The sequence below is a fragment of the Deltaproteobacteria bacterium HGW-Deltaproteobacteria-6 genome, from assembly GCA_002840435.1.
Classification (GTDB): Bacteria; Desulfobacterota; Syntrophia; order Syntrophales; family Smithellaceae; genus UBA8904.
Map to the genome: position 1 here is coordinate 809,313 of PHAT01000001.1, position 57,671 is coordinate 866,983.

At 47.1% G+C, this 57,671-nt stretch carries 60 protein-coding genes, 1 tRNA gene and 1 pseudogene (1 of these 62 only partly in view); 33 read left to right on the forward strand and 29 right to left on the reverse strand.

Going from position 1 to position 57,671, the window contains the following annotated elements; genetic code table 11:
* The first annotated feature begins 180 nt into the window (after window positions 1-180).
* The 18 genes and pseudogenes from CVU71_03805 (at window position 181) to CVU71_03890 (ending at window position 10,896) form a co-directional block, all read left to right on the forward strand.
* Window positions 181-480 (forward strand): hypothetical protein, encoded by a 300-nt coding sequence (locus CVU71_03805; protein PKN20914.1) that lies wholly within the window; start codon window positions 181-183, stop codon window positions 478-480.
* Window positions 477-737, forward strand: coding sequence for a hypothetical protein (locus CVU71_03810; GenBank protein PKN20915.1), 261 nt, complete (start codon window positions 477-479; stop codon window positions 735-737). Before CVU71_03805 ends, CVU71_03810 begins: the two co-directional genes overlap by 4 nt.
* Window positions 734-1,012, forward strand: coding sequence for a hypothetical protein (locus tag CVU71_03815; protein PKN20916.1), 279 nt, complete (start codon window positions 734-736; stop codon window positions 1,010-1,012). Before CVU71_03810 ends, CVU71_03815 begins: the two co-directional genes overlap by 4 nt.
* On the forward strand, window positions 1,012-1,272 hold the full coding sequence (locus CVU71_03820) for a hypothetical protein (protein ID PKN20917.1): 261 nt from the start codon (window positions 1,012-1,014) through the stop codon (window positions 1,270-1,272). The genes CVU71_03815 and CVU71_03820 overlap by 1 nt, the downstream gene beginning before the upstream one ends.
* Window positions 1,272-1,466 carry a hypothetical protein gene (locus CVU71_03825; GenBank protein PKN20918.1) on the forward strand — a complete coding sequence of 65 codons (195 nt, stop codon included), beginning with the start codon at window positions 1,272-1,274 and terminating at the stop codon, window positions 1,464-1,466. The genes CVU71_03820 and CVU71_03825 overlap by 1 nt, the downstream gene beginning before the upstream one ends.
* 11 nt (window positions 1,467-1,477) lie before the next feature.
* Window positions 1,478-3,493: a hypothetical protein gene (locus CVU71_03830; GenBank protein ID PKN20919.1), complete on the forward strand. Its 2,016-nt coding sequence runs from the start codon at window positions 1,478-1,480 to the stop codon at window positions 3,491-3,493.
* Between the two features lie 18 nt (window positions 3,494-3,511).
* Window positions 3,512-4,570 carry a recombinase gene (locus tag CVU71_03835; GenBank protein PKN20920.1) on the forward strand — a complete coding sequence of 353 codons (1,059 nt, stop codon included), beginning with the start codon at window positions 3,512-3,514 and terminating at the stop codon, window positions 4,568-4,570.
* 2 nt (window positions 4,571-4,572) lie between these two features.
* Window positions 4,573-5,280, forward strand: a complete 708-nt coding sequence (locus tag CVU71_03840) for an MBL fold metallo-hydrolase (GenBank protein ID PKN20921.1) — start codon at window positions 4,573-4,575, stop codon at window positions 5,278-5,280.
* A gap of 295 nt (window positions 5,281-5,575) precedes the next feature.
* The gene (locus CVU71_03845; GenBank protein PKN20922.1) at window positions 5,576-5,797 is read left to right on the forward strand and encodes a hypothetical protein; all 222 of its coding nucleotides are present in this window, start codon (window positions 5,576-5,578) and stop codon (window positions 5,795-5,797) included.
* Window positions 5,794-6,021 (forward strand): hypothetical protein, encoded by a 228-nt coding sequence (locus CVU71_03850; GenBank protein PKN20923.1) that lies wholly within the window; start codon window positions 5,794-5,796, stop codon window positions 6,019-6,021. The genes CVU71_03845 and CVU71_03850 overlap by 4 nt, the downstream gene beginning before the upstream one ends.
* A gap of 277 nt (window positions 6,022-6,298) precedes the next feature.
* Complete coding sequence (locus tag CVU71_03855; protein PKN20924.1) at window positions 6,299-6,673, forward strand: replication terminator protein; 375 nt, start codon at window positions 6,299-6,301, stop codon at window positions 6,671-6,673.
* Window positions 6,670-7,371 carry a hypothetical protein gene (locus CVU71_03860; GenBank protein PKN20925.1) on the forward strand — a complete coding sequence of 234 codons (702 nt, stop codon included), beginning with the start codon at window positions 6,670-6,672 and terminating at the stop codon, window positions 7,369-7,371. The genes CVU71_03855 and CVU71_03860 overlap by 4 nt, the downstream gene beginning before the upstream one ends.
* Window positions 7,372-7,379: 8 nt before the next feature.
* Window positions 7,380-7,790, forward strand: coding sequence for a hypothetical protein (locus CVU71_03865; protein PKN20926.1), 411 nt, complete (start codon window positions 7,380-7,382; stop codon window positions 7,788-7,790).
* A gap of 48 nt (window positions 7,791-7,838) precedes the next feature.
* Entirely contained in the window at window positions 7,839-8,153 is a 315-nt protein-coding gene (locus tag CVU71_03870) for a hypothetical protein (protein PKN20927.1), read from the forward strand.
* Window positions 8,150-8,515, forward strand: a pseudogene (locus tag CVU71_03875) (hypothetical protein). Before CVU71_03870 ends, CVU71_03875 begins: the two are co-directional and overlap by 4 nt.
* 176 nt (window positions 8,516-8,691) lie before the next feature.
* The gene (locus tag CVU71_03880) at window positions 8,692-9,153 is read left to right on the forward strand and encodes a hypothetical protein (GenBank protein ID PKN20928.1); all 462 of its coding nucleotides are present in this window, start codon (window positions 8,692-8,694) and stop codon (window positions 9,151-9,153) included.
* A gap of 21 nt (window positions 9,154-9,174) precedes the next feature.
* A complete protein-coding gene (locus CVU71_03885; GenBank protein ID PKN20929.1) occupies window positions 9,175-9,390 on the forward strand; it encodes a hypothetical protein in 216 nt (71 codons plus the stop codon).
* A gap of 369 nt (window positions 9,391-9,759) precedes the next feature.
* Window positions 9,760-10,896 (forward strand): site-specific integrase, encoded by a 1,137-nt coding sequence (locus tag CVU71_03890; protein ID PKN20930.1) that lies wholly within the window; start codon window positions 9,760-9,762, stop codon window positions 10,894-10,896.
* Window positions 10,897-10,921: 25 nt separating this feature from the next.
* Here CVU71_03890 and CVU71_03895 read toward each other — a convergent pair.
* The 12 genes from CVU71_03895 to CVU71_03950 form a co-directional block, all read right to left on the reverse strand.
* A tRNA-Pro gene (locus CVU71_03895) sits at window positions 10,922-10,998 on the reverse strand.
* Window positions 10,999-11,002: 4 nt separating this feature from the next.
* On the reverse strand, window positions 11,003-11,599 hold the full coding sequence (locus CVU71_03900; GenBank protein ID PKN20931.1) for a Non-canonical purine NTP pyrophosphatase: 597 nt from the start codon (window positions 11,597-11,599) through the stop codon (window positions 11,003-11,005).
* Complete coding sequence (locus CVU71_03905) at window positions 11,599-12,327, reverse strand: ribonuclease PH (GenBank protein ID PKN20932.1); 729 nt, start codon at window positions 12,325-12,327, stop codon at window positions 11,599-11,601. The genes CVU71_03900 and CVU71_03905 overlap by 1 nt, the downstream gene beginning before the upstream one ends.
* Before the next feature lie 130 nt (window positions 12,328-12,457).
* Window positions 12,458-13,141, reverse strand: a complete 684-nt coding sequence (locus tag CVU71_03910; GenBank protein ID PKN20933.1) for a hypothetical protein — start codon at window positions 13,139-13,141, stop codon at window positions 12,458-12,460.
* A gap of 105 nt (window positions 13,142-13,246) precedes the next feature.
* Window positions 13,247-15,391 (reverse strand): GTP pyrophosphokinase, encoded by a 2,145-nt coding sequence (locus CVU71_03915; GenBank protein PKN20934.1) that lies wholly within the window; start codon window positions 15,389-15,391, stop codon window positions 13,247-13,249.
* A 27-nt stretch (window positions 15,392-15,418) separates the two neighbouring features.
* Window positions 15,419-17,143 (reverse strand): proline--tRNA ligase, encoded by a 1,725-nt coding sequence (locus CVU71_03920; GenBank protein ID PKN20935.1) that lies wholly within the window; start codon window positions 17,141-17,143, stop codon window positions 15,419-15,421.
* Window positions 17,144-17,152: 9 nt separating this feature from the next.
* Complete coding sequence (locus CVU71_03925; protein ID PKN21056.1) at window positions 17,153-18,226, reverse strand: 4-hydroxy-3-methylbut-2-en-1-yl diphosphate synthase; 1,074 nt, start codon at window positions 18,224-18,226, stop codon at window positions 17,153-17,155.
* A gap of 188 nt (window positions 18,227-18,414) precedes the next feature.
* A complete protein-coding gene (locus CVU71_03930) occupies window positions 18,415-19,818 on the reverse strand; it encodes an amidophosphoribosyltransferase (protein PKN20936.1) in 1,404 nt (467 codons plus the stop codon).
* Between the two features lie 17 nt (window positions 19,819-19,835).
* The gene (locus CVU71_03935) at window positions 19,836-20,351 is read right to left on the reverse strand and encodes a pantetheine-phosphate adenylyltransferase (GenBank protein PKN20937.1); all 516 of its coding nucleotides are present in this window, start codon (window positions 20,349-20,351) and stop codon (window positions 19,836-19,838) included.
* Window positions 20,348-20,902, reverse strand: a complete 555-nt coding sequence (gene rsmD / locus CVU71_03940; GenBank protein ID PKN20938.1) for a 16S rRNA (guanine(966)-N(2))-methyltransferase RsmD — start codon at window positions 20,900-20,902, stop codon at window positions 20,348-20,350. The genes CVU71_03935 and rsmD overlap by 4 nt, the downstream gene beginning before the upstream one ends.
* A gap of 32 nt (window positions 20,903-20,934) precedes the next feature.
* Window positions 20,935-21,717 (reverse strand): CDP-diacylglycerol--serine O-phosphatidyltransferase, encoded by a 783-nt coding sequence (gene pssA / locus CVU71_03945; GenBank protein ID PKN20939.1) that lies wholly within the window; start codon window positions 21,715-21,717, stop codon window positions 20,935-20,937.
* A complete protein-coding gene (locus CVU71_03950; GenBank protein PKN20940.1) occupies window positions 21,714-22,355 on the reverse strand; it encodes a phosphatidylserine decarboxylase family protein in 642 nt (213 codons plus the stop codon). Before CVU71_03950 ends, pssA begins: the two co-directional genes overlap by 4 nt.
* A gap of 150 nt (window positions 22,356-22,505) precedes the next feature.
* Between CVU71_03950 and CVU71_03955 the strand changes: the two genes are divergently transcribed.
* From CVU71_03955 to CVU71_03965, 3 genes are all read left to right on the forward strand, one after another.
* Window positions 22,506-22,757 (forward strand): glutaredoxin family protein, encoded by a 252-nt coding sequence (locus CVU71_03955; protein PKN20941.1) that lies wholly within the window; start codon window positions 22,506-22,508, stop codon window positions 22,755-22,757.
* Window positions 22,757-23,089, forward strand: a complete 333-nt coding sequence (locus tag CVU71_03960) for a ferredoxin:thioredoxin reductase (protein ID PKN20942.1) — start codon at window positions 22,757-22,759, stop codon at window positions 23,087-23,089. Before CVU71_03955 ends, CVU71_03960 begins: the two co-directional genes overlap by 1 nt.
* A 153-nt stretch (window positions 23,090-23,242) precedes the next feature.
* Entirely contained in the window at window positions 23,243-23,527 is a 285-nt protein-coding gene (locus CVU71_03965) for a hypothetical protein (GenBank protein ID PKN20943.1), read from the forward strand.
* Between the two features lie 86 nt (window positions 23,528-23,613).
* Here the strand turns inward: CVU71_03965 and CVU71_03970 are convergent, their stop codons facing one another.
* The 5 genes from CVU71_03970 to CVU71_03990 all read right to left on the reverse strand — a co-directional run bounded on the left by CVU71_03970 (window position 23,614) and on the right by CVU71_03990 (window position 28,147).
* Window positions 23,614-24,387: a hypothetical protein gene (locus tag CVU71_03970; protein ID PKN20944.1), complete on the reverse strand. Its 774-nt coding sequence runs from the start codon at window positions 24,385-24,387 to the stop codon at window positions 23,614-23,616.
* Complete coding sequence (locus CVU71_03975) at window positions 24,384-24,668, reverse strand: integration host factor subunit beta (GenBank protein PKN21057.1); 285 nt, start codon at window positions 24,666-24,668, stop codon at window positions 24,384-24,386. The genes CVU71_03970 and CVU71_03975 overlap by 4 nt, the downstream gene beginning before the upstream one ends.
* Window positions 24,669-24,688: 20 nt before the next feature.
* Complete coding sequence (gene sppA, locus CVU71_03980) at window positions 24,689-25,585, reverse strand: signal peptide peptidase SppA (protein PKN20945.1); 897 nt, start codon at window positions 25,583-25,585, stop codon at window positions 24,689-24,691.
* Between the two features lie 3 nt (window positions 25,586-25,588).
* Entirely contained in the window at window positions 25,589-27,364 is a 1,776-nt protein-coding gene (locus CVU71_03985) for a 30S ribosomal protein S1 (GenBank protein PKN20946.1), read from the reverse strand.
* Window positions 27,365-27,478: 114 nt separating this feature from the next.
* Window positions 27,479-28,147: a cytidylate kinase gene (locus CVU71_03990; protein PKN20947.1), complete on the reverse strand. Its 669-nt coding sequence runs from the start codon at window positions 28,145-28,147 to the stop codon at window positions 27,479-27,481.
* Window positions 28,148-28,238: 91 nt separating this feature from the next.
* Here CVU71_03990 and CVU71_03995 point away from each other — a divergent pair, with 91 nt between their 5' ends.
* The 4 genes from CVU71_03995 to CVU71_04010 all read left to right on the forward strand — a co-directional run bounded on the left by CVU71_03995 (window position 28,239) and on the right by CVU71_04010 (window position 33,653).
* Window positions 28,239-29,684, forward strand: a complete 1,446-nt coding sequence (locus CVU71_03995) for a hypothetical protein (GenBank protein PKN20948.1) — start codon at window positions 28,239-28,241, stop codon at window positions 29,682-29,684.
* Window positions 29,685-29,820: 136 nt separating this feature from the next.
* The gene (locus CVU71_04000) at window positions 29,821-30,495 is read left to right on the forward strand and encodes an adenylate kinase (GenBank protein ID PKN20949.1); all 675 of its coding nucleotides are present in this window, start codon (window positions 29,821-29,823) and stop codon (window positions 30,493-30,495) included.
* Window positions 30,496-30,558: 63 nt separating this feature from the next.
* The gene (gene lepA / locus CVU71_04005) at window positions 30,559-32,355 is read left to right on the forward strand and encodes an elongation factor 4 (protein ID PKN20950.1); all 1,797 of its coding nucleotides are present in this window, start codon (window positions 30,559-30,561) and stop codon (window positions 32,353-32,355) included.
* Window positions 32,356-32,516: 161 nt separating this feature from the next.
* A complete protein-coding gene (locus CVU71_04010; GenBank protein ID PKN20951.1) occupies window positions 32,517-33,653 on the forward strand; it encodes a coproporphyrinogen III oxidase in 1,137 nt (378 codons plus the stop codon).
* A gap of 118 nt (window positions 33,654-33,771) precedes the next feature.
* Here the strand turns inward: CVU71_04010 and CVU71_04015 are convergent, their stop codons facing one another.
* From CVU71_04015 to CVU71_04045, 7 genes are read right to left on the reverse strand one after another with little or no spacing between them, the layout of a single operon-like run.
* Window positions 33,772-34,452: a Zn-dependent hydrolase gene (locus CVU71_04015; GenBank protein ID PKN20952.1), complete on the reverse strand. Its 681-nt coding sequence runs from the start codon at window positions 34,450-34,452 to the stop codon at window positions 33,772-33,774.
* A gap of 9 nt (window positions 34,453-34,461) precedes the next feature.
* The gene (locus tag CVU71_04020; protein ID PKN21058.1) at window positions 34,462-35,364 is read right to left on the reverse strand and encodes a dihydroorotate dehydrogenase; all 903 of its coding nucleotides are present in this window, start codon (window positions 35,362-35,364) and stop codon (window positions 34,462-34,464) included.
* A 35-nt stretch (window positions 35,365-35,399) separates the two neighbouring features.
* Window positions 35,400-36,215, reverse strand: coding sequence for a dihydroorotate dehydrogenase electron transfer subunit (locus CVU71_04025; protein PKN20953.1), 816 nt, complete (start codon window positions 36,213-36,215; stop codon window positions 35,400-35,402).
* Window positions 36,208-36,660: a ribosomal-protein-alanine N-acetyltransferase gene (gene rimI / locus CVU71_04030; GenBank protein ID PKN21059.1), complete on the reverse strand. Its 453-nt coding sequence runs from the start codon at window positions 36,658-36,660 to the stop codon at window positions 36,208-36,210. Before rimI ends, CVU71_04025 begins: the two co-directional genes overlap by 8 nt.
* A 31-nt stretch (window positions 36,661-36,691) precedes the next feature.
* The gene (locus CVU71_04035; GenBank protein ID PKN20954.1) at window positions 36,692-37,390 is read right to left on the reverse strand and encodes a hypothetical protein; all 699 of its coding nucleotides are present in this window, start codon (window positions 37,388-37,390) and stop codon (window positions 36,692-36,694) included.
* A 13-nt stretch (window positions 37,391-37,403) separates the two neighbouring features.
* Window positions 37,404-37,916 carry a PTS sorbose transporter subunit IIC gene (locus CVU71_04040; protein PKN20955.1) on the reverse strand — a complete coding sequence of 171 codons (513 nt, stop codon included), beginning with the start codon at window positions 37,914-37,916 and terminating at the stop codon, window positions 37,404-37,406.
* 4 nt (window positions 37,917-37,920) lie between these two features.
* On the reverse strand, window positions 37,921-38,331 hold the full coding sequence (locus CVU71_04045) for a PTS fructose transporter subunit IIA (GenBank protein PKN20956.1): 411 nt from the start codon (window positions 38,329-38,331) through the stop codon (window positions 37,921-37,923).
* A gap of 151 nt (window positions 38,332-38,482) precedes the next feature.
* Here CVU71_04045 and CVU71_04050 point away from each other — a divergent pair, with 151 nt between their 5' ends.
* Complete coding sequence (locus CVU71_04050; GenBank protein PKN20957.1) at window positions 38,483-38,689, forward strand: hypothetical protein; 207 nt, start codon at window positions 38,483-38,485, stop codon at window positions 38,687-38,689.
* Here the strand turns inward: CVU71_04050 and CVU71_04055 are convergent.
* Window positions 38,686-41,475 (reverse strand): hypothetical protein, encoded by a 2,790-nt coding sequence (locus CVU71_04055; protein ID PKN20958.1) that lies wholly within the window; start codon window positions 41,473-41,475, stop codon window positions 38,686-38,688. The genes CVU71_04050 and CVU71_04055 overlap by 4 nt on opposite strands.
* Window positions 41,475-43,862 carry a hypothetical protein gene (locus tag CVU71_04060; protein PKN20959.1) on the reverse strand — a complete coding sequence of 796 codons (2,388 nt, stop codon included), beginning with the start codon at window positions 43,860-43,862 and terminating at the stop codon, window positions 41,475-41,477. The genes CVU71_04055 and CVU71_04060 overlap by 1 nt, the downstream gene beginning before the upstream one ends.
* Window positions 43,863-44,125: 263 nt before the next feature.
* Between CVU71_04060 and CVU71_04065 the strand changes: the two genes are divergently transcribed.
* From CVU71_04065 to CVU71_04075, 3 genes are all read left to right on the forward strand, one after another.
* Window positions 44,126-45,169, forward strand: coding sequence for a hypothetical protein (locus tag CVU71_04065; GenBank protein ID PKN20960.1), 1,044 nt, complete (start codon window positions 44,126-44,128; stop codon window positions 45,167-45,169).
* 96 nt (window positions 45,170-45,265) lie between these two features.
* Complete coding sequence (locus CVU71_04070) at window positions 45,266-46,210, forward strand: hypothetical protein (protein ID PKN20961.1); 945 nt, start codon at window positions 45,266-45,268, stop codon at window positions 46,208-46,210.
* A 3-nt stretch (window positions 46,211-46,213) separates the two neighbouring features.
* Window positions 46,214-46,576 carry a hypothetical protein gene (locus tag CVU71_04075; protein ID PKN20962.1) on the forward strand — a complete coding sequence of 121 codons (363 nt, stop codon included), beginning with the start codon at window positions 46,214-46,216 and terminating at the stop codon, window positions 46,574-46,576.
* Window positions 46,577-46,609: 33 nt separating this feature from the next.
* Here CVU71_04075 and CVU71_04080 read toward each other — a convergent pair whose 3' ends face one another.
* Complete coding sequence (locus CVU71_04080; protein PKN20963.1) at window positions 46,610-48,679, reverse strand: thioredoxin domain-containing protein; 2,070 nt, start codon at window positions 48,677-48,679, stop codon at window positions 46,610-46,612.
* 644 nt (window positions 48,680-49,323) lie between these two features.
* On the opposite strand from CVU71_04080, the gene CVU71_04085 reads away from it, so the two are divergent.
* On the forward strand, window positions 49,324-51,150 hold the full coding sequence (locus CVU71_04085; GenBank protein PKN20964.1) for a long-chain fatty acid--CoA ligase: 1,827 nt from the start codon (window positions 49,324-49,326) through the stop codon (window positions 51,148-51,150).
* Window positions 51,151-51,477: 327 nt separating this feature from the next.
* Here the strand turns inward: CVU71_04085 and CVU71_04090 are convergent, their stop codons facing one another.
* Both CVU71_04090 and CVU71_04095 read right to left on the reverse strand, forming a co-directional pair.
* A complete protein-coding gene (locus CVU71_04090) occupies window positions 51,478-52,263 on the reverse strand; it encodes a cytoplasmic protein (GenBank protein ID PKN20965.1) in 786 nt (261 codons plus the stop codon).
* 15 nt (window positions 52,264-52,278) lie between these two features.
* Window positions 52,279-54,366: an elongation factor G gene (locus tag CVU71_04095; protein ID PKN20966.1), complete on the reverse strand. Its 2,088-nt coding sequence runs from the start codon at window positions 54,364-54,366 to the stop codon at window positions 52,279-52,281.
* Between the two features lie 378 nt (window positions 54,367-54,744).
* Between CVU71_04095 and CVU71_04100 the strand changes: the two genes are divergently transcribed.
* The 3 genes in view from CVU71_04100 to CVU71_04110 are tightly spaced (at most 4 nt apart) and all read left to right on the forward strand, a layout consistent with a single transcriptional unit that may run on beyond the window.
* Window positions 54,745-56,211, forward strand: a complete 1,467-nt coding sequence (locus CVU71_04100) for a hypothetical protein (GenBank protein ID PKN20967.1) — start codon at window positions 54,745-54,747, stop codon at window positions 56,209-56,211.
* Window positions 56,204-56,929: an ABC transporter gene (locus tag CVU71_04105; GenBank protein ID PKN20968.1), complete on the forward strand. Its 726-nt coding sequence runs from the start codon at window positions 56,204-56,206 to the stop codon at window positions 56,927-56,929. Before CVU71_04100 ends, CVU71_04105 begins: the two co-directional genes overlap by 8 nt.
* 4 nt (window positions 56,930-56,933) lie before the next feature.
* On the forward strand, window positions 56,934-57,671 hold the 5' portion of the coding sequence (locus CVU71_04110) for a hypothetical protein (protein ID PKN20969.1). The gene runs 960 nt beyond the window's last position; only the first 738 of its 1,698 coding nucleotides appear in the window; its start codon is at window positions 56,934-56,936; its stop codon lies beyond the right edge, outside the window.

Sequence of the window (57,671 nt, forward strand, 5' to 3'; positions counted from 1 at the left end):
GCGGCGAAGATCAAATCCTGGCGGCTGCAGAACAAAAGCTGAGGCATTCGTTCCAGCCCCCAAAAAAGGAGGAGATCAATAAAGCCCGTTCCCATTTCGCAGCTGGCAGACTTGGGAAACATTAAGGTGGGGGATTGGCCACCCCGAAAAACAGAACATTGGGCGATACATTTCCAACGGATGCTTAAAGGCACAGATGGCATCGGTAACGATCTAAGCCTGTGCGTCGCCCAGATCGGAGAAATCATGCAGAAATACAGAAATCAGAAAGTAGTTGATGCACTGATGGGCAAAAGGGACGCCTTAGAAGAACAAGGTAAAGCGGATGTTGCAAGCGGAAAAGCAGATCGGTTTGTAATCGGCGAACTTCCATATAAGGGCATGACCGTAACGCTCAATGACCTGAGATACACTGTTTTTTCGATAACAGGCGGAACTGTTGTTCTGAAACTTCAAAACGGCAAAGGAATCCGTCCATGAAACCTTTAACAGCAATATGGATTTTCGTAGTGCTCGCCTGTGCCGTGGTCTTTTATCTTCACTGGCAGGAGCGGCAGGAGTTCAAGCGGGAACTGGCAAAGGTAGCTTACAAGCCAATATCCAAAAAAGATGTTGCTTTCATCGCGTCAGAACTTCGCAGAAAGAAATGTGACGACGCAATAGTGACGCGCACCGACTACGGATATCTGGCGCGGGAAATCAAATCCGGGAAGAACTTTAAGGTGGTGATGGAATGACAGGCCAATCATCCTTCAATTTTGATCTTGATCCCCTACCGCGCCCAGGTTCTTTCTTCCGGTGGGGCTCTCAAAATTATCAGGTCTATGAACGGCTACTCGCTGGCGGAATCACATCGGCGGAAATGCACAAACTAAATTTTCTATCTCATACAAAACGTATTTCCGACGTCCGCGAAAAGCTGAATCCACTTGGCTATGATGTTGTTTGCGAAGTGTTCAGCGGAAAAGTGAACGTCTGGAAGATCAAGAAAATGGAAAGAGAGGCAGCATAATGGAAATCGCAAAAGTAAAACGTGGAAACGCATTGTCTTTATTATTTCAGGAAATTTTTCAAAAGAGAATGGCGAAACTTGCCGAGGCAAAAACTCGCTTTATGACAATGGGCTTTCTTGGACAGCACACAAGCACTGATCGCCAGCGCAAAAACGCAATCATGAAAGAAAAGGGATTCACCGGAAAGCAGTATCGTCGGTACGTCAAAAAACTGAGAATGGAAGCAAAAGCAACGGCAAAGATCAGCGAGGCCGCATAATGCCGGATACATTTCAGGAAAGCACATTCAAGGGATCGCCAGTTTGTAAGATTTACATAAACGAATTCAAGGGAGAACCGCAGTTTCTAACCATGGGACTGAAGAAAGCCCAGGCAGTCCTTGAAAACATCGATGCACTCAGAAAATGGGTGGATCGGCAGGAATTTCCGCACGGGCACAATGATCAGAAATAATTTTTAACTACATGGAGGCCGGAATAATGAACACAATACCATTGAAGACGCTCGTTCTTCATAATTTCCAGGGAGGAACATTTTCACTGGACGCCAAAAACGGCGAAGACCTGAACATATATGGAGCCAACGGATCTGGGAAAACGCGGCTTATGTCCGCTATGCTGTGGCTCTTAACCGGCAAGGATTCGCTCGGGCGCAGCGACTTTGAAATTAAAAATCTTGACGCATCCGGAAACCAAGAACACGGCATAGATCATTCCGTGGAAGCGGTCTTCGACTTGGGAGGAAACGACCTCGCATTAAAGAAGGTGTACCACGAAGTTTGGACGAAGAAGCGCGGAAACGCCAAAGCGGAAATGACCGGCAACACGACGGACCACTTTATTGATGGCGTACCCGTAAAAGAAAATGAGTTTAAGTCCAGAGTGGCCGAGATTTTCGGGGATGAGACACGCTTTCGCCTTCTTACAAATTCCGCAGCGTTTGCGGCTATGCCCTGGCAGAAACAGCGGGCTCTCCTTTTGGAAGTCTGCGGGGACATTCCCGATGCAGACATTCTGTCATCTGATGAGTCTCTTTCGCCGCTGCGTTCAGCGCTGGCTAAATATTCGTCCAAAACTCCTCTTGACGACCTGAAAAAAGTAACGATGGGCCGGAAATTGAAAATTAATGAGCAGATTGGTCAAATCCCGGTCCGGATCGATGAGGCGCGGAGAGGCCTTCCGGATGTAACCGGTCTGGACAAGAACGCCCTGGCCGCAGAAATCGCAACTCTTGAAGGTCAACTTAATGATGCCAAACTACGCCTTGCCGGGGTTGATGTTGGTGGAAAGATCGCCCCGCTATCGAAGGATCTGAGCGCCGTTGCCGCTGAAATATCCGGAATTGAAAACGCCCACTATCTGAAGCAATCGGAGATCGTGACAAAGCTGAATCAGCAGATACGGGAACTTGTTGATGCTGACGAGGCCGCCGAACGTAAGGCGAAGTCAATCAAATCCGAGATCAAAGAAAAAAAGGAGCGAATTACTTCTCTCGAAAAGTCCATGGATCTTCTCCGCGAGAAATGGGCTGGAATCGATGCCGAAGAATTCCAGGACACCACGGAATCTATTTGTGCTGCCTGCGGGCAGAGCCTTCCCGCTGAAAAGGTAGAAGCTGCCAGAGAAAAAGCCAAGGCCGGGTACAATTCCTTAAAGAGTGATCGGCTTGCTGATATCCAGACCAGAGGAAAGCAATTAAAAGCTGAGCATGATCGCCTCTCGAAAGAAGTAAGCGAGCTCGAAGACAAGATATCATCCCCGATAAACGCCGAAGCAAATTGCCGGGAGATTGAGCGCCTCACCGCAGAGCGTGACGTGGCCAAGGCCGCCTCCTCCGATTATTCCGGTATCATCGGCCGGCAGGATTTGCTTGACCGGAAAGCCGCCATTGAAAAGGCAATCTCCGACGCCAAAGGGACAGTAGCCCAGGATAGAGACGCCATTACCAAAGAGATTGTGCCCATTGAAGCGAAATTGGCAGAGGTCAAAGAGAAGTATGGCCGGTTCGAGAAGCGGAGCTCCAGCGATTCCCGCATCAAGGAACTGAAAGCCGAAGAGAAGAAGCTGGCACAGGAATTCGAGGAACTGGAAAAGATTCTCTACCTCATTGAAACATTCATCAAAAGCAAGGTTTCTCTTCTCACGGACAGGATCAACAGTAAATTCGCCGTGGTCAGCTTCAAACTCTTCAACCAGCTTGTGAATGGCGGAATTGAGGAGTGTTGCGTCTTCACGGTCAAAGGCGTCCCGTATGACGGAGGCCTTAACGCAGCCGCCCGCACACAGGGAGGGCTTGATATAATCCGCACTCTCCAGAAGCATTACGGAATCGCGCCAGCAGTATTCATCGATAACAGGGAGTCGGTTTCGGATATCCCCGAAATGGACTGCCAGATCGTCAATCTGATTGTTTCGCCGCAGGATAAGACTCTGCGAGTGGAAATGGTGAATAATAAAACAGCCAATAAAAAAGCGGCATAAAAATCAAAGGAGGAAAATATGGCAGCAACAAATGCAGCAGCAGCAAAACAGACACCGGCGGCACCGGCGCCCGCACCCGTTAAACAGGAATCGCATCTCGCTCTCATGAAAAGAACCGTCGTGGATGTGGTTGCCCAAAAAGTCGGCGCACTGGTCAAGAGCAAAGAAATAGACCTGCCCAGCTCATATTCGTTCAGCAATGCGCTCAAATCAGCATGGCTCATTCTTCAAGAGACGAAAGATAAAGACGATCACAAAGCTCTCGAAGTTTGCACCCAGGACAGCATAGCCAACGCACTTTTTGATATGATCGTTCAAGGTTTAAATCCGATCAAAGATCAAGTCTATTTCATTGTGTATGGCAAGACATTGACCGCGCAACGCTCCTATTTCGGCTCCATGGCCGTAGCAAAGATGGTCCAGCCGCTTGTCGATGACTTTGCCTATGCCGCCGTTTATGAAAGTGATGCTTTCAAATATGGGATTGCCAACGGCAAGAAAAGCGTCCTCGTCCACGAACAAGAACTTAGTAACGTGGATAAAAAGAATATCATCGGAGCCTATGCCATTGCTTTAGACAAAGCAGGTGAACCTTTGCGCTCTGAAATTATGACCATTGAAGAGATCAAACAGGCGTGGAAGCAATCGAAGATGCACCCTGTAACCGATAAAGGGGACATCAAAGCGGACTCCACGCACGGAAAATTCACCGCGGACATGGCAATGAAGACCGTAATCAATAAACTGTGTAAAGCAATCATCAACGCATCTTCCGACAAGGCTATCCTGCTGGAACGGATAAACCGTGCGGAAGACCTTTCCGACCGTGTAGCGGTTGAAGTGGAAATAGAAGGTCAGGCGAATACTGGCGATGTGATTGATCTTCCCATAGCGCAGACAGGAAAGCAGACCGAGGGAACAGGGCAGGATAGCTCCGACGAGGAGATGTCCGGTGAATGCCCCAACTCTGCAGGAAATTTCTACCAAAAGAGTTATTGCGATACGAAGTGCGATAAGCGGCAAGGCTGCCCGGCATGGCCCATCGATAAAAAAGAGACAAAAGGGCCGGGATTCTGATCATGAACTTTCGATCTTTTGGATCATCATCAAAAGGGAATTGCTATCTCGTTGAATCGGACGGGATAGCACCCCTTTTGGTGGAATGCGGCATATCAATAAAGGTGATCCGCGAAAAATTGAATTTTTCTCTTTCCGGACTTGCGGGGTGCCTCATCTCCCATGCTCACGGCGACCACTCGAAAGCTGCAAAGGATCTGCTAAAGGCCGGGGTAGATATCTGGACCTCAGAGGAAACAGCAGAAGCCCTGGAATTAAGAAGCCATCACAGAATGAACATGCTGCTTGCAGGCTCACAGGAATGCGTAGGTGATTGGGTGGTAATTCCTTTCGATTTACATCACGACGTACCGACTCACGGGTTTCTTATAGGGGCCCCGAACTTTGAAAAACTGCTTTTTATCCCCGATACATCTTATATCAGAAATCGCTTTGAAGGTGTGAACATCATAGCGATTGAATGCAATTATGTAGCCGATAAATTGAGTCATAATATCCAGAGCGGAGCGCTCCCGCAATCAGTTGGCCGGCGCGTGAGGCGTAATCACATGAGTTTGGACACGGTTATCGGAATGCTGAAAGCAAACGATCTATCTCGGTGCAGAGAAATTCATCTGCTTCATCTCAGCGACGGAAATAGCGACGAACAGGCAATGCGGAAACGAGTTCAAGAAGAAACGGGGATTGCGACGTATGTTGCATCTTCGTAATAATGGACGTGCGGGAAACCGTGAGGTTGTAAGCAGGCGTGAATATCAGCGATTAATATTGTTGAAGCCAACACTGTCACGTCCACCAGAATAAACACATAGGGAGATTTAAGCGTGATCACAGAAGTCAAGAAGCACGTTGTCAGGTCATACCAGAGCCGAACACCTTGGGATAAATCGGCTCACGGTCAGCTTTATGGGGCGTCCCAAGGGCAAATTTCCCGCTAACTGAGAGAGGGCGGGGAGCGCAGGAAGTAGGAGGCTGCACCCCGCCCGCATTTTAAAGGATTTGATAATGGCAATAGGCGACGGAAGAAAAGTACAGGGAATCACAAAGCAGGCGATTGAGCGGATCTGCGCATTGGCGGATTTCGTTGAGAAGAACAAATTTCACGCCGAAATTACCATGACGGTAAATGAGGCGTGGGAAATTGACCGTTGCAAAGAGAATTGGGCAGGATTCAAAGAAGTCGGCGGAGCTCTGGTTTATAAATGCGTAACGGTGGTGATGGGATGAAAATAGGCGACGAGATAACCTGGACTCATTGTCAGCGTAGAAGTTCTCACACTTTTACCTTTACGACAAGAAAGGCAAAGATCATCCACATGACAGATCGCAATATTGTCGTGAAGTATCGCGGTAAATTAATCAATTTGAGGCCGGATCGGGTGCGGAAAGTCGGGGAAAAAACTGAATTGACGGAAATGGTAATGGACGGCCTGGGAGTTAATAAGGCATGACCCGCCCTTTTTGCTCATGCCCGGAATGCAGACGGGACCATTGCTCAGAACTATGCCGTCAAGAATGGTACATGGAAAAGCGGCGCCGGGAAAACCGCCAGAAAAGAGCCGACAAGGTTTTATTCGCTGATATTGAAATGTGCGATAGGCCGGAGTGCAGACGGTTGTTCATAAAGAAAACATGGAATCAAAAGAACTGTTCCCCGCACTGTTCGATGGAAGCGTTTAGGGATCGGTATAGAAAAGCAGCATAAACTTTAAATGAAAGGAGAAGGAATTGGAAAAAGAAACCAACGTAACACTGGAATCATTGAATCAGGGGGCGGCGCTTGAGCGGTTTAATCTCGCCCTGCAGGACGTTCTTGACAACATTCAGGACCCGAACACAGACCCGAAAACTACCCGGACGGTAACATTGAAGGTCACATTTAAGCCGGACAGTGACCGGGGTATTGCAAACCTGAAATGTGATGTTGTCCCGAAACTCGCGCCCATTGCACCGTTTGATGTCCGTGTGTTCCTGGGGCGCGACAAAGACGGCAAAGGCTATGCTTCGGAATATCACTCAAATCAGGCAGTAATTCCGGGGACAGAAGCGGCAACGGTGGACAATGTTTACAAACTCGACAAAAAGGAGGCCATTACGCAATGATCGAAAAAGCAATCAACAAGATATTATCGCTGGGCGGATATAAAGAAGTGACGATTAACGGCCGGACGTATTCAAGTGGGCCTTCGGGAATCATTGCTTTGGAGCCGCCTAAAGCAGAAACACTAAAAATCAACACGTTGACAGGTATCTTTGATTACGTCCCGGATGTCAAAAAACAGATGATTCAGGTTGCCAGCAACAAATCTGTTTATGTTCTGGACGCTGATTTTTCCGATGCATGGCTGAACCGCTCCGTCTATTTGGAAGCTGTTCATGAATCGCCTGTTTTTAAATTCGGTGATTTCATGGACGTTGAAATCTTCATCATTGCGATGCAGGCTCTTTTTGTTCAGGACGAAACAACAGCATTGATTTTGAAACTCATCGGTAACGTCAAAGACGAGGGCGTGTCAAATTACAATGACGACGGCATCACTCAGCAGGTCACGGCAAAAACGGGAATTTCTCTTGTCGCTAAGGTCCCCGTGCCGAATCCGGTTACGCTTCGCCCGTACCGCACGTTTATGGAAGTTGAACAACCGGCAAGCACCTTTATATTCCGCATTAAGGGCGGTCAAGGTGAAGCTCCACGGTGCGCCCTGTTTGAAGCAGACGGCAGAATGTGGCGCCTGGAAGCCATAAAAAATATCAAGGCATGGCTGGCCGATAAGATCCCCAGCATTAAGATTATCGCGTAAAGGTTCGCATGATACCGATTCACAGCGGAAAAGTCGAACGGGGGAAACTGATGCTTTTCAATCATCAGAAGTACCTCGTTCAGATTTCAAAACTTGAAGGCAAAGAGATTGAACTGACGATCAGAAAGAAGAAAAGCCAGCGGTCGATAAATCAGAATGCGGCATACTGGGGACTTGTTATCGATATACTGTCCGAGCATCTTGGATATGAGAGAGAAGAGGTCCATGATGCGCTCCGGGCGAAGTTCCTCAGTCATATTGACGAAAAGACCGGGTTGACCGTGATCCGCAGCACAACATCATTAAGCACGGTAGAATTTATGGACTATTACTCGAAAATTCAGCGTTGGGCGTCGGAGTTTTTAAACTGCTACATTCCGAGCCCAAACGAGTGTGATTATAGCGAGGTAAATGGATGAGGGTATCAACAAAAGCAGAACCGTTAAGGTGCGAGTGGAGGTAAAATTATGAAAAAAGAAGTTTTGGATGCAATACAAAGTGAGCGTGATTACCAAGACAGAAAATGGCCGATGCACCACCATTCAACTGCTGAATGGATTTTGATTATGGACAAGTGCCTAAACGATGCAAAAAGAGCGTGGGTTTGTGGTCATGGAGACACACAGGCTTTGCATGAAATAAGGCAGGTTGTCGCTGTTGGAATTGCCGCCATGGAACAATGCGGAGCGCTGTTAAGAGGAATGCCCATAATCAATAATGAACGATGTATAAAATGTCATTACCCTCTCGATCGTTGCCAGTGTTCAAGTGTGACGGGATGAGAAATATCAGTTTTGCACTGACGACACAGCAGGTTAAAGACGGCACGAAAGACGTAACCCGCCGCCTCGGATGGGTTGGATTAATGACCGGCGATTTACTGCGCCCTGTTAAAAAGTGCATGGGGCTTAAAAAAGGTGAAACGATAGAAATTTTGCGCGATCCGATCAGGGTAATATCTGTAATTCGTGAACCATTACGAGCAATGACCGATGACGTGACCTATGGGTTTAAGGAATGCGAACGTGAAGGATTTGGCGATCATCCAGTTTATCAATGGCCGTCTGCTTTTGTCGAGTTTTTCTGTTCGACTCACAAAAAATGCACACCAGATACCATCGTTACGCGCATTGAATTTGAATATACATCAGCGGATAAATATCTTGTTGATTGCTGCAATGAAATATGTGGCTGGACTGGATTTTCTACCGACTGCGTGACGTTTAAACATGGCTATAAATTACTTTGCCCGGAATGCCATGAGGTAGTTGAACCAGTGACGGTCTGAATTTAACCGGCTGCAATCGTAAAGGAGGGGTGATGACATCAGAAGAACGAAGATTGAAACGAGATTTTGACCATAATTGGCATGTAGCCATAAATCAATTTAATCTTAACAGCGATAAATTCAGACATTGGATGTATGAGGCAAAGACCTTGTCACAGGAAGTTTCTCGCTTAAAATCACTATTTACAATGGAGCGTGAAGGGAAGCTCAAAAAAATTCATAAGCAATGCTCCATGTCTCAATCCGAAGAAATTCCCGAAAACTATTTAAAGTGTTGCCTGGGAATTAAATGCCAAGAATGCCCTGAGCTTATTGCTTTAAATAAAATGGAAAAAGTCACGCCTGAACAGATTGACGAGGCAAAAGCATGGACATGCGCAGTGCATATCGTAAGCAAAGGCGGTGACATTGCAGGAGAAGGTTATTTACTGACTGTTGATGACAGAATGTTTTGGGATAATGTTTATAAATCTCTAAGCCAGACAGACGCATAACGAACTTCCGTGGAGAAAAGCATGAAAGCAACCCTTAGCGAGTATGGTGCAGGATTTTCAATAAATCTTAAAGCTGAAAACATGGAAGAAGCCGCTATGATTACTCGTTTCGGCTTAAATTCAGCAAAAAATTGTTATTACAAGGCGGCTTTTGTCGGCCGCAAAGAAGATGAAGAAAAATTCTCAATGACGGTCGCCATATCGAAGAAAAAAAGAATATCAACGGAGATTAAGTAAATGATGGTTACTCAGGACGCGGGGAAATAATGTGCCGTGCAAATGTCAACAATGCGGAAGTTTATTTAAAGTAGACTTGTTAATTCCTAATGATCTTTGGGAAAGAATAAAACCTAGAGGTAAGCCAAAAGGGGCGGGTCTGCTTTGCGGGTCGTGTATTATGAAAAATATTGAAGAAATCGGGAAATACGCAGCTTTTATGCTGACGGAGAAATAACGTGACAGACGACAAACTGTGGACAGTAAAGGACGTTGCAAATTTCTTGCAAATTTCTGCCAGAACTGTTTACGATAACGCCCATAATTTAGGGGGATTCTATCCCAAGGGGATAAGGGTTTTACGTTTTCGTCCGATGGGAGGACTTTTAAATGTCAATCTGGAAGGACAAAAATTACAAATATTGGGTGTATCAGTTCCAGTTCCGGGGAAAGGCATACGGGGCCAGGGGGTTCAAAACTCGCAGAGAGGCCGCAACAGGGCAAGAAAAACGCCGCCGGGATGCCAAGGCGGAATTAAAACAGATCCAGCAAGGCATGGGCTTTAAAGAAGCCGCAAGCGCATACCTAGACTACTCCGAAAGGAAACACGCCCCAGATACCTACAAATATAAAAAGCTGAACTACAAGGAATTTCTGCAAATGCACGGCGACGTGCCTATTAATCAGATCGAGCCGATTCATATCATTGCTTATCTCAGCTCATTAAAAACAAATGCAGTTTACAACGCCCGAAGAAAAGACCTATCCGCCCTTTTTGAATGGGCAATCAAAAGTTATAATCTTGATATAAAGAATCCTGTCAGCAAAATCGATAAGATGCCGCACACGGATAAAGTCAAGGCTGTTCCATCGGAGGATGAGATTGTCAAGCTTATTCTGGCGGCCGCCCCGGGTGACGAGCAGGACATTATTATGTGCTGTGTTCATTTACTCGGGCGAATAGATGAAATACTCCGCCTAACGTGGGATGATATTAATTTTGAGAAAAGAGCAGTTACGCTTTGGACCCGCAAACGAAAAGACGGGGCTTTTGAGCCCGATGACATGCCGATGAATGATGACCTTTATTCCATATTGAAGGCCAGGTATGGGCAAAGGAAGTCCGAAAAGTGGGTATTTTACAACGAAGAAACGGAAGATCGCTATTATCACCGCCCAAAGATGATGGCAAGCTTATGCCGGCGGGCGGGGATCTCGCCTATTGGAACAACGAAAAGGAAAATCGACCGGGGAAAAGACAAAGGGAAGTATAAAGACTTTCCCCTTTACTATGGATTTCATGCCCTGAGGCACTTCATGGCCTCTCATTTGATCGATCAGGAAAAGACCGGCCTGAAATCAGTGTCAAAGCTTTTGAGGCACAAGAACCTCAAAACGACAGAAATTTACATCCACTCAATAGATGAATCTGTTCGGCAGGCGACAACCAAAATTGAGGGGAAATTTACACCAAAAATGACAAATCAACTACAAGAGGCACTACAAAAAAATGGAAAGGAGATATAAATAATGCTTAAGCACTTGAAATCATTGGTCGGGGCGGCAGGATTTGAACCTGCGACATCTTGCTCCCAAAGCAAGCGCGCTACCAAGCTGCGCTACGCCCCGACTATTATGAATGAATGCTTTGACTCAGATGGCTTTTCAGTTTCGCAAATGCCTGCCCCCGGTGGCTGACCGTATTTTTAATTTCCGGCGGCAATTCCGCGGCTGTTTTATTCAGTTCGGGCGAAAGAAATATCGGATCATAACCGAAACCGTTTGTTCCCCGTCTTTCGTCAATGATCCGTCCCTGCCACCTAGCCTCAAAAGCCTCATAATGGCCGTCTGGATGATATAGCACCAGAGCACAAAAGAAAGACGCCGTCCTTTTCTCACCGGATATATCTTTCAACCGGTCCAGAAGTTTGCGGTTATTTTCTTCGTCTGTCGCTCCCTCGCCTGCATAGCGGGCGGAATAAATACCAGGCTCCCCTCCCAGAATATCCACTTGCAGACCAGAATCATCTGCGAGGACCGTTTCGCCTGTGAATCGGGAGATAATTTCTGCTTTTTTCAGAGCATTTTCGAGATAGGTTGCGCCATCCTCCACAATTTCCGGCAATGATTCAAAGTGGTTCAAGGATAGTAATTCTATATTCATTCCGGCAAGCATTTCGCTTATCTCTTTGACCTTGCCTTCATTTTTTGTCGCAAAAACGATTTTCATTATTTTAAAGAGCCTACTATTTCCTTCTGGCGGGCAATGATTCTGTCAATGCCTGCGGCTGCAAGCGTGGTCATCCCATCGAGTTGATCTTTGCTGAACGGCACATGTTCGGCTGTGCCCTGCACTTCAATGAATAAGCCCCGGCCGGTCATCACAAAATTCATATCGACCTCCGCCTGAGAGTCTTCTTCATACTCCAGATCCAGCAGTACCTGATTTTGCACGATACCGGCGCTGACCGCCGAAACAAAATCATTGACGGGAATTTCTTTTACCAGCCCCTGCTCTTTCATGTTTTTAAATAAATCAACCAGTGCAACAAAAGCTCCGGTGATTGACGCGGTGCGGGTTCCCCCGTCCGCCTGAATAACATCGCAATCGATATAAATGGTTCTTTCGCCAAAAGCGGTTAAATCCGTTACCGCCCGAAGGGATCTGCCGATCAGTCTTTGAATTTCATGCGTCCGGCCTCCCAGCTTGCCGCGTGCCGCTTCGCGTGACGAACGTGTCTGCGTGGACATGGGCAACATGGAATACTCGGCGGTCAGCCAGCCCTTTCCGGTATTTTTTAAAAAAGGAGCCGTTTTTTCATCCAGCGATGCCGCGCACAAAACTTTCGTATTACCGAATTCAACCATTACGGAACCCGGAACGTTCCGCAAATACCCGTTGGTGATGCGCACAGGCCGAAGCTCATCAAATTTTCTGCCATGATTTCTTGTAAACACAGGACTCCTGAACCGTTGTTCAATAATTACCGTAACATTTTAATATCATACCGGCATAAGAGGCCGTAATGAGATGGCTAGAACTGTAACAGTCTTGCCACTCGCATGGGTGGTTATTTCTTAACGGCCCCTAAAAGAATGCCTTGATGCTCTTCGCCAGGGCGAAGGCTATCTCCGTTTGTGTTTTGCCGGAAGTCAATTTTTTCTTTTCATCGGGATTGGTGGCAAAACCCATCTCCACGGTCAGCACAGGCACGGCTAAACCTTCCGCCAGCGGAACAACCGCTTCCCTGAGGCCTCTACCCTTGCGCGGGAACAAGCCGTCAAGATTTTTTTGCACCAGACGCGCCAGCTTCACCGTATCGTTCAGATATTGGCTGGCGTCCGCATTATTTGTTTTCGCACCTTTATGGGACGTTTCAAGGCCTTTGAAACCGGGATAATACAGTTCAAACCCTGATGAATTTTTACCGAAGCCGGCGTTGGCATGCAGGCTCAAAACCATAGCGGGCTTGATTTTCATTATATTCTTTTTGCGGTCATCCATTGACAGGGTCTTATCCGAATTCCTGGTCAGAACCACTTCCAGGTTGCTTTCCTTATCCAGTTCCTTCTTTAATGCCAGGGCAATGGCCAGTGTTAAATCCTTCTCGGCAACTTGAGAAACACCGACAACACCCGAATCCTCGCCGCCATGCGCCGGATCAATCATAACGATTTGTTTTACCGTCTGGGCGTGGAGCGAAAAACCCGGAAGGCACAACATCAGAACAGAAAAAAAGACGACGGTATATTTCAGCCATTTATTGATCATGATTCCACCAGTTTCCACATGTTATTTTCTTCCTGAATCAGGTTGGGCCTGCTTATAGCAGAGTGGATTTGTTTGTCAACAGACAAATGGAACTACTTGTTATTTTCAGGCCTTGCGTATCCTTTCGATGGACCGGACGATTTTTAATTGCCGAATGGCCGAAAAAATGGAATTGAGCTGCTGAGTATCATAGACATCAATGACGAATTCGCAGTTGGCGATCATATCCGTCGTCTCGACCTGGGCAAAGCTGATATTGATATCAAATGAAGTAATGACCGAACTGACCTCTGTGATAACACCCTTTCGGTCATTGCAGACCACCTTGATATGCACGGGATAGGCGTGTTTTTGGCGGACATCCCAGTTGACATCCACAATCCGTTCGGCATCAAGTCGTTTCAGATGCGGACAATTTTGGGTGTGAACCGTAATACCGCGTCCGCGGGAAATGTAACCGGATATTTCATCTCCCGGGATCGGATTACAGCACCGGGCAAATTTGACCATGACATCGTCGATACCGGTAAGACTGATACCCAGCGAAGGGGAAGCAGCGGACTTTTTCTTTTCCTTTTCCGAAAGTTTTTCAGCTTCCTTCGGCGCTTCTGCAACCAGAAAATGATTAACCACCTGCCTCGGTGATATCCGGCCGTAACCCACCTGTGAAATCAGATCATCCAGGGTCAGCAATGAATGTTCCGTCAGAATTTTCTTAATCTCGTCTGATTTAATATAATTCGCAAATTTCAGGTTGTTTCTCTTGAATTCTTTCTCCAGCAAATCTTTGCCCAGCGCCAGCGAACTGTTTTTTTCCTCCAGATTGATCCAGTTGCGGATTTTGGAAATGGCCCGCGACGTCACCACGTATTTCAACCAGTCTTTGCTGGGGTGGTGGCCGGCCTGCGTAATGATTTCCACTTGGTCCCCGTTTTGCAGCTGGTAACGAAGCGGCACAATATTACGATTGACCTTGGCTCCCGTGCATTTATTCCCGACATCGGTATGAATGCTGTAGGCAAAATCGATGGGTGTGGCTCCTTTGGGAAAAGATTTTACATCGCCGTGCGGCGTGAAGACATAAACTTCGTCCGGAAACAGCGCCATCTTCAGATTGGACATGAATTCTTTCGGGTTCTTGATGTCCTGCTGAATCTCCAGGGCCTCCCGGAGTTTTTTGATCTGATTGTCTTCATTGTTCTGGAAAGCCCGTCCCTCTTTATAGCGCCAGTGAGCCGCAATGCCCTTTTCCGCCCATTCATGCATGGCCCGGGTTCGAATCTGAATTTCAACTCTTTCACCGTAGGGGCCGATGACCGCCGTGTGCAGAGACTGATAGTTGTTGGCCTTGGGCATGGCGATATAGTCTTTGAACCGGCCGGGAACCGGTTTCCATAAGGCGTGCACGATGCTGAGCGCTTCATAACAGGTTTTATCGAGATCGGAATCCATGATAATGCGAAAGGCGATGACGTCATAGACTTCATCAAAATTGATATGTTGTTCATGCATTTTTTTGTAAATGCCGTATAAATGCTTCGCCCGGCCTTCCACTTCGGCTTTTATGGCTACTTTTTCCAGTTCTTTAAAAATGATGGTTTTTACTTCTTCCGTGTAGCGGTTGCGCGACTCCTGGGATTTGGCGACCCGCGTGGCGATTTCATTGAAAGCGGCGGGCGAGATGTACTGAAAGGCCAGGTCTTCCAGCTCCATCTTCATCCAGTTGATCCCCAGACGATTAGCCAGCGGAGCATAGACATCCATCGTTTCGCGCGCGATATAAATCTTCCGATCGGGCTTTTGATACTGAAGGGTTCTCATGTTGTGAATGCGGTCGGCTAATCGGACCAGGAGGATGCGGATATCGGCGGACATCGCCAGAATCATTTTCCGGAAATTTTCGGCCTGTCTTTCTTCCTGCGAACCGAATGAAATGCGGCTGAGTTTTGTCAGGCCCGTCACCAGAAAAGCGACATCCTTGCCGAATTCCTTCTCGATTTGTTCGTTGGTGGTCAGGGTATCTTCAATCGTGTCATGCAACAGTCCGCTGATGATGGTCGCCGAATCCATCTTCATGTCGGTAAGGATCCCGGCAACTTCCATGGGATGCGTCAGGTAGGGCTCGCCGGATAAACGCACCTGACCCTGATGCACCGTGGCCGAGTAAATATAGGCCTTTTGAATCATCTCCAGCTCTTCGGCTGTCAGATAGGCCTGAGCTTTATCAAGAACATCATTGATTCTTAACATGAAGATTCCCAGTCCAATGCGCGGCTGTCAACTGGCTCCGTTTAATTCTGAAGCAATTATTTTCCGGACTTCTGAAACAATATCCTGGATCGCATAAAGGCTGCTCTCGCCGGTTTTGCGGATTTTCAACTCCACCTGACCCTGTTTGAGATTCTTGGGACCCACGACAATCCTGAGTGGAATACCGATCAGATCGGCATCCTTAAACTTCACCCCCGCCCGCTCATCGCGGTCATCGAGAATAACCTCCACGCCCAGGGCCTGCAATTCCGAATAAATATCCTCCGCTGCTTTCATGACCTCGGCCTCGTTGATATTCACGGGCGTGACAATCACCGTATAGGGCGCAAGCGGCATGGGCCAGATAATGCCGTTTTCATCGAAATTCTGTTCAATACAGGCAGCCACCGTCCTGCCGATGCCGATGCCGTAGCAGCCCATAATCATGGTTTTTTCCTTGCCGTCGCGATCCAGATAAACGGCTTTCATGGCTTTGCTGTATTTTGTTCCCAGTTTGAAAACGTGACCGACTTCAATGCCACGAACAAACTTGATCGCGCCTTTGCATCGCGGACAGGCGTCACCAGGCGTGGATACACGTAAATCAGCGTAAGCTTCGATCTGAAAATCCCGTCCGATATTGACATTTTTAAGATGACAATCTTCTTTGTTGCCGCCGGTTACCAGATTGACAAGGTTCATGATGGAATAATCGGCAATGACTTTGACTTTAATGCCGACGGCGCCGGCAAAACCGCGGGGCGCGCCGGTGGCCTTCATAATCATTTCATCGTCGGCCAATGCAACTTCTGAGGCTCCCAGATAATTTTTCACCTTGATTTCATTAACGTCCTGATCGCCGCGAATCAGCACCGCGCAGGGCTTGCCGTCTGCGTTGAAGATCAGTGTCTTGACAATCTGTCCGGGTGATACATTCAGGAATGAACTGACTTCATCAATGGTGCGAACATTCGGTGTCTCAACGCTTTCCATCGGCAGCCAGTCTTTTTCCGCCGTGTCTGTCTTTTCCGGCCGGGCGATTTCGGCCTTTTCCAGATTGGCGGCATAGTTGCATTCTTCACAAAAGACAATGGCGTCCTCACCCGATTCGGCCATGACCATGAACTCATGCGAATAACTTCCGCCGATGCTGCCCGAATCCGCCTCTACCGGACGGTACTGCAAACCGCAGCGTCGGAAAATATTGTTGTAGGCGGCAAACATTTTCTGATAGCTTTTTTCCGCGCCTGCTTCATCCGCGTCAAAACTGTACGCGTCTTTCATGCCGAATTCGCGGCAGCGCATCACACCGAAGCGAGGACGCACTTCGTCGCGGAATTTTGTCTGAATCTGATACAGATTGCGCGGCAGCTGCCGGTAGGTTTTAATATCATGGCGCACCAGATCCGTGATGACCTCTTCATGGGTCGGCCCCAGGCAATAGTCGCGGTCATTACGGTCGCGAAATCTTAAAAGCTCCTTACCGTAATATGTCCAGCGTCCGGACTCCTGCCATAATTCCGCGGGCTGCACCATCGGGAGATGAACCTCCTGGGCCCCGGCTTTATTCATTTCCTCGCGGATAATCTGTTCTACTTTTCTAATGACACGATAGCCCAGCGGCAGATAGGAATAAATGCCGCTGGTTAGTTTTCTGATCATTCCTGCCCGAATCATGAGCTGATTGCTGACCACCTCTGCGTCGGACGGCACTTCCCGCCCGGTGGGCAGGTGCATTTCCGAGTAACGCATTAACCCTCCTTATTTTTCATTGTCCAGGGATTCTATCTCTTCGAGCAAAACCGGGACAAAATCTTTTTCTTCGACTTTTTTATAAGCGACGCCCTTTTTAAACATCATACCGAACCCGTGACCGCCGGCAATGCCGATATCGGCTTCCGCCGCTTCACCGGGCCCGTTGACCACACAGCCCATTAAAGCAACTTTAATATATTTTTTCCGATGGGCAAGCGCTTTTTCGATCTTTTCCGTTAATCCCAGGAGATCAATCTGGCAGCGTCCGCAGGTGGGACAGGAAATGATTTCCGGACCGACTTGACGAATTTTCAACGCCCGCAGAATCCCGTAAGCCAGCGGCATTTCCAAAAGCGGACTTCCCGTGACGGAAACACGGATCGTATCACCGATCCCGTCATAAAGCAGCGGGCCGATGCCCAGAGCGGACTTGATCGCGGCATTGACGACCGTTCCGGCTTCTGTCACGCCCAAATGCAAAGGATAATCCGTTTTGTCGGCGATCATGCGATAGGCTTCAATCATCATCGGCACGTCCGATGACTTAAGCGAAAGTTTGATTAAATCAAATCCCAAACCCTCGAACATCTCAAGGTTGCGCATTGCGCTGGCGCAAAGGGCTTCCGCCGTGACGCCGCCATAATCCAGAACAAGATCTTTTTGCAGGGAACCGGCGTTAACGCCGATGCGGATAACGGTTTGCCGCTCTTTGGCTGCTTTAACGATCTCGGCAATCTTCTCTTTGACGATGTTTCCGGGATTGATGCGGATGCCGTCTGCACCGTTTTTGATGGCGTCGATGGCCAGCTGATATTGGAAATGAATATCAGCAATCAGGGGAATTTTGATGCGATTTTTAATCGCCGGTATCGCCTGAACGGCTTCGTCATCCGGAACAGCCACACGTACGATCTCACAGCCGGCTTCCTGCAATGCATTGATCTGATTGACCGTCGCTTCAATATTCCGAGTATCCGTGTTGGTCATGGATTGGACAACAACAGGTGCATCGCCTCCTATTTTGACGGATCCGACTTGAATTTCTCTGGATTTTCTTCTTTTCCTGGGACCATTTTCCATGGATTTATGCTCACTTTTATTATTTTGAGATTTTATAACATGTGTATGCATCCTGGGCAATGTCTAATTTGTGGAAATCCACTTCCTTTTCTTCGGAATAATAAAAAACGGCAGTTGCGGATGGTTCTTGATGAACGCCACCGTCAACTGCCGCCTTATGAACTGAAAATCAGCAGGGTTGTTCCGGATTATTTCCCCAGCCAGCAATGCAGGCAAAGCTGCTCTGCAGGCAGACCAATCGCATCAATCATGTCTTCGATGGTCATATATTTCAGAGACGTTACATTTAAATTATGTCTGATCCATTCAATCATTTTAGCGTGCTTTGATGATGCCGTGTCAAGATAATCAGACGGATCATCAATAACTTTCCCTTCCAGTGCACGCATCGCTTTATGACAAGCCAGTTCAGCCGTTGTTCTGGTCGAAGACGCATAAATACAGGGGTACATCAGAGGCGGACAGGCGGGACGGATATGAATTTCTTTGGCGCCGTTATCCCACAATTTTTTTACCGTCAAATTTTTTAACTGCGTTCCGCGAACGATGGAGTCGTCGCAAACAATCATCCGGTTGCCGTTAATCACATCTCTTACAGCAACGAGTTTCATAGTGGCAACCAGATCACGAATTTCCTGAGTGGGCGGAGTATAACTCCTTCCGTAACCGGGCGTATACTTCACCAGGGGCCGTCGATACGGAATCCCGGATGCCATCGCGTAACCGATGGCGTGACCGACTCCGGAATCGGGCACACCGGCGACAAAATCCGCTTCAACGTTATCCCGCTTGGCTAAATATGCGCCGCAGCGTTCCCGGGTCCGCTCCACACTGACGCCGTCATACGTCGATGAAGGCGACCCCGTATAAATCCACAAAAACGAACAGATTTTCTTTTCTTTACCTTCCGGTTTGAGCTGTTTGATGCCGTCAGGCGCAAGCAACACAATTTCTCCAGGTCCCAGAAAACGAAATAGTTCATATCCAAGATTTTCAAAGGAGCTTGCTTCAGTGGCCACAACATAGGATTTCCGGCTTTTGTCCTTGCTCTGACCCAGCGCCAGGGGAAAGCGTCCAACCTTATCCCGGGCGGCATAAATGCCCTCCGGTGTCAGGACCAGAACACAAATAGACCCCTCAATAATTCCCCGCATGGAGGCGATTCCTTCTACAATATTATCCCCCCGGTTGATCAGGGAAGCGACAACCTCCGCGTTATTGATGCCACCCCCCGCCATTTCCGTAAAGGAGGCTCCTTCATTGAGCAATTCGCTGACCAGCTCGCTTTTATTGGTGATGAGGCCTGTGGCAACCACGGCATAAATACCGAACTTGGAACGGAAGATCAGGGGTTGCGGCGATTCATCATCAATGGCTCCGATGCCGTAGTATCCGTCCATCTTTTTATAATCATCAACAAATCGCGATTTAAACTGCGCCTGCGATATGCCGTGAATCGTGTTATAAAAACCTTTGTCGCCAAAAACAGCCATGCCGCCGTTTTCTGTTCCCAGATGAGAATGATAATCCGTTCCGTAAAAGAGCGCCTGAACACAACTATCTTGTGCTACTACTCCAAAAAGACCTCCCATTTTTCCCTTCCTTCCGGCTACTTCCTGTTATTGTTAATATTATATTTTTCCATTAATTTTTGATGCACATTTTCGGGAACGAGACCCTTGACCGATCCTCCCAGACTGGCCACCTCCTTGATAAGGTTGGAGCTGGTGTAAAACCACCTGAATCCGCTCATGAGAAAGACCGTCTCGATATTTTTTGTCTGGCGGCGGTTCATCAGCGCCATTTGAAATTCATATTCAAAATCGGAAAGAGCGCGCATGCCCCGCAGTATCGTACTCGCCCCGGAGTTTTTGAGATAATCAATGAGCAGTCCGTCATGAGAATCCACTCGAATCCCCTCATAATTTTGAAATATTTCCCGGATGAACTGACACCGCTCTTCTACTGAAAACAGGGATGATTTTCTCGGGTTATATGCAACAAGAACGATGATTTCATCGAAGATTCTGTTGCCTCTTTTAATAATATCCACATGGCCGTTGGTTATCGGATCAAACGAACCCGGGTAAATCGCAACTTTGCTGTCAAATTTTTCTTGCGTCATGAACTTTCCACCCTAAGAAAAGTTAATAAATTGTCCCCATATTTTCTCTGGTCCGCCACAGACCATCTGTCCGGAAGCGCTTTTATTTGTTCCCGGACTGAATGTTGAAAAACAATGATGCCTTCTTCTTGTAGAACAGGATATTCGTTCAACGCACCAAGTGTTTTTCCGATAAAGCCCTGGTTATAGGGAGGATCGGCAAATATCACATCAAATCTGCATTTTTTTCCATAAAGATCACGCAGGGCCGATTGAATGTCGGCATGGATGACCAGACATTTTCCCGAATAACCGCATAGTGAAACGTTTTCATGAACAACTCCGACAAGATCCTTGCTTTTTTCAACAAAGGTAACTTCTTTTGCTTGACGACTGGCGGCCTCCAACCCCACGGACCCGGATCCGGCAAATAAATCCAGAAAGAACTGGTCCGCTGGTGATCCCAATAGATTAAAAAGAGCTTCCCTTAAAAAATCAGTAGTGGGTCTTTGCGTTGAACGGGGAGGAAATTTCAGCGCCCTTCCTTTTGCTTCACCTCCGGAAATTCTCATAATATCACTCTGGAATCAGAACATCACTCTGGCTAAGATTCCTGTTTAGGCTCATCGCTCGTCAGGTCTTTCTGACGCATTTTCTGAATAAATTTTAAAACCCACCAGACAGGACCGGACAGAGCATACCCGACCATAATAACGAAAGCCATAATTTCCGGTTTATAATAAAAAACTAAAAAAATGCCTATGGCAACAAGCAATATCTTAAAGGGCATCCGCGAACGGAAATTCATGTTTTTAAAGCTGTAATATTTGATGTTGCTGACCATCAAGAGGGCTAAAATCACAACCAGAATCATAATCATCTTGAAAGGATCACGAAGGGTCCCTTCAAAACCAATGTGATCAAAAAATATCACGGTTGTGGCAATGACGCAGGCGGCTGCGGGAATGGGAAGCCCATTGAAATATTTACTGTCGATCAGACCGATCTGAATATTAAAGCGGGCCAGCCGCAAGGCGCCGCATGCCACGAAAAGAAATCCGGCCATCCAGCCCGGTTTACCGTCAAATGACATAGCCCAGGTATAGGCCAACAGGGCCGGCGCAACGCCGAAAGCAATCAGATCAGCCAGCGAATCATATTCCGCGCCGAATTTGCTGGTTGTGTTGGTCATTCGGGCGATTCGCCCGTCCAATCCGTCGAAGATCAGCGATATGATGATGGCAATGGCCGCCAGAAAAAACTTTTCCTGAACAGACGCAATGATGGAATAAAATCCCATAAACAAACTTGCCGTTGTAAAAAGGTTCGGCAGAACATAGATTCCTTTTTTAATGCGCATATTTCTGATGTGCCGTTCTTTATTCATGAAAGGTATCCTAAGGGTGTTTGTCCCGCCCGGACTTTGTCATTCAGATTTACAACAATTCGGGAATCCGTAGGCAAAAATACTTCAACGCGGGAGCCGAAGCGAATCAAACCGAACCGTTCGCCTTTTTTAATATTTTCTCCTTCACGGGTCCAGCAGACAATTCTCCGGGCGATGAGTCCGGCAATCTGCACCGTCCAAATGGCACGGTCGTCTTTTGTGCGAATCATTACTTCATTTCGTTCATTTTCCGCCGAGGCCTTATCCAGATTGGCCGACAGGAATTTGCCCTTGTGGTAATAAATCTTTTCTATCACCCCGTCATAGGGGGCACGATTCACATGGACATTAAAGACATTCATGAAAATACTGATTTTCTTAAACCGGCCGGTGATAGTGCCCTGAACGTCAACTTCTTCTATTCTGATAACTTTACCATCGGCCGGGCAGATCACTAGTTTATCCTCTTCCTGATAATACCTCTCCGGATTGCGGAAAAAACAGATGATGAAAACCGTAATTGCGGCTAAGGAAAGCGTCAGCCACAGGATACCGAAAAAAGCTGCAAAGACAGTGAAGACGAGGGAAAGGATGATAAAGGGGAAACCTTCGTAAGCGATAATACTATTATGTTTCATACAGTATTTTATCTTTCCTTAAGTGAGGTTTTGTTGATATATGAATTGAGTGTTCTTGTCAATAAATCTTTGCCTACAAATTCATGACTATCAGCTTGACATCGCAGCCAAAAGACATATATAAATCATAAAATTTCAGGAGGCTATCCAATGTCAACGAAAGTTAAAATATATACTTTAAGCACATGCAGCCATTGCAAAGCGGCAAAAAAATTTCTGAATGAAAACAACGTTACGTTTGATGCAACGGATGTCGACTTGCTCAAGGGCGCGGACAGAGAAGCCGTGCTGAATGAGGTTGTACAGTATAACCCGCAACGTTCTTTTCCTACCATCATCATCGGCAACAAAATTATTATCGGTTTTAAAGAGCATGACATCAAGGAGGCGTTGGGAATTTAATGACGCCTTCCGAACTATATGATCTGTTAAAAAAAGCCCAGGAGCCCAAGGGTTATTTCTTTAACAAAGACAGGGATTGGGTACTTTCCATCCTCCGGGATCTGCTCGTCAACAAGGAACGTTATGGTTACACATCCTGCCCCTGCCGCCTGGCCTCGGGTGACCGTGAAAAAGACCGTGACATCATGTGTCCATGCGTTTACCGGCCTGAAGATGTGAAAGAATACGGAAGTTGTTATTGCAACTTATATGTTAACCGGGACTGGAATGATGATAAGATTCCTCACCGGTATGTTCCGGAAAGACGACCGCCGGAAAAAATATTTTTTTGATTTTCTTTTTTTATAATTGACAATTTAGCATTGTATTCGAGTTTACCGCACCCATGATGCCTGATGGGGAATTTTTTATATCATAATTGTTGACAAACGATTCAAGTCACCATAAGTTCTATCCGATTTAACATTTGCGAAGGGATCATTTTAATGATTAATATTTATATCTGTAAGAAAAAGGGAAATTTAATAGCGGAAATCTGCACGGATACCACCTGCGAATGGCGTCTTAAAAACGAAGCTTTCTTAAACTGCACCTGGGTTGCCTGTAATTACGGACCTTTTACTCTCGAAGAAGTCGGCGATATGATGGGGGTGACCCGGGAACGAATTCGTCAAATCGAAGCAAAAGCTCTGAAAAAGCTTCAGCATAAGAAAAGACGGGATCAACTTAAGGATTTTGCCGCACCGGGCAATGACTGGGATAATCTGTAAACTTTTCCCCACTTCTCATTAGAAGATACATTTTAATCGCGTACCCTCGTGTGACCTTCAGGTCATCAGGGTAGAAGAAGTGGGGTTTATTTTTGTTTTTTCTTCCGCAACTTTTCCAGAAACAGCACTTCATTCATGTGAATTTTGCGTTCATCACGGGCAAACAACATCCCGCCAATGGAAAGTTCCATATCCAGAGCGGCAATCTTATCCATTCTGGGCACAACAGAACAAATATTCTTCAGTTCCTCAATGGCTTTGACTGATCTTTCGGATAATGTCTCCGCCATTTTCTCTGCGACCTGCATAAACTTTTCAGGGGGCGCCACTTTATTGACCAGACCGATTCTCTCCGCTTCATTGGCTCCCATGGGTTCGCCCAGCATCACGATTTCTTTTGCTTTGGGCACCCCCACAATCTGGCTTAATGGATAAAAAAGAGGACTTAATCCGAACTTCAATTCCGGATGGCAGAAGATAGCACTTTCCGATGCAACAATCAGATCACAAACCGTCACGATATTGAATCCGCCGCCCAGAGCTATGCCACCGACTGCGGCAATAACCGGTTTGGGATATGAATAAATTTTCTTCAGATATCTTTTCATCGATTCAAAATAGTCGTCAATTTCCACATTCGACAGAGACGACATTTCTTTGATGTCCATACCGGCTGAAAAAACATATTCTCCACCGGTAATGATCAAAGCTTTCATCTGCTGGTCCGCTTCAACGTCCAGAAGCGCTTCATTAAATTCCAGTCTCATTTCCTGAGACAGAGCATTCATTTCATGAGCACGATTGAATCGGATGATAGCGTAAGCTTTCTTCTTATCAACAATGATGTTTTTATAAGTCATCTTTTATTATCTACCTTCAACCGGAGATCCTTAGCTGTTTTAAAAAAAGGAATCCTTCTATCGCCAAGAGTGACCTCGGCCCCTGACTTGGGATTGCGGCCGATTCTGGATTTCCTTTCACGCATGGTAAACGTGCCGAATCCTCTTATTTCGATTCTTTCATTTTTCTTCAAGGCGCCGGTCATGGAACTCAAAATTGCTTCCACCGCTAAAGCAATATCCTTTTGCGAATAACTTTTAAACTTTACCTGAGTTCTTTTGATTAATTCATTTTTCGTCATAGCGGCTTTTTCGGCGAATATCAGGGGTGGTACAAATAACTGACCCCTCCCCATTTCTCAGCTTTCTCTTTTACGGATCGGCTGAGCTGATTGGCCGCGCTTTCGAACATATAATCAAAAACGGAAGGGTGCTTTTTTCTAGGATAAACCAAATCGTATTTTCCGTTTTTACCGGCCAGAACGCTGGCCAGCTTTGCTGCGGCTGCCATATCGCCCAGCTGATCAACCAAACCGTATTCTTTAGCCTTTCTTCCCGTAAAAACGCGTCCGTCCCCTATCGCCATAACCTGCTCGCGAGTCATTTTACGATCCCGGACAATAACATCTATAAATTGATTGTAAATGTCATTAACCAGTTCCTGAATAATAATTCGTTCTTCAGGCGTCATCTCACGCGTAGGAGAACCAATGTCCTTGTACTGTCCGCTTTTGACAACGGATGATTTCACACCGACCTTTTTTAAAAGCTCCTCCACATTGGCAAATTGCATAATCGCCGATATGCTCCCGGTAATGGTTCCCGGATTGGCCACGATTTTATCACCTGCACAGGCAATCAGCAAACCACCTGAGGCAGCAACAGACCCCATTGATACTACCACTTTTTTCTTTTTCTTGAGTTCCACTACGGCATCATAAATTTCCTGTGACGCGGCAACACCACCACCGGGTGAATCAATGCGCAGAACTACGGCCACAATGGAGCTGTCTTTCCCGAATTCATCTATAATTTCCGTAATTTCAAGAGAGTCGGTGATCACGCCTTCAACAGTCACAACACCGATCCTGTCTTTTAAAGAAAAGCTTTGCGTGGTGACACTACCGGATCGGGCGCCTGCTCTATAAAAGAACACATATAGAACAGCGCCCAGTGCGATCAGTATAACCAATCCCAGAATTACGGGATGTTTTCTCATGTTTTATTCCTTGGACTGGCCACCGATCTTCACATCGGCCAGCGCCTGTGCGAGATTCGAGCCGATATTTTCGCGATTATTAATATATTGGCTTGAAGCCGTCGTCGTTGCCGCCGCCGCTGGTGCCGGTGCTTCCATCTCCTTAATACTCAACCGGATTTTCTTTGTTTTAACATCGATGCTTTTAACCACAGCAGACACGGTATCGCCAACGGAATACAGTTCGGCTGACGATTTGACCCGTTTCTGGCTTATTTCGGAAATATGAACCAGACCTTCAATACCTTCTTCAATTTCCACAAAGATTCCAAAATCGGTAAAGTTTGTGATTTTGCCGGTCACCACACTGCCGGGCGCGTATTTCTGCGGCAATTCCTCCCAAGGGTTCTTTTCAATTTGCTTAATACCCAGAGAAAATTTCTCATTATCAACGTCAATATTTAAAACAACCGCTTCGACTTCCTGTCCTTTTTTGAAATATTCGGACGGATGGGTAACCCGATGTTTCCATGAAATATCCGATACATGAACAAGACCATCGATGCCGTCCTCTATACCGACAAACACACCAAAGTTTGTAATGTTGCGCACAAGGCCCTTCACAACCGTGCCGACCGGATATTTCTCTTTCAGCTTTTCCCAGGGATTGGCTGTCGTCTGTTTCAGACTCAGGGACACGCGCTTCGCTTCCGGATTGACTTCCAGCACCACCACGTTCACCGTGTCGCCAACATTCAATACTTTGGACGGGTGTTTAATTTCCCGTGTCCAGTACATCTCGGATATATGAACCAGACCCTCTACACCCGGTTCCAATTCAATAAATACGCCGTAATCCGTCAGGTTGACCACTTTGCCCTGAACCAGGGCGCCAACCGGATATTTTTCCGAAATATGCTCCCACGGATTTTCATGAAGCTGCTTCAATCCCAGAGAGACTCTTTCTTTTTCACGGTCAAATGAAAGAACCTTAACCGAAATTTTTTCTCCCTTGTGGAAGATGTCCGCAGGCTTCGCTATTCTCCCCCAGGAAATATCCGTCACATGAAGCAATCCGTCGATGCCGCCCAGATCGATAAATATTCCATAATCTGTAATGTTCTTGATAATGCCGTCAACAATACCGCCTTCCGTGATATTGTTAAGCGTATCTTTCTTTTCGCTTTCTCGTTCTAAAGCAACAATCGATCTTCTTGATAAAACGACATTATTGCGTTTGCGGTCATACTTTAAGACATGAAAATCAATTGTCTGACCGATAAACTGGTCTAAATCCTTTATCGGACGTGTATCAATTTGCGACCCGGGCAGAAAGGCTATAATGCCAATGTCCACGGAAAGGCCGCCCTTTACTTTTTCGACAACAGTTCCTTTAATCGTCAGATTGTTGTCACTGACCTCTTTGATCTCGTCCCAAACTTTGAGTTTGGCCGCTTTTTCACGAGATAAGACCAGGTTGCCTTCTGAATCTCTTTTATCAATAAAAACTTCTATATCATCCCCCACGGAAATATTCACATTCCCTTGGGCGTCTTTGAGTTCTTTAATCGGAATAAAACCTTCCGTCTTCCAACCCACATCCACCATGACAATATCCGCCGTTACCTGAACGACTTTTCCACGTGCAATATCACCGTATTGCAATTGATTAAGACTCTGCTCATAGAGTTCCTTAAAGCCCATATCTTCTTCTTTGGACTGGTTGTGTGTGCTGTGAATTGAAGAGTCGGTCTTAACCTCCTTTTCATTTGTTAAGTTTGTGTTGTTATTGTTAACCATTAACCTGATACCCCCTATTTTTATGAGACATTTTTTAATCTTGTTTGCCTAACATACTGAAAATCAAATAGCAAGATAAATCAGGCACACATTGCTTTCCGCTCATTTTTACATTTAATCATTTCCGGCTGATACGCGCTTAAGAATCATTTCAACAACCTGTGCGACATCCAAGTGTGTCGAATCAATGATAATGGAACCCGGCAATGCGGTTAAGGGTGCAATTTTCCTTTGCGAATCCTGATGATCTCTGGCCTGCATATCCCTGGATATGGCATCCCGGTCCGCCTTATCGTTCTTTTGAACGAGTTCTTCATGGCGCCTTCTGATTCTCTCCTCAATCTTCGCGTCCAGAAAAAACTTGAACTCCGCATCAGGAAATACAACGGATCCCATATCCCTTCCTTCCGCCACAATGCCTCCCCGGGCACCAGCTTCCCTTTGCAAAGAAAGTAATTTCTCTCTAACAACCGGGAAAGCGGATATGATGGAAGCGGCCAATCCAACCTCTTCCGTGCGGATTTTGTCGCCGACATCCTCGCCATCAACCAATACCGTTATTTTGCCCTCCAGATTCTTCAATGCCACCTGAGTTGAAGAACACAATTTAGACAGCTCGTCGGGATCATTCACGTCCATCTTGTTTTTCAGCGCTTTATAGGCCAATGCGCGATAAAGCGCGCCCGTGTCCAGATACAGGTATCTCAGTTTGGCGGCAACAGCCTTGCTTACCGTGCTTTTTCCCGCGCCGGCAGGTCCGTCAATTGTGATGACTTTCCCCATATTTTCGTCCCCGATCCTTTCATGTTGTTTAACATCCCTCCGCAAGGAAAACTTGCCTAATCATATCAAAGCAGGTATATGAACCATCACAATGAATGGATTTTTATCAATTATGTGCAAAATAATTCAAAAGCAATATTTTTCTTTCGCCTTGATTTTGTTCCTGGCATTTTTCGGGACACAAAACGCCTTTGCCGCTTTTACGATTGACGACGAAAAAAAGCTGGGCAAGGAAATTTATGATAAACTCGAAAAAAATAATTTTTTACTCCATGATAAAAAGCTGAATGCCTACATTACAGCAATCGGCAACCGGCTTCTGGCTCAAAGCAAGAAGGCTTCTTTTGACTTTACTTTCTCCATCTTCAACAGCTCAGGTATCAACGCGTTTGCCACACCCGGCGGTTATATTTATGTCAATAAAGGATTAATCACCGCCATGGAAAACGAAGCGCAACTGGCCGGTGTCATGGCGCACGAAATCGCTCATGCTAACTCCCGGCATGTTGCCAGCATTATTGAAAAATCACAAAAGCTTAATATTGCCATGCTAGCCGGAATCATCGCCGGCGCCTTCCTCGGCGGCGGCGGAGACGCAACAGCCGCCATTGCCGCTTTTTCCGTAGCGGGCGCCAGTTCAATGACCCTCAAATATCAACGGGAACATGAAGAAGAAGCAGACCGGCTGGGAATTGAAAGCCTGGTGAACGCCGGTTACAATCCGGCAGCCATGGTTGAATTTCTCAAATTGATCAAGCAGTATGAATTCTATTCCAGAAACATACCGTCCTACCTGCGGACGCATCCGGGAACCGATGATCGTATTTTTTACCTGGACAGCCTGCTTCAAACCGAATATCGCCGGCGCAGCGGCGCCGGAAATATTGTCGGTAATTTTGTGCGGATGCAGGCTTTAATTGCCCAGGACATGGATGAACTCAATAAACACCGCAGACAACTTATGACGTCTTTACAAAAAGATTCACGCAACGTTGATCTGCTTTACTCTCTGGCTCTGACGGAAGATCAGCTCGGTCACACCAGCGCCGCCCTGGAATATCTGAACAAAGGATTGAAGCTTTCACCGCAGGATGGAGATATTTTAACGAGCATCGGCCTGATATACCTGAAAACGGGCAATGCCGGCCAAGCCCGCACATATCTGCTGAGAGCAGCGAAGATCCATCCCGAAAACGAGCAGGTTTCGCTTGCTCTGGGTAAAGCTTACTTTGCCACGGGTGACTTTCAAAACGCACTCAACTATTTTCTGAAACTGCAGGACAGGACATTCGATGACATCGACATTAACTACCACATCGCCATGTCTTACGGCAGGCTGAATCAACAGGGTGACGCGCATTATTTTTTTGGTCTATATTTCAAAAAAGAGAAAAAGAAAGAAAGCGCCCTCTTTCATTTTCGCAAGGCGCTTGAATATTATCCTGAAGGAACACAAAGAGCAATTGCCATTCGTGACGCTATCAATGAATTGAACACCAAACCTAAAAACCCGGACAAGAAACCAGGCCGCCAGTAGAACGATTCTGAATAAATTCCCTTTAAAATCGTGTTTTTAATCGGAAACTGACAGTCCATCTTTATCGTTGCGAAAAAAGGGACAATACATTATAAGGCATCTACTTTAATATTTTTTACGAAAGGAGTTTGAACAAGTGAACATTTTAATATTTGGCCCCAACGGCAGCGGTAAAGGCACTCAAGGCGCTATTGTACAGAAGAAATATGGAGTTCCCCATATTGAAACCGGTGTTATTTTCCGTCAGAATATTTCGAAAAAAACCCCGCTGGGAGAAAAAGCAAAAGCATTTATTGACCGCGGCGAACTCGTCCCGGATGATATTACCATTCCCATGATTCTGAACCGCCTCAAAGAAGATGACTGCAAAAACGGCTGGCTTCTGGACGGCTTCCCCCGTAACCTGGTTCAGGCTGAAGCTCTCTGGGCGGCCCTGCAGAAAGAAAACATTAAACTTGATTTCGTCATTGAAATCGATCTGGATCGTGAAACGGCTAAACAGCGCATCATGGGGCGCAGGTTGTGTAAAATGGACAACAACCATCCCAACAATATTTACATCGACGCCATCAAGCCCCATTCCCATGATGGAAAGACCGTCTGTCGCGTCTGCGGTTGCGAAGAATTATCCGCCCGCGCCGATGATCAGGATACCTCGGCCATTGATAAACGTCATGGCATTTACTACGACACGAAAACCGGCACACTGGCCGGCGTAAACTATTTCAAGGAAAGAACCAAAGTCATTATCGTTGACGGACGCGCCGGCGTTAAAGAAGTTTCCGAAGATCTCATGAAGAAACTGATCTAGTTGAACAGGAAAGAATAATAATCAAAGCCCGCCGAACCATCGGAGGGCTTTTTTTAACACCCTATGGAAAACATTAGAAACTTCAGTATCATCGCCCATATCGATCACGGCAAGTCCACGCTGGCCGACCGTTTGATCCAGTTTACCGGCGTCTGTAATGAAAGAAATTTTCAGGACCAGATGCTGGACAATATGGACATCGAGCGGGAACGCGGCATCACTATCAAAAGTAACGCCATCTCCCTGCCCTATCGCGCCAAGGATGGGAAAGAATATATTTTAAACCTGATCGACACGCCGGGACATGTGGACTTTTCATATGAAGTCTCCCGATCACTGGCATCCTGCGAAGGCGTTCTCCTGCTGATCGATGCCGCCCAGGGCGTGCAGGCGCAAACCCTGGCCAATCTTTATCTGGCGATGGAACACAACCTGGCCATCATTCCGATCATCAATAAAATTGATCTACCGTCCGCCGATATTGACCGGGTTCTGGAAGAAATAGACTCGGAACTGGGACTGGATCCGGACACCCATATCAAATGCTCCGCGAAAGAAGGCATTGGAATCGAAGAAATTCTGGAAGCCATTGTCGAGCGCATTCCACCACCCAAAGGCGACGCCGCGAATCCCCTGGCTGCTTTGATTTTTGATGCCAAGTATGATTCATTCCGGGGCACCATCATTCATTGCCGCGTTTTTGAAGGAAGCGTTAAAGCCGGCGATATCATCAAATTCATGTACAACGGCACCACGTATAAGGTGGAAGAAGTGGGCCATTTTCTGCTGACGCGCACCAAACGAGAAAAACTTTCCGCGGGCGATGTTGGCTATATCATCGCCGGCGTTAAAACCGTTGCGGATGTGCGCACCGGCGACACCATCACTCTGCAGGATAAACCATGCTTGCATCCCCTGCCCGGCTTTAAAGAAGTAAAGCCCGTCGTCTTCGCCTCGATTTACCCCATCGCGTCCGACGATTATCAGGATCTGGCCGATTCGCTGGAAAAGTACAAGCTCAACGACGCGTCATTCATTTATGAAAAAGATTCATCCGCCGCGCTGGGACAAGGTTTCCGCTGCGGCTTTTTAGGCCTGCTCCATCTGGATATCGTGCAGGAAAGACTGGAAAGAGAATTTGATCTCTCCATCATTCTCTCCGTCCCCAGTGTGCGTTACCGTTTCACACTCAAAGACAACAGGATAATTTACGTGGATAATCCCACCCACTATCCCGATCCTTCGGAAATCGCCAAAGGCGAAGAGCCTTATATCCGAGCCGCCATGATGCTTCCCGAGCGTTATCTGGGCACGGTTATGAAACTGTGTATGGATAAACGCGGTGTGAACTCCAATATGACTTACACCGGTCCGGGACGCGTCGAACTATCCTATGAGATGCCCCTGGGGGAAGTTATTTTTGATTTCTATGACCGTTTCAAGTCCGTAACGCAGGGTTATGGATCATTTGATTACGACATCATCGATTACCGGGAAAGCAATCTGGTGCTGCTGGACATTCTGGTTAACGGCGAAAAGGTTGACGCGCTTTCACAGATTGTTCACCGTGACCGCGCCCGCGCCCGCGCCCTTCTGGCCTGCGACCGCCTCAAGGACGAAATACCCCGGCAGATGTATAAAATTGCCATTCAGGGCGCCATCGGCGGAGAAATCATCGCCCGCAGCACCATCAGCGCTTTCCGCAAAGACGTTACGGCCAAATGCTACGGCGGCGACATTACCCGCAAAAGAAAACTCCTTGAAAAGCAAAAAGCCGGCAAGAAGCGCATGAAGATGATCGGCTCGGTCAGCATTCCGCAGAGCGCGTTTCTGGCAGTTTTGAAGTCAGACAACGACTAGGTATGCTATTTCCTCTTCAAGAGCTAGCGGCGTTGGCTGCGTCGTCTGGCTCCTCGACGTACAAACAAGTACGCCTGCGTCGCCTCCTCCTTGCCGCCTTGCTATCATCTTGAATATGAAACAGAATATTTTTTGAACATTAAAAAGTAATTTTGTTGCGAATGATGTTTATGAATAATGATCATGGCGGGCTCTATATTCATGTTCCCTTTTGCCTCAGCAAGTGCGGGTATTGCAGTTTTTACTCGACCGCTTTGACGCATCTTATTCCTGAATTTGTAGAAGCCGTCATAAATGAGATGGCTTTGTATGACAATATCTTTTCATCTTTTGACACCATCTATATCGGCGGCGGCACACCTTCCCTGCTTTCCGTTCAGCAAATTGACGACATCCTCAAAGCCGTCCACCACAATTTTGATATTGACCGGCAGACTGAAATCACGATGGAAGTCAATCCCGGCGATGTGTCATTTGAATATTTTCAAACGCTGCGCCAGTTGGGAATTAATCGTCTGAATATCGGCATCCAATCCTTTGACGATCACCTTTTGAAATTTCTTGGACGCCGACATACGGCAAACGTTGCCGTGGCCGCAATAAATGCAGCCCGCAAGGCTGGATTTAACAATATCGGCATGGATTTAATCTATGGCGTATCAGGCCAGGATATTGATACGTGGAAGCAAACACTGAAAAAAGCGCTTTCCTTCATACCGGAACATCTTTCCTGCTATCAGCTCTCACTCGGTAAGAAAACACCGCTGGCCAAACTATACAAGCAAGACGGCTTACAACTGCCTTCTGAAAACCAATCACTGGATTTCTTTATGACAACGTCACAGATACTGACCGATGCAGGTTACATTCATTACGAAGTATCCAACTTTGCCCGCACCGATTTTTTTAAATCCAGACACAACATGAAATACTGGCGGCATGCGCCTTATCTGGGTCTGGGGCCTGCCGCCCATTCCTTTATGGATCGTAAACGCTGGTGGAACAAGGCGGTTGTCAAATCCTACCTTAAGAATATTTCTGAAGGAAAGAAATCCATAGATAAATCAGAAAATCTCACCCTTGAACAACTGGCATTTGAATCAATATTTCTGGCTATGCGCACGAAAGACGGGATTAATCTTGCGAACTATAAAACCTGCTTTGGTTCTGACTTGCTGGTCGAAAAAAGACAGATCATCGAAGCGTTGATTAAGAACAACCTGCTGGAATTGAAAAACGGTTCTATCTGCCCGACACTGTCCGGCATGGCAGTAGCGGATAGTCTGGCACTCATTTAAAAAAATCCCCCTTTTTTAAAGGGGGACAAAGGGGGATTTTTTGACATTCAACTATTAATAAAATCCTCCCCAACTCTCCTTTATACCCTGAAGGGCACAAGTAAAAGGAGGGAGAATCTCAGTCGTACTCCTCAAGATATCGCTCAATATAATCCAGCACTTTATTTTTTGGCTGATAAATGCCGAAGTGGCCTTCGCACAGGATGTCGGCGTCCAGGTCAAGAAGCATCTGCATCGACTTTTTCCACGCTTCGATATCCGAGCCAAATGCTTTGTTGAACGGTCCGTGAATATCCTGGCCGAATAAAATTCTCTTGCCTGCCCTGTCCAGATAAATGGAAATTGAACCCGGCGTGTGGCCGGGTGTGTGCAGACAGTGTAATTCCTCATCGCCGAATTTCAATATTTCACGCGCACCCGTTAACTTCTGATCAACTATTGTGGGTGGAAAAGTCGTCCCGTACCAGTTGGCCGCGGTTCGAATCGAATCGCCTGTCTCCAGCGCCCTTGCATCCAATTCATGAATGACGATTTTGGCGCCGTATTTTTCCCGGAAGTAAGGCGCGGAGCCGATATGATCAATATGGCAGTGTGTCAGGATTACATGCGATACTGAAACAGGACTCAAACCAAGCATCTCAATATTGCGGACAATCTGTGAAGAACTCCTGCCCGCGCCGGAATCAATCATCGTAAGCGATCCTGCAAAATCGATCAGGTATACTGCCGCATCTTCGGCCGCAGTTACATCGGGGCCGCCGATCAGATAAACGCCTTTGATAATCTCTGCAGTTTTCATCCTCATGTTTTATGTGCGCAATGTTCCAACAATATCTTTTATGCTTTTTATTTTACGGTCACGCAGGTAATGCCCGATGCCGTCAATGATTTCTACTGTCGCGCAGGGATTAATGAAATTGGCCGTGCCGATTTGCACTGCTTTGGCTCCCGCTATCATAAATTCCAGGGCATCCTCAGCCGTCACAATACCACCGATACCGATAATCGGCACAGATACTTTTTGAGCCACCTGCCAGACCATCCTCAGCGCGACCGGTTTAATGGCCGGACCGGACAGGCCTCCGGTAATATTTTTCAGATGCGGGGTTCTCGTTTTCAAATCAATGGACATGCCGGTAAGCGTATTGATCAGGGACACCGCATCCGCCCCGGCTTCTTCGACCGCCTGCGCAATAGCCGTGATGTCCGCGACGTTGGGCGTGAGTTTAACGATCACCGGCAAATCCGTTTCAGCCTTCACGCGGCGGGTCACTTCAGCCGCCGCTTTCGGATCGGAACCGAAACTCAAGCCTCCTTTTTTAACATTCGGACAGGAAACATTGACTTCCAGGGCGTGAACACCCTGAACCCTGCTCAGCTTTCGGGCGACCTGCGCATATTCTGAATAACTTTCACCATAGATATTGGCAATGACAGCGACGTCGTACCGGCGTAAAAAGGGAAGTTTCTCATCGATAAACACATCGACGCCGATATTCTGCAAACCCACGGCATTCAGCATACCGCCTGATGTTTCAATGATCCGCGGCGGCGGATTGCCCAGACGCGGATTGAGCGACAGCCCTTTTACCACAATGCCGCCCAACCGGTTTAAGTCCACATAATCCGCATATTCTTCACCGTAGCCAAATGTTCCGGATGCCGTCATGACCGGATTTTTCAGCTTCAATCCGGCAATTTCCATCGCCATTGTCGCATCGAATTTTATTTTTTTTGTTCCCACGTTTATTCCCAAATCACTTTCTGAAGATCAAAAACCGGTCCGTCCGCACACACCCGCTTGTATGCCTTCCGGCCCTGGTCATCTTTAACAGCCACGGCACAGCCCACACAGGCGCCCACCCCGCAGGCCATGCGTTCTTCCAGCGATACCTGGCAGAAATATTTATCGTCCAGGATTGCTGATAAAGACCGGAGCATCGGCCGGGGTCCGCAGGCATAAACCGCCGTCCGGGCAGGTTCATATTTTTTAATGTCTTTTTGAAACGCTTTTGTCACCAGTGATTTTTCACCCAGTGTTCCGTCATCCGTACAGACGATGATCTTGTAACAATATTTGCGAAGATGGTCGAGACCGACAACAGCATTCGCTGTCTGCGCGCCCAGATAAAACGTCATGGCGTCCGCATCATGACAGGCTGTCCTGCAAAGATATTGAGCAAGCAGCGACAAGGGCGCAACACCGATGCCTCCGGCAATCAAAACCATTTTTTTCTTACTTTTTTCCACCGAATAGCTTCCGCCCAACGGACCGGAAATCTCGACCTGCGACCCTTTAATCAAGCCCGCCAATATTTGCGTTCCCTTGCCGACCACCCGATAGAGCAGGTCAAGGGTGCAATGCGATTTGCCGCGTGAAAATGCATAAATGCTGATGGGCCGTGACAGAAAGGGGTCATGCAAGCCTGCAATGCGGATCATCACAAACTGCCCGGGCAGAGGTTCAGTAAAACTCAAAGGCAGTTTCACCTTCATCAGAAAGCAATCGATCTGGATCTCCTCATTCGCGGATACTTCTCCGATATAAATATCTTTAGCCATTATTTTTTTCCTGTTCTCTTCCGGCCCACATAATCAAGGCATCTTCATGGGTGTCGGTGTAATAATGAGGACGTTTTCCTTTTACTACAAAACCGCATTTACGGTAAAGATTTATTGCCTCGTGGTTCGATTCGCGAACTTCCAGGGTATGCCGCGTAATCCCCACCTGCGCCGCAATATCTTTCATTAAATTTATCATATTGCAGGCAAGCCCGGATCTGCGGAATTCATTTCTGACCGCCAGGTTATGCAAATGAACTTCGTCGGCCACCAACCAGAAAATAATATAACCGGCAATAAATGTCTTCCCTTCCATCTCAATTTTAATAATCAGACACTGAGCATGCTTTGTTCTGATTTCATCGAGAAACATGCCTTCCGTCCAAGGCGCTGGAAATGACGCGCGTTCAATCGCCATTATTTCCTGCAGATCTTCTTTTTTCATCAGATCGACACTTACTTGCTGTCTTGTGTTTTCAGAAGACATGGAAAAATTCCATAGCGGCGGCAACCACTAAAAATATCGCGCAGAAAACGGGGATCGCGCCGCGCAGTTTGATGGTATTGATCGCAACGGCAATGCCTAAGAGCGGCAGAAAATAGTAGGTTAGAGAAAGCATCGCATTGATTGGAGCCGGCAGTTTCGGATAAATCCAGATCAGTGTGGGAATAAAAATGATTTGCAAAACAAACAGCAGAACCACATAAAACAGGAATACTTTGGCCAAACCGAGATACGTTTTTCTTTCTATGGCTCTTATATTTAAATCTTTGGCGTCTACCAGAGCCTGATCGGAAAGATGATTGTTGGACGCCATGATTTTAACATCAACTTTTTTTGCTCCAATGCCGAAAGGAATCGCCAGGAGGATCGACAGGGCCATCAGTTCCCTGGTAACCGCAGCCGGTGTTTGGGCCGACAGTATCGCCATCGATACGGCGATCACGGCCGCAATGGAATCATTAGGAGGAACATAAATGCCGACGGGAATGCGGTCAATCCAGAAGAGTTCGAGAATCGCGCCGATGATCAATCCCGCATAGGGATTGCCGAGAATGAGGCCGATGACCGGAGCAACAATAATCGGCCGGGAGATCATGGCCTGAACAAATACGCGATCAAGACAAAGCAGACCGCCGACAAAAGATATGATAATTATTTTTACAAACAATATCGTACCAGCCTCGCTATTGCTTTACCTGACAGAACTCCTTTAAAGCATCCCTGATATTCACGGCTTTTTCTCTCGGAACTCTTTTCAGTTCAACGGCAACGCCCTCATCTTCCAGTAGCTTGAAGACATCCTGAATTTCCGTCTCGCATAAAAAAACGGAAGGAGCGCAGCAGACTTTATAGTCTTCATGATGAATATTACCGATATTGAGCTTTTCAAAATGAAACCCCAAATGATAAGCCTTCAGGGCATCCGCAATATTGCTGAACAATACAATCGTCTTTTTCCCGTTACCCTGAGCATAAACGTAATTGGCCGCAAAATCTTCCACGGAGCAGATATTGACTTCGATTTCACTGGGAACCGCCATCCGGATGACTGTCTCGCAGAAGAAATCACAGGAAGAGTTGTCATCCACGACGATGATACATTTCGCTTCGATGAAGGGCACCCAGGCCTCCAGAATCTGGCCATGAACAAGCCTGTTGTCCACCCGCACCAGAGCGATGTCGTAAGATTCCGTCAATTGATCACCCGATTGCTTTTTTGCTTAATATTTCACTGGCCAGCGAAATATTCTTTTTCCCGTAATCTTTTATGAAAGTGGCAAACTCATTAAGCGTGATCGCTTCATTAACGTCCGACAACTTGAGCAGCATGGGTAGATTAACCCCCGTAACCACTTCTACCTTACCCTCCTTCATAAAAGACAGAGAAATATTCGAAGGCGTGCCGCCGAAAAGATCCGTCAGAATCAACACGCCCTTGCCGTGATCCAGTTTCTTGATGGCGTTTTGGATTTCTTTTTTCAAATCTTCCACACCTTTGGTCTGTTCAACACAAACGTGCATAACATCTTTTAACGGACCCTTGATCGACTCCGCCGCATGGATCAACTCATTTCCCAGATTTCCGTGCGTTGTGATAAGCACACCAATCATTATTGCCTCCCCCTTTTTGAAAGCGCATGCAACATTACCGTTAACGGCATGTCCGGTTCAGACGCTCGCAATGTTCCCTAAAAACAGTACGGTAGGCTAATGGATTGCCTAATAATTGTCAAGATTTATCAGGAAAAACTCAAAGAAATTCATGACGGGAACATATCGTGGCAGTGTATTGATATCATTGATTTATTTCATAATCACTGTCGCTCGGGACAGGAGGACATTCATTAACCAGAATGCGGAAGAATCTGTCCCGATGATGCTGACGAAAAATATCAAGACACCCGGCTCATTTATAACCACAGGCATTAAAGTTGAAGCCTGTGCAAACAGGCCCTTTATTTCAGCCTAGACATCCATTGATAAAATGTAATATTCAACCTTGGTCAGCGGATAGAGCATCTCCATGATTTTGGTGTAGCGTTTCAGCTGTTCATCGTACTTTTGTTTGAGCCCCCGCATGGAACCGGATTTATAATCAATGATGGTGATGAGGTTGTCCGAAACGATCATTCTATCCACTATGCCGAAATTCTTCTTGTCGGATATCTGCTGTTCGATATAAAGTTTGCCCGGTCTGAACATGACGGCAGAGACCTCACTTCTATCAACAAAACGAAGCGCCGTCTCATATTCCTCATTGTTCAACTCTCCGGCAGGCGGCAGTTTCGTCTGATCAACAACCTTGGCCAGCCACCGGTGCAGCCGTTCACCCCGCATGATGCCTGCTTTGATATAGGCGGATAAAAGCGCCGGGTCAATCTCGCCATACTGATCAGGTTCGTCATGATGTTTTTCCGGAACATCAAATACTGCGATGCATTCCGCTTCTTTTAACGGGCCGGCTGAAGTACAGATATCTTTTTTACCGCCATCGGGCGCAAACTGCGCAAATGTGTCCAGCACCGCCCGGTGAACAGGCTTATAACTCCCTTCTTTTTTTACCGGCAGAAAAATAGTAAGCGTTTGTATCGCCCTGGTCGCTGCGACATAAAAAACATTTGCCTTCTCGCGCCTCAGCCGCACCATATTTTCTTCATGTCTTTTGACGATTTCCTTTGCAACAGCCGATTCTCCCGCCCCCAAAAGGGCAAGTTCATCCGACGTGAACTGCACATGAGATCTTTCGGAATGCAGATAGAACGGCGGCTCTTTTTCATCTTCGTTCCAAAACACAAAAACGTGCCTGAACTGAAGTCCTTTTGTTCCGTGGATGGTGTCAACCTTGATATGATCCCTGTCCTCGGCCTCAGGCACCTTCAGGTTAAAGCGGATATTAAACATCCGTGAAAGGAAGGCGTCAGCATCGACGCCGCCTTCACTGAAAAAGGCCTGCGCCTCATCCTGCCATATATCCAGTATGGTTGCCGGCAGTTTTCCCCGCAAAAGCTCAATGGCGCTGCTTACGGCCATTATCCCGAAAGGTTCGGGGAATTTGCAGGCATACTCAGCCCTGACATTCCCTATATTCCCGAATATTTCACTCCATAAAGGAGACTGCGCCGCCGTTGCAGCAAACTGCTTATCGCCGTCTTTAGAAAGAACACCCGCCAGGAAAAGCATTACCGCGACACCTTCCTTCTTCGACAGAAGCTGCCTGCCTTTGACCTCTGACACATCAATGTGTTCCCTGGCAAGTTCGGATGATATCTTCTGGACATGATTATTGGTGGCCGTCAGCACTGCTATGTCTCCCCACTGACAACCGTATTCCGACTTCTTGGCTTTCAGAACATCGATGATGGCGGAATAAAATGGATCTTCCGATCTGCCGTCTTTTTCAAGTTGGACAAGGTTCACCTCCGTCAGGCCTTCAAACCCGTCATTATTTTCCGGTGGTTTCTGCACCTCTGTTTTCTCTTTCCCATCAAAGAGATTTTCCACAAGTTTATTGAAAAAAGATATCAGCAGGGGCGTGCTTCTGTAGTTGAATTCCAGCGAGCTTTCGGTGATTACGCCGCTTTTCAGATAGCTCCCGATCGCCATTTCCAGCGCCTCGCGGTCCGCGCCGCGCCATCCGTAGATCATCTGTTTCCAATCGCCTACGGCAAAGAATGATCTTTCGCCCCGCTCGCCATGGCCGGATAAAATCTCGTCAATGAGAGGCAGCAGGATCGCAATATCGCCTGTCGATGTGTCCTGGAATTCGTCAACCAGCAGATGTTCGGTCCTGTCCAACCCGAGGGAAAAGTAGTTGCTCATGAGCTTCGGCCGTTCATTCGATGCGGTTCCATCAAGGGCCAGGAGCGATTTCCGCACATCGGAGAAAAATATTAAGCCTTTTTTCTTTTTAACTTTTTCCGCCGCATCAAGGTAGATCCCGCAAAGAAACGCAACGGCCAGTTCTCTGAGGAGAGCCTTGTTAACTGACAGCTTTTCAGCTGTCTTTCTATAATTCTTGAAAATCCTGTTGAGATCTGAATAAGGATTCTGATCCCACCTGATCTTCATGCCAAGACCTTTGTAATCCTCCAGATCGGAATGGGTGGCGACTGTTTTGGCAATAAAGCTTTCATAATCAGTCATCGCATGGACAACCCATCTTTGAACATTGCCGGCCGGAATCTGTTCTGACAATTCATTTACCTTTTTACTCAGCGATTCAAGCTCATTCGTTAAAACGCCGTTCTCTTTCATAAGGGCGTCAAGATCTTCAAGCCTGTCCATATCCATCAGACAGCGCTCGACAGTTTGTTCTTCTGCAAGGGGACTCCAGAGCGCGTCAATGTCTGTTTTCAATATTCTGGCGGCAATGATCAGCTTATTTCCTTTGCCGCTTCGTATGATGCTGTCGCGAAAAAGACCTTCTATTTCTCCGGATAGTTCCATCTGTGTCTTTTCATCAGCCATCTTCGGCGCATGACCGGATGCGGCAAAAAGTCTGTAAAAGAATGAGTCTATCGTCGAGTAGCCGACCCGGCCCGCCTCCATGATCAGGCTTAGCCTGGCCAGCAGGGGCATCTCTTTTCCGGATGCTATCTTTTCCATGATGCGGGAGCGCATCTCGGCGGTTGCGGCGCGGGTAAAGGTGAGCGCTGAGATGAATTTCCCCCCGGCGGATATTCTGTTAAATACCTCGTTGGTGAGCCGTGTTGTTTTCCCCGAACCGGCGGAAGCCTTCAGAAGGATGCTTTGCATCAGGCAGTCCCCCTTGAAGCCTTATAATAGCCTTCTCTCCCGCATAATGACTGGTACAGGCAGAATTCACATTCCTGAGAGTCATGATCAGGCGCAAGCTCATTTCCTCCGATAATTGCATCAAGGCGCGCCTTGACGGCGAACATCAGCTCATCCGCCCCGGCACTTTGCTCCGGAGGAAGAGCCATGTCCCGGTCTTTTGACGATTCTTTCAGAAAACAAAAACGGGCTCCTTCAACGTCTTTATTAAAATGCTGGTAAATCATCAGCTGCACAACGGGATGCAAAACGCCCTTTTCTTGAAAACGCTCCAGCACGGTTTTTCTTACGGGGATATTAAACCTGCTTTGCTTTTTTGAATATTTGAAATCTATCACCTCGGTACGCCCCGATATCCTTGCCAGCCTGTCCGACCGTCCGGTGATCTTATAGCATCCGCCGATCATACCGCTGAATTTTTCCTCGCAGGATATGGCATTGTCGGCAAATATGATCCGCCGGTCTGATTTCAGCTCGTCTTCATATATTTCCTGCAATAAGATTTTTGCGTTCAGCATGTAGATATTGATGCCTTCAACATTTCTTAATTCTTCGTTCTCATCGCTTTCCCAGAGCTCATCAAAAAGTTTTTCCCAGTTGCCAAGCAGATCCTTCCTGCCGGTTGAAAGCTGCTGAAAGAATTTGTGGATAAAAGTCCCCATCTGCATGTTTATTTTTTCATTGTCATCCATAAATGCAGGGGGGGCAATTCCCTGTATGTATTGATGGTAAAATAAAAACGGGCACGCCAGAATCTTGGCGAGGCTCGAATAAGAATAAGTAAAGGCTTTGAGCCTGTTCCGAAGGGAATCATCAACAGGTATCGCCGTCTTCCTGCTGATTTGCCTTTCTGACAACGATTCCTTAAATGCTACTGCCGTAATTGGCTTTCCGAACTCCTGTGCAAGGAGGCTCATGTAATAGCTTGGAGTTCTCTCCCTTATTTTGTCCTCGACGGCTGCTATTTTAATCCTGCCGCCATCAGCCAGGATTTGCCTGAAAATCAGATCCTCATATTCAAATACGCTTTTTCTCATCTGCGGAACATGCACCGGATTTATGAAAGGACCTTCAAAAGGCTGCGTCGGCATAATGCCGCTGTCCAGAGGCAGTATCAGGCCCCGGCTGAATTTTTCGCCTGAAACATGACCAAAACCGACAACCTGTATCGGCGCCGACCGGCTTCCCGTGATCCGGAATTTTCTCACTTCAAGCAGCATCTTCGCGGCATCGTTTAAATTCCGCCCCAGCCTTTCTTTCCAGTCGTCGAGAAGGGTGGAAAAAGATACGGCCGTCTCCAGCGCCTCGCACTCCTCGCGGACATAATTTTCTCTGTTTTTGGACAATTCCGCGGCGCACGACATGGCGTATTTCTTAAAATCGGGCGTCACGCCCGTTTGCTCTGCCTCTTCTATCTCAGTTAAAAGTCTTCTTCCCGCCGACGTTGTCGAAAAGGGGAGCCAGACAGCAAGATTGACGGCATTGGCGAACAGCCGAAGCGATCTGTTCCAGAGCATCGTGGTGAGCGACTCATCCAGCAGATATATCAGCAGTTGATCCGTTTCCGACCGCTCTTTAAGGAACCTGGAAGCCTCCAGGGTAACCAGGTCAACAATGGCATGAAGCCCGCCCAGTCTGACCATTTCAATGCGGGCGCCGTCCGACGGCTCGACTTCGCCGCCGAATGACCCGACAAGGTTTTTCGCCGAATCAAATGGAAGTTTGTCAGGCGAGGCCAGTTCGATACCGCAAAGCGGCTTACCAATAAACAACCTTTCTCTTTTTATTCTTCTGTAGAACCGGTCCGTCACCGGCGTTATTCCGGGAAGTCCGATAAATATTTCCCTTTCACCGGGGATAATCTTATCCAGCCAAGCCACTTCAAGTTCCGTCATGAAGAGATTCCTTCCGGACAGCCACTCCCGGAAAGTCTGGGCAGTGTCAAGGTATTCTTCAAACCTGCCCCACTCTTCCCCGGTAAACCGTTCCGATCCCGCGATCGTATCCTTCCCGATATTATATTCCGACAGATTGGTGATCAACGGCAGAAGGCTTGCGGCGCGACGCGCGGGATAGGCTTCATCAGGATATCTTTCCCCGATAAACTGGATAAGGTAAAGCAACCGCTCATCACCCGGGACAGGCTTCAGGTTTGAATTTTCACTGATCTTATGGGTTATGTAGGATTTGAGTGCTTCAATTTTGGGAAGAATACCGCCAAGTTCAGTATGGATAAGATGCTGGACAGGATCAACAGCCCTTTCGTTTGCACATATTATCGTCCAATCGGAAAGATCGGGATGGTCATGACTGAGAAGCTCGATTAACTTTTTCGAATATTGTGACATGCTGTCTCCTGATGAGTATGAGTGTCTTTTTTACTCTTCCCGTCCCGTTTACAAACCAACCTGATCTATACCTTCCCGCATGAGTGGAAAAAGGATTCAATGAAAGATGTTCATATCGCCTGTCTTATTTAACTTGTTGAAGCTGACTATGAATAAGCAAATGAACCTTGTCAAGACCATAATTATTTTTTAGAACATTATGTTGACTTTGCCATTTTCAATATTTATACTCACCACAGATTACTGTTCCGAAAGAATAGCAGATGCACCCATACCGGTTACTCATCGAACATCGTTTTATGATCACAGTCCTGCTGGGCATTATCGGCATTGGTTTGATGGCCTTTTACACCATTTGCGACACCTCCTGTTCCTATCTCCGGGGTGATATTTTCGACATTGACCTGAAGTACATTGGCGTGGTTTACATGACCGTCATCATCATTCTGGCACTTTTAAAACAGTCGGATTTATTGCGAATGCTGGTCGCAGCGGGCATTGGCGTGGAAGTATATCTGGTTTCTTTTCAGATATCGGAAAATGTTTTCTGCCCTTTTTGCCTGTCTTTCGGCATCATGGTTCTACTGATGTATGTGATTAACTATGAGAGGTCCATCATGTTGAATAAAAGATATCAAAAAATGATATACGCTTTCGGTGAAGCGGAAATCCCTTTCACGAACCATCAGCGGATCCCGCTGCTGGCGATGATGGTCATCGGTTATCTATTTGTCAGCCTTTCCTTTTCCGGATCGGCAACACCCGCCTATGCCGCCGACAATACGACCGTCCCTTCCTATGGCAAAGGCGCATGGGAGCTCATCATTTTCACGGATTATTTTTGTCCACCCTGTCAATCCGTTGAAAAAGAACTGGAACCCGAGCTGGAAAGGCTTCTGGCCAGGGGCGATGTTAAAATTACTTTCGTTGATTTTCCCGGTCATAAGGGAACCGGCCTCTATGCAAAATATTTCCTTGCTGCCGTCGCTGCGGACAAAGGCTATCAAAATGTTTTAAAAGCAAGAAATATTCTTTTTTCTCTGGCCTCGCAGAAGAAAGTCGATCAGGAAAATATTCTGGCGGCCGCCTTGAAATCGAAAAATGTCTCTTTTAAAGTAGTGGATCCCAAACCTGTTTTTAATCAATGGTCGGCGTTGATCAAACAGCACGAAATTGATCAGACACCAACCTGCATCCTGCGTTTCTCCAGCGCTTACTCACGAAAATACGTTGATTCGGAACATATTCGAACCGAACTTATTCCGGAGCTTCAGAAGAGATTCCCCAAGGGAAAAAGTAAGCAGTAAGACAGAATTACACTTTCATGATTGATTTTTCCGCTTTCCTGAACTAGAATCACAGACATCCTGATTTTAATAAGACTGATACAATATTTCAAGCATATGGGCTATTTTTTAAATACCACGGATGATTATCACATTCGAACGCTGACGTCTCTGGGCTGGGAGCTGACTGTCGTGAATGCGCTTTATCCGGACAACAGCCCCTGCCGCCGTGCGCTGCAAAACAACGCGTCATTTGGTGCGCATCTTTTTCATTTTCTGGAAGATAAGATTCCACTTGCGGATTTAAAAACCGTCCTGGAAGTCGGCGGCGGCCTCGGGTATTTAATGAAGGACTTTCTGGCTCTTACCCCGAACCTCCAGGCAACCATGTTGGACATTTCACCCCTTCTGCTGCAAAAGCAGAAGGAAACATTGACCGGACATCCCGTAAATTTCCGGGAAATGGATTTCTTAAAGATGCCCATAGCCGATCTGCGAGCTTTTGACCTCGTTATTCTGAACGAAAATCTTGGCGATTTTCCCACGCTGTTCTTCCGGCAAAACCAATCGGGGGAAAATGATCCCGACACCATCCGCTCTTTAAACAGAGTAGCCGATTATGTGGAAGAATACGCTCTCGAATTTACCCCCACTGAAAATATCAACATCGGGGCCTTGGAAATCATGGAAAAAATATGCGGCGCCGCCGTCCCGTACATTTATTTAAGTGAACACAGCTGTGAAACGTCATTAAACGATCCCCTGTTCCCCCATCGAAACTTTACGGCAGCAGGCAGTCCCGAAAAAATTTCTCTTCAGGGGCATGCTGAGTTCACCATCAAATTTTCCCACCTGGAAAAAATAGCACGGGCCTACCGATACAAAATATTGCGTGGCCGGTATATCGACATCCTCCCCATTGCTTTGAATGATAAAGTCCAGGCGGCTCTGCGTTCGGCCACACCGCTTTCCGACGAGCAGGAAATCCTCCAGCAGTTTTTTTATGATCTCCACAAATATGAATATTTAGTGCTCATCAATCACTCTGAGAAGAAAGGATAACAAATGAAAACTATTCAAATCGTACTGGTCGGTCTTGTTCTCTTATTTTTTGCAAGTACAGACGTGCTGGCTTTTCGCTGCGGGTCCGGGCTGGTAACCAGCGGCGCCTCAAAGGTGCAAGTCGCTACAACATGCGGCAAACCATCATCAAAAGAAACAGCCTGTGAAGGACGTCAGACATCGACCCGCACAGACAAAGACGGAAAAGTAAAAAAATATAAAAAATGCGCCAACAAAGTAGAAATCTGGTACTACAACTGCGGCGACAATGATTATATCTATGCCCTGACGTTTGAAAACGGCAAACTGACCAAAGAATCAAACGAAGGACAGGGAAAAGGCAAATCAAGCTGCATGGGGAAGTAACCGTCAGAAGTAGGGAACGGTCGCGACCGTTCCCTACTTTTTATTCAACAATTCCATCATCTGTTGCGGATCAGTTGTCGGCAGCGAACAGGTAAAGTTCGAACAGACATAAGCGGTCGCCTGACCGTTGACGCTGGCATGAGACTGCACAAACGGAGCAATGGTTTCAATATCGGGATGGGCTGAACTCTCGGGGCGGAAAACAACGATCTTATTGGGCACATAATGGCTTCTTAAAACCTTCAACAGCGACTTCGTGTCCGAATTCTCCAGATTCCCGGCGATGATCACTTCGCTCGCCGGACCGATGGCAAAGTCCAGTCCGCAGAGAAATTGGGTAAAAGCCGTCGGCATTGCATCCGCCTCTCCGCAAAAAGCTCTGTAAACTTCGTGCGCTCTTTCGTCCATCTCGACATCCCCGGTGATTCGCGACAAGCGCAGCGTATTAACAAACGCTATTGAATTGCCTGACGGAATGGCGCCGTCATAGAGTTCTTTCGGGCGCATCAAAAGTTCTTCCGCATCACTGGAGGTAAAAAAGAATCCTCCGTTTTGATCATCCCGGAAGTAAGCTAACAAGTGAGACTGGTACTCCAGGGCTTTGAACAGATGTTTTGTTTCAAATGTCGTCTCGTAGAGTTCCAGGAGCGCCCAGATCATGAAAGAATAATCATCGATATTCGCCGCGATGGATCCCTGCCCTTCCCGGTAGCGGTGCAACAGCCGGCCTTCATCGGTATGCAGAGATTGAACAATAAAATTCATCGCGCGAAGCGCGGCTCCGGTATAAGCCGGCTCATCAAAAACTTGCGCGGCGCGGGCCAGCGCCGCAATCATCAGAGCATTCCAGTCGGTCAGAATCTTGTCGTCCTTATGCGGGTGCACCCTTTTTTCACGAACGGCAAATAGTTTTTTCCGGATGGCCTCCATTTTGCCTGACAATTCCGGTAACCAATCCTCTGTGCCTCCGCTTGATAATGGTTTGAGATGCGGGATAAAGTGACCGGCGGGAATTTCCTGCATCCCCTGCACAGACCTGTCGCTCATGTGCCTGTAGTGAGACAGAAACAAATCCGCATCTTCTTTTGCAAGGACGCTGCGGATCTCATTTTCCGACCACAGATAAAATTTTCCTTCAATACCTTCGCTGTCCGCATCTTCGGCGCAGTAAAAACCACCTTGAGCATCCGTCATATCGCGCAATACATAGGTAAAGATTTCACGGGCTGCCATTTCGTATTCTTTTTTCCCCGTCGCCTGATAGATTTCAGTATAGGCCATGGCCATCAACGCCTGATCATAGAGCATCTTTTCAAAATGCGGAACGATCCATTGGGCATCCGTTGAATAGCGGTGAAAGCCGAAGCCGATCTGATCATAAATCCCGCCGCACCGCATATTTTTTAGCGTGTGTTCCACCATTTGCAAAGCCTGCGCCTCACCGGTCCGCTTCCAGCAGCACAGTAAAAAAAAGAAATTGTGAGGTGTTGGGAACTTCGGCGAATGGCCGAAACCGCCAACTGCTCTGTCGTAACTCATCAATAAAGATTGATAGGCCCGCTGCAATATTTCTTCGCTGACATCCCGTGAGTTGCCGGTCATCGGCCGCTTCAGAAGCTGGATTATTTCCGATGAGGTGGAAAGAACATCCTCGCGTCTCGTCTGCCACAGCGTTTTAACTTCCGGAATCATCTCCAGCAGGCCCACCCGGCCATATTTTGTTTCCCTGGGGATATAGGTTGCGGCAAAGAAAGGTTTTTTGTCCGGCGTCATCATAATGGTCAAAGGCCAGCCGCCGCTCTTTGTCATGATCTGACATACTTTCATATAGACCGCATCAATATCCGGACGCTCTTCGCGGTCAACTTTAATATTCACAAATGTGTCATTGAGAAGTTCCGCCACATCCGCGTCTTCAAACGATTCGCGTTCCATCACGTGGCACCAGTGACAGGTGGAATAGCCGATGGAAAGAAAGACGGGCTTGTCTTCGCGTCGCGCCTTTTCAAACGCTTCTGCACCCCAGGGATACCAGTCCACCGGATTCCGGGCATGCTGCAGCAGGTACGGACTTTTTTCATCTTTCAATCGATTATAGGTCATGGTGTTCATTTCCAATCAGTTATTTTATAGTTATATTATAGCGATCTTCTTAAAATAGGCAAGCGGCTCAGACCTTTTGAGCTTTAAACCCACAATGACAGATTCCTGAGAACGCTTGGATCTCCCTTTAACGGCGCACCTCACCCATGGAATTGAACTCCGGGAATTGAGCATTGAATGTTAAAATGAGCGTCGCAGCGTTTATCGGGGAAAAACGGAGATATATAATCTTGGATTTTCCGGATTACCCGGTCGGGGCCGGGTAATGACAAAATGGCGTCGGATTAACCATTGACGTAACCGGTTTCACGCCTTCAGACCCTGGAGGACACACGCCGCAATCACAAAGAGGATGGACTTTTCCAACAGCAACACGACAACATAATTTCCTGAAATTAAAATTAGCTTGACTTACCGGCTCATTATCAATATTCTTCCAACACTGAAAAAGGACTTTCTTGTCCGGAAAACAGTCCTTTGGTCACAACCATTTGAATGGAACAAAATCTCCAAAACCGTCGTTATGTAAAAAGCGTCCTGCTTAACGTGTTTAAGAACGTACCATAACCAATAATTTGATAAATATTTTTCATTAAGCTTTCAGTAACTTTGAATGAATAATTTCGAAAGGAACGGTGAAGTTTATGGCGATTTTTGAATATGGTGAGTATAGCAGCAAATATGAAGCCCCGGATAACATAGTGGATATTTTTGAAAACAGCGCCTCCCGATATGCAAACAATCTGCTCATGGGCGAGAAAGACGGTACAGGGGTGTATCAATGGGTAACCTACAGTCAAATCGCCGCCCGCGTGAATAATTTGCGGGCGGGACTATCATCGATCGGGGTTAAGGCGGGCGATACCATCGGTATTATCGCCAATAACCGGAAGGAATGGTTAATCGGCGAAATAGCCACTCAGGGCCTGGGCGCCGCATACGTGCCCATGTATGAAAAAGAATTGGTTTCGATGTGGAAGTATATTATCAAAGATGCCGAGATCAAGATCCTTTTTGTATCCAAACCTGAAATTCTGGAAAAGGTAAAAGATTTTCCTGCCGAAATCCCCACGCTGAAACAAATCTTTCTGATTGAAGGTTCAGGGGAAAACACCATGGCGGCATTAGAGAAAAAAGGAGCGGAAAAACCCGTTCCTTCTATTCATCCTAAATACAGTGATGTTGCCGTGCTCATCTATACTTCGGGAACAACAGGCGAACCCAAAGGTGTTCTGCTTTCTCATGGCAATCTGGCGGAGAATGTTAAAGCGGGCCTGGCCTGGTTTCTAAACCTGACTGAAAAAAGCCGGTGCATCTCCATGCTGCCCTGGGCGCACTCATTCGGAATTACGGCAGATTTACACGCATTTATCCTGAGAGGCGGCTCTATCGGCATTATGGGGTCGGTCGAGACCTTGATTGATGATTTGCCCAAAATCCAGCCTACCTTTATGATCACCGTACCCCGCATCTTCAATAAGGTCTACAATGGGGTCTGGGCCAGAATGAGGGAAGAAGGCGGGTTGAAACTGAAGCTCTTTGAAGCGGCACTGGCAGCAGCCAAACTCAAACGGGAAACAGGCAAAGCGGGTTTAAAATACAAAATTCTGGATACGATTGTCCTGAAAAAGATTCGCGCCCGCTTCGGAGGGTGCCTGGAAAACGCGGTCACCGGCAGCGCCCCCATGAACGTGGAAATTGCCAAATTCTTCATCGATGTGGGAATTCCGACCTATGATGCCTACGGCTTGAGTGAAACGTCTCCGGCCATTACCATCAACTCCCCTTTAATGGGAAATCGCCTGGGATCGGTCGGCAAACCGATTAATAAAACCAAAGTCGTGATTGATCGTTCGCGGACAGGCGAAGACACTGATGACGGCGAAATTATCTGTTTCGGCCCCCAATGCATGATCGGGTACCACAAAAAACCGGAACAAACCAAAGAGGTGATTGTGGAGCAAAACGGCATGCGCGGGGTGCGCACCGGAGACCGGGGACGGCTGGATGATGATGGATTCTTGTTCATCACCGGCCGGTTCAAGGAAGAATACAAACTGGCCAACGGCAAATACATCCATCCGGATACCGTTGAACTGGAAATGAAGGTTTTGCCCTGGATTTTAAACGCAGTCATCACCGGGGCGGGACATGAATACAATGTGGGATTAATTGTACCCGACATGAAACTGCTGCAACATTTGGCTACTGAGCTGGACCTGTCCGTCAAGCCTGAAGATCTTTTTGATCCTTCTAATCCCGCGGGACAGAAATTCAAGGAGCTTTTAACTGCCGAGGTCCAGAACCATCTCAAGAAAACGGTAGGATCCTATGAAATTCCCCGTAAATTCGAGTTTATCCTGGAAGATTTCACGCTGGATAACGGCATGCTCACTCAAACCATGAAACTCAAACGTCAGGTGGTCATGGAAAAATACGGGAAGAAATTGGAAGATCTCTACAAAGAATAATGGGCAGGATAAGCACTCCCGGCACATATGAAGGAATCGAGGATTAAAGATTGTTGAATAAAAAACACCCCGCTGAAATCAGCGGGGTGTTTTTTCATTGTATGCTTAATCGAATTTCCTGGATTCCGGCCTGCGCCGGAATGACCTGATGAATAATTGATTTATAGTAATTGCCACACAGACAAGGAGACAAGTCGCTATTACAGCGGCTTTGCAAAATGCTCCAGATGCAAGGCAGACAAGGTCTGAGGAATGAGGCGTATATTTATACGCCGCAGTGACGAAGGCCACAGTCGAACGCAGCAGATGGGGTATTTTCCAAAGCCGCTATTCTTTGATCAGCATCGTTGCCGGATCCAACAGCAACGCATCCTGTTTCGCGTTGGGCGACTGACCTTTCAGGGCCTTGAGGTATACTTCCGGACCTTTGGCCGCCAACTGTACCAGCACATCGAATAAATCTTCCACATGCAGAAAAGAAAGGGGCAATCCATCTTCCTTGGGTGGTTCATGGCGATGCGTGTGAACCGTGAACCAGATGCGCATGGAATACTTTTTCGCCAATTCTTTCAGTTCAAGAAGCAGACCACGTCCGGATTCATCAAACTTCAAGCCGTCGAGAATAACGGCATAGGGCTTGAAAATATTCTGCTGCATCAGATCAGTCAGTCTTTCTTCAAGTTTCGGAACGCTGAAACCCTCAACGCGAAAAGTCATAATGAAACGATAATTGAGAATGCTCTCCCAATACTCGGTAACTTCTGCAGAATCATATTTTGACGCCATGTCGTTGAATAATTCGCGATACCAGACATCCACCTTGCTGACAGCATCATTCAAACTGACATGCAAAACAGGCCGCTCATTCATCATGGCATGCAGCGCCATCTGAACCAGTAAAGCGGTCTTACCCAGTCCGGCATGCGCCAAGACTGCGCCAAAACCGCCGTTAGGCAAAATATATTCGTCGTCGAATCCCAGATTCAAAAGCGGATTGCGTTGAATGATTTCTTTTTTGATCATGATCATATCCTCATAAGTTAAATGGATAACATTGTCTTCCCGTCTTAACGCTCTGCCAACCGCCATCATCTTTACTTCAGCCTCCAGCATCCAGCCTTCAGCTTTTTATGCTGCCGTTTTCTTGTTTTGAGCCACTTCCAGAGCAATCTTTTCCGCAATCGACTGCGGCACCTGACGATAAAGAGCAAACTCCATCGTAAACTGCGCTTTGCCCTGCGTAGATGAACGCAGGATGGTAGAAAAACCGAACATTTCCCCCAATGGGACCTGAGCTTCAATCACGCACATCACACCCTCGTCCTGAGAACCGATAATCATGCCGCGGCGTTGATTCAGAAGCCCCATCACGGACCCTTGAAATTCAACCGGTGATTCCACAACAACTTTCATAATCGGTTCATGAACAACCGGTTTGGCCCTGAGATATGCTTCTTTGAAAGCGCCGCGGGCGGCCGCCTGGAAAGCCATGTCCGAAGAATCCACCGCGTGGGAAGCGCCGTCATTGATGACGACTTTAACACCGGTAATCGGGAACTCGAGTTTGGGTCCTTTGGCCATGCTCTGTTTAAAACCTTTTTCGCAGGCCGGAATATATTGCGTGGGAATGGAACCGCCGAATATTTTGTTTTCAAAAACAAATTCCGCATCACTGATCGGTTCGATCCAGCCGGCAATCCGCCCGAACTGTCCGGAACCACCGGTTTGCTTTTTATGCGTGTAGTTGAAATCCGCCCGCTGGGTGATGGTTTCACGGTAAGCCACGCGCGGGTTGCCTGTGGTCACTTCCGCATTGTATTCACGCTTCATTCTCTCCACGTAAATATCCAGATGCAGTTCGCCCATCCCTTCGATAATGGTTTCGTTGGTTTCGTGATCAACGTACGTTTTGAAGGTCGGGTCTTCCTTCGAGAATCGATTAAGGGCCTTCGACATGGCCATTTGCGACTTGTTGTCTTTCGGCACAATCGCCAGCGAGATAACCGGCTTGGGCACATACATGGAGGTCATGGTCATGTTGATGCCCGGCGATACAAACGTGTCGCCTGACGAGCATTCGATGCCGAATAAAGCGCCGATGTAACCGGCCCGCAGATAATCGACTTCTTCCATCTGATCGGCGTGCATCCTCACGACGCGGCCAACCTTAACTTTTTTTCCGTTGCGTACATTGACGATCGTAGAACCTTTTTCCACTGTTCCTTCGTATACGCGAATGTAGGTTAACTGGCCATACTGGCCGTCTTCCAGTTTAAACGCCAGCGCGACAATCGGTTTTTCCGAATCGCTCGTCAATACAACCGGTTCTTCATTATTATCCATATCGAGGGCGATATTTTCTACTTCGGATGGCGTGGGCAAAAGATAGGTCACACCATCGAGCAGCGGCTGAACCGCTTTGTTTTTATAGGCCGACCCCATGTAAACCGGGGTGAGTTCTCTTTTTAATGTTCCTTTGCGAACGGCGGCATAAAGCATTTCCGAAGTAATTTCTTTTTCCTCCAGAATGGTTTCCGTCAGTTCGTCGGAAAACAGGGACGCGGCTTCAACGAGTTCTTCCCGTTTCGTTCTGGCTTCATCGAGGAGTTGTTCCGGAATGGCTTCAATGCGAATATCTTCACCGTTATCGCCGTCAAAATACATCGCTTTCATGCCCACCAGATCGACCACACCCTGAAGTTCCGTTTCCAGTCCGATAGGAATCTGCATGGCAACGGCGTTATGACCCAGTTTGGAGCGCAATTGCTCGATTACACGGAAAGGATTGGCGCCGCTGCGGTCGCATTTGTTGACGAAAGCAATGCAGGGGACTTTATAACGCTTCATCTGATGATCAACGGTAATGGACTGCGACTGCACACCGCCCACTGAACATAAAACGAGGATCGCACCGTCCAGAACACGCAGGGATCTTTCTACTTCAATCGTGAAATCGACGTGGCCGGGCGTATCAATGATATTAATTTCATGCCCTTTCCATTCGCAATAGGTCGCGGCCGATGCGATGGTAATGCCTCTTTCTTTTTCCAGGTCCATGGAATCCATGGTCGCACCTACGCCGTCTTTGCCTTTCACATCATGGATGGCATGAATTCTTTTCGTGTAAAAAAGAATCCGCTCACTGAGCGTGGTTTTGCCGGAATCGATATGCGCACTGATCCCGATATTGCGTATTTTCTGATCGTCGAACTTCATGATACTTTCCTCTCCTGAATAAAAACTAATCTTTCGTTATTCAATTACATCGTTTCTTACCGAAGGTGCCCACTACCCTGCTCGCTTCACTCGCGGGATTGTTCAACTAACCAATTCCGCCGCGCTTCGCTTACGAAATTGGAGTTTCACTATAAAAAAAACCCCCGCATTTGGAAGAGTCTCTGCCAGATGGGGGATCCACCGTAATCGAGCCAAGTAATAAGAACTTGGCCTTCTATATTTTTAGTCGGCATTTGTCAAGCTAATGTTTTAATGTAATCTTATTTTTAAATACTATGTATTGACCATAATCAATCCTGCCGATATATTATTATCGTTATATTCACTCGCTTTAATATTTCAGAAAGATTACGGAACATGACAAAATTAAAATGGAATATTACCTGGGGCATTGTAATCACTCTGATTTTTGTTGTACTGCTTGCCATGCGCCTGGGATTGTTTAAGGAAAAAGAAGCACCAGGCCCGGTCAGGCAAACGATTGAAGCTTCACGTACACCGGAATCCTGGATGAATATTTATCAAAACAAGCATAAAATCGGCGTAATCCGTCGTAATTTCAATAAATTGGAAAATGGCCGCTTCCAGACAGAAGAATTTGTCACGATGCAGATCAATACCATGGGTGTCCTGCAGGTGCTCAATTTATCGACGGAAACAGAACTTAATCCCGACATGACTTTCTCTTCTTTCAACTTTGAGCTCAATTCCAGTTTGTTTCGTTTCACGGCCCGCGGCTACGCCGGCAAAGATAAACTCACTTTATATGCCGGGCTCCCCCATGCGCAGCAAAAAACAATCATCCCCATCAAGGATATTCCCCATATCAGCGGCAATATTTATGAAGCAGCCTTTCGGGGCAGTCTGGAAAAAGATAAAACCCGCAATTTCAGTATTTTTGATCCCTCTACGCTGGCTTTGCGCAAAATATCCGTTACACGTCATGCGGATGAAATTATCCCGATAATGGGAAAACGCGTTCTGACGCAAAAATTCTGCGCCGACTTTATGGGTGCTAAAAATTGCGCCTGGCTGGCTAAAGACGGGGAAATATTAAAAGAAACAGGGATTCTGGGGCTTTCCATGGAAAAGGTCAGCGCCAGTCAGGCCAAGGAAGGGCTCAATGCCAGGGACGGCGTTGATTTTACTCAGCTCGCTTCGATTCCCTCTAATATAAATATCGCCACACCTTCAAAATTAACGGAGATAAAAATCAAAATTGACGGTATCCGTAATTTGCCTGTTCTCCTGCAAGGAGGCCGGCAAAATTTCCATCAGAACATTTTAACAATTACTCAGGAGAAAATTCCGAATGCAACGACACAAAACATACCATCACTCTTTCTGAAGTATTTGCAGCCTTCACCGCTTGTTCAATCCAATGCCCCGGAGATGAAAACACAGGTGGAAAAAATTATTCATCATACGGACAGTCCGCAAATCAAGCTTCAAAAAATCGTTCACTGGGTTTACCGCACCATAGAAAAAAAGCCGGTATTGTCCGTGCCCAATGCGTTGGAAGTCTTAAAAAACAAAACAGGCGATTGCAATGAACACGCGATTTTAACCGCCGCACTCTTGCGTTCCGCGGGTATTCCCGCTCAGATTGAAAACGGGCTTGTCTATCTCAACGGCCGTTTTTATTATCATGCCTGGAATCTGGCCTATATCGGACAATGGGTTACGGCGGACGCTGTCTTTAACCAGATTCCCGCCGATGTCACACATATCCGCCTGACACGCGGTGAAGGCGGCGAACAACTGGATTTACTGGGTGTTATGGGTAAAATAAAATTGGAGGTCACATCCGCAAAAAATGATTGAACTTAGCAACCTGTCCAAAGATTACGGTACGACGCTGGCCGTCAATGATTTGAGCCTGGATGTGGCAGCAGGAGAAATTTATGGATTCATCGGTCCCAACGGCGCGGGTAAAACCACGACGATCCGCATGATGGGCGGTATTATCGAGCCGACGGCCGGAAACATCACCATTGCCGGAATCGATTTAAAAAAAGACCCGGTTGCCGCAAAAAAGATCATCGGCTTCGTGCCGGACAGGCCTTTTTTATATGAGAAGCTGACCGGCATGGAGTTTCTTAAATTCATCGCTGATTTATACAACGTGGATACGCGGACGCTCTCCCGCAGATCGGAGGAGCTTTTAAAACAATTCGCCCTGTGGGAGTGGGCCAATGAAATCATTGAAGCCTATTCGCACGGGATGAAGCAAAGACTGATTATCGCCGCGGCGCTGCTCCATGATCCCAAAGTGCTGGTCATCGACGAGCCAATGGTCGGGCTTGACCCTCAGGCCGTGCACATGGTCAGGGATATTCTTAAAGGGCTGGCCCGGCAAAATGTCACCGTTTTTGTTTCCACGCATACCTTAAGCCTTGCGGAAGATTTGTGTGATAGAATCGGCGTCATCCACAAAGGAACACTGCTGGCACAGGGCACCGTTGCCGAGTTGAACAGGGCCGCTCAGACCGGCGAAGCCAAACTGGAAGAAGTATTTTTAACTTTGGTTCGGGAAGCATAAACCTATGAAGAGCACGGTATTGACATTATTGAGGCCGCGACTGCTTTCCGCCGGAAATGGATTGAGGGCGGATTCGAAAAATAATCACCGGATGCGTCTTTTCCTGTTTTCCTTTGTCGGTTTGATTTTCTGGATCGGCGCCTTTTTAATTTTTTACCGTGTTTTAATCTATTTTCAAAGTGTGCAGGATTTCGGCGACATCCTGGCCATGAAACTTCTTTCCATGATGATCATCACGTTCTTCACCCTTTTGCTTTTCAGCAGCATCATCAACAGTCTTTCTCACCTGTATTTAAGCCGTGACCTGTCGCTTACGCATTCCCTGCCGGTTACGATCGGGAATATTTTCCTTGCGCGATGGCTTAGCAGTTCTTTTGATTCCTCATGGATGGTGATGGCCTTCAGCCTTCCCATTTTCCTATCGTACGGTCTGGTCTACAAAGCCGCTATCTTTTTTTATCTGATCGCCTTTGCGGCTATTATCTGCATGTGTCTGATCGCTTCAGCCATCAGCAGCCTGATCGTCTTATTAGGTGCGGCAACGCTCCCCGCGGGAAAAATCCGCACCCTTTTTGTCATCCTGGGCGTTGGTCTGTCGATACTGCTCATCATTGTTTTAAGGATGATCCGGCCCGAACAACTTGTGAATCCTGACAGTTTTGCCTCGGTTGTTCTTTATTTAAATTCCATGCAGACGCTCGATCTGCCTTATCTTCCCACCACCTGGATCACGGATACGGTG

Coding starts and splice junctions, on each gene's coding strand:
- CVU71_03805 (PKN20914.1), top strand. CDS start 181: ATGCTTAAAGGCACAGATGGCATCGGTAACGATCTAAGCCTGTGCGTC.
- CVU71_03810 (PKN20915.1), top strand. CDS start 477: ATGAAACCTTTAACAGCAATATGGATTTTCGTAGTGCTCGCCTGTGCC.
- CVU71_03815 (PKN20916.1), top strand. CDS start 734: ATGACAGGCCAATCATCCTTCAATTTTGATCTTGATCCCCTACCGCGC.
- CVU71_03820 (PKN20917.1), top strand. CDS start 1,012: ATGGAAATCGCAAAAGTAAAACGTGGAAACGCATTGTCTTTATTATTT.
- CVU71_03825 (PKN20918.1), top strand. CDS start 1,272: ATGCCGGATACATTTCAGGAAAGCACATTCAAGGGATCGCCAGTTTGT.
- CVU71_03830 (PKN20919.1), top strand. CDS start 1,478: ATGGAGGCCGGAATAATGAACACAATACCATTGAAGACGCTCGTTCTT.
- CVU71_03835 (PKN20920.1), top strand. CDS start 3,512: ATGGCAGCAACAAATGCAGCAGCAGCAAAACAGACACCGGCGGCACCG.
- CVU71_03840 (PKN20921.1), top strand. CDS start 4,573: ATGAACTTTCGATCTTTTGGATCATCATCAAAAGGGAATTGCTATCTC.
- CVU71_03845 (PKN20922.1), top strand. CDS start 5,576: ATGGCAATAGGCGACGGAAGAAAAGTACAGGGAATCACAAAGCAGGCG.
- CVU71_03850 (PKN20923.1), top strand. CDS start 5,794: ATGAAAATAGGCGACGAGATAACCTGGACTCATTGTCAGCGTAGAAGT.
- CVU71_03860 (PKN20925.1), top strand. CDS start 6,670: ATGATCGAAAAAGCAATCAACAAGATATTATCGCTGGGCGGATATAAA.
- CVU71_03865 (PKN20926.1), top strand. CDS start 7,380: ATGATACCGATTCACAGCGGAAAAGTCGAACGGGGGAAACTGATGCTT.
- CVU71_03870 (PKN20927.1), top strand. CDS start 7,839: ATGAAAAAAGAAGTTTTGGATGCAATACAAAGTGAGCGTGATTACCAA.
- CVU71_03880 (PKN20928.1), top strand. CDS start 8,692: ATGACATCAGAAGAACGAAGATTGAAACGAGATTTTGACCATAATTGG.
- CVU71_03885 (PKN20929.1), top strand. CDS start 9,175: ATGAAAGCAACCCTTAGCGAGTATGGTGCAGGATTTTCAATAAATCTT.
- CVU71_03890 (PKN20930.1), top strand. CDS start 9,760: ATGTCAATCTGGAAGGACAAAAATTACAAATATTGGGTGTATCAGTTC.
- CVU71_03900 (PKN20931.1), bottom strand. CDS start 11,599: ATGAAAATCGTTTTTGCGACAAAAAATGAAGGCAAGGTCAAAGAGATA.
- CVU71_03910 (PKN20933.1), bottom strand. CDS start 13,141: ATGATCAATAAATGGCTGAAATATACCGTCGTCTTTTTTTCTGTTCTG.
- CVU71_03915 (PKN20934.1), bottom strand. CDS start 15,391: ATGTTAAGAATCAATGATGTTCTTGATAAAGCTCAGGCCTATCTGACA.
- CVU71_03920 (PKN20935.1), bottom strand. CDS start 17,143: ATGCGTTACTCGGAAATGCACCTGCCCACCGGGCGGGAAGTGCCGTCC.
- CVU71_03925 (PKN21056.1), bottom strand. CDS start 18,226: ATGGAAAATGGTCCCAGGAAAAGAAGAAAATCCAGAGAAATTCAAGTC.
- CVU71_03930 (PKN20936.1), bottom strand. CDS start 19,818: ATGGGAGGTCTTTTTGGAGTAGTAGCACAAGATAGTTGTGTTCAGGCG.
- CVU71_03935 (PKN20937.1), bottom strand. CDS start 20,351: ATGACGCAAGAAAAATTTGACAGCAAAGTTGCGATTTACCCGGGTTCG.
- rsmD (PKN20938.1), bottom strand. CDS start 20,902: ATGAGAATTTCCGGAGGTGAAGCAAAAGGAAGGGCGCTGAAATTTCCT.
- pssA (PKN20939.1), bottom strand. CDS start 21,717: ATGAATAAAGAACGGCACATCAGAAATATGCGCATTAAAAAAGGAATC.
- CVU71_03950 (PKN20940.1), bottom strand. CDS start 22,355: ATGAAACATAATAGTATTATCGCTTACGAAGGTTTCCCCTTTATCATC.
- CVU71_03955 (PKN20941.1), top strand. CDS start 22,506: ATGTCAACGAAAGTTAAAATATATACTTTAAGCACATGCAGCCATTGC.
- CVU71_03960 (PKN20942.1), top strand. CDS start 22,757: ATGACGCCTTCCGAACTATATGATCTGTTAAAAAAAGCCCAGGAGCCC.
- CVU71_03965 (PKN20943.1), top strand. CDS start 23,243: ATGATTAATATTTATATCTGTAAGAAAAAGGGAAATTTAATAGCGGAA.
- CVU71_03970 (PKN20944.1), bottom strand. CDS start 24,387: ATGACTTATAAAAACATCATTGTTGATAAGAAGAAAGCTTACGCTATC.
- CVU71_03975 (PKN21057.1), bottom strand. CDS start 24,668: ATGACGAAAAATGAATTAATCAAAAGAACTCAGGTAAAGTTTAAAAGT.
- sppA (PKN20945.1), bottom strand. CDS start 25,585: ATGAGAAAACATCCCGTAATTCTGGGATTGGTTATACTGATCGCACTG.
- CVU71_03985 (PKN20946.1), bottom strand. CDS start 27,364: ATGGTTAACAATAACAACACAAACTTAACAAATGAAAAGGAGGTTAAG.
- CVU71_03990 (PKN20947.1), bottom strand. CDS start 28,147: ATGGGGAAAGTCATCACAATTGACGGACCTGCCGGCGCGGGAAAAAGC.
- CVU71_03995 (PKN20948.1), top strand. CDS start 28,239: ATGAATGGATTTTTATCAATTATGTGCAAAATAATTCAAAAGCAATAT.
- lepA (PKN20950.1), top strand. CDS start 30,559: ATGGAAAACATTAGAAACTTCAGTATCATCGCCCATATCGATCACGGC.
- CVU71_04010 (PKN20951.1), top strand. CDS start 32,517: ATGATGTTTATGAATAATGATCATGGCGGGCTCTATATTCATGTTCCC.
- CVU71_04015 (PKN20952.1), bottom strand. CDS start 34,452: ATGAAAACTGCAGAGATTATCAAAGGCGTTTATCTGATCGGCGGCCCC.
- CVU71_04020 (PKN21058.1), bottom strand. CDS start 35,364: ATGGCGATGGAAATTGCCGGATTGAAGCTGAAAAATCCGGTCATGACG.
- CVU71_04025 (PKN20953.1), bottom strand. CDS start 36,215: ATGGCTAAAGATATTTATATCGGAGAAGTATCCGCGAATGAGGAGATC.
- rimI (PKN21059.1), bottom strand. CDS start 36,660: ATGAAAAAAGAAGATCTGCAGGAAATAATGGCGATTGAACGCGCGTCA.
- CVU71_04045 (PKN20956.1), bottom strand. CDS start 38,331: ATGATTGGTGTGCTTATCACAACGCACGGAAATCTGGGAAATGAGTTG.
- CVU71_04050 (PKN20957.1), top strand. CDS start 38,483: ATGACGGGAACATATCGTGGCAGTGTATTGATATCATTGATTTATTTC.
- CVU71_04055 (PKN20958.1), bottom strand. CDS start 41,475: ATGCAAAGCATCCTTCTGAAGGCTTCCGCCGGTTCGGGGAAAACAACA.
- CVU71_04060 (PKN20959.1), bottom strand. CDS start 43,862: ATGTCACAATATTCGAAAAAGTTAATCGAGCTTCTCAGTCATGACCAT.
- CVU71_04065 (PKN20960.1), top strand. CDS start 44,126: ATGCACCCATACCGGTTACTCATCGAACATCGTTTTATGATCACAGTC.
- CVU71_04070 (PKN20961.1), top strand. CDS start 45,266: ATGGGCTATTTTTTAAATACCACGGATGATTATCACATTCGAACGCTG.
- CVU71_04075 (PKN20962.1), top strand. CDS start 46,214: ATGAAAACTATTCAAATCGTACTGGTCGGTCTTGTTCTCTTATTTTTT.
- CVU71_04080 (PKN20963.1), bottom strand. CDS start 48,679: ATGACCTATAATCGATTGAAAGATGAAAAAAGTCCGTACCTGCTGCAG.
- CVU71_04085 (PKN20964.1), top strand. CDS start 49,324: ATGGCGATTTTTGAATATGGTGAGTATAGCAGCAAATATGAAGCCCCG.
- CVU71_04090 (PKN20965.1), bottom strand. CDS start 52,263: ATGCTGGAGGCTGAAGTAAAGATGATGGCGGTTGGCAGAGCGTTAAGA.
- CVU71_04095 (PKN20966.1), bottom strand. CDS start 54,366: ATGAAGTTCGACGATCAGAAAATACGCAATATCGGGATCAGTGCGCAT.
- CVU71_04100 (PKN20967.1), top strand. CDS start 54,745: ATGACAAAATTAAAATGGAATATTACCTGGGGCATTGTAATCACTCTG.
- CVU71_04105 (PKN20968.1), top strand. CDS start 56,204: ATGATTGAACTTAGCAACCTGTCCAAAGATTACGGTACGACGCTGGCC.